General features: G+C 72.7%; 60 protein-coding genes, 1 tRNA gene and 1 pseudogene (1 of these 62 only partly in view). 39 read left to right on the top strand and 23 right to left on the bottom strand.

Annotation, left to right across the window (positions count from 1 at the left end; translation table 11 throughout):
- The 4 genes from tmk to LG634_RS14550 all read left to right on the top strand — a co-directional run.
- Nucleotides 1-226, top strand: the 3' portion of a protein-coding gene (gene tmk / locus LG634_RS14565; protein ID WP_226734204.1) for a dTMP kinase. It extends 3,218 nt beyond the left edge of the window; only the last 226 of its 3,444 coding nucleotides appear in the window; the start codon falls outside the window, past its left edge; the stop codon is at nt 224-226.
- Nucleotides 227-388: 162 nt separating this feature from the next.
- Nucleotides 389-1,600, top strand: coding sequence for a DNA polymerase III subunit delta' (locus LG634_RS14560; RefSeq protein WP_226734203.1), 1,212 nt, complete (start codon nt 389-391; stop codon nt 1,598-1,600).
- An 81-nt stretch (nt 1,601-1,681) separates the two neighbouring features.
- On the top strand, nt 1,682-3,232 hold the full coding sequence (locus LG634_RS14555; protein ID WP_226734202.1) for an alpha/beta hydrolase: 1,551 nt from the start codon (nt 1,682-1,684) through the stop codon (nt 3,230-3,232).
- Between the two features lie 87 nt (nt 3,233-3,319).
- Nucleotides 3,320-3,396: transfer RNA gene (locus LG634_RS14550), tRNA-Thr, on the top strand.
- Between the two features lie 81 nt (nt 3,397-3,477).
- Here the strand turns inward: LG634_RS14550 and LG634_RS14545 are convergent.
- Both LG634_RS14545 and LG634_RS14540 read right to left on the bottom strand, forming a co-directional pair.
- Nucleotides 3,478-4,791, bottom strand: a complete 1,314-nt coding sequence (locus LG634_RS14545; RefSeq protein ID WP_226734201.1) for a tyrosine-type recombinase/integrase — start codon at nt 4,789-4,791, stop codon at nt 3,478-3,480.
- On the bottom strand, nt 4,788-5,447 hold the full coding sequence (locus LG634_RS14540; RefSeq protein WP_226734200.1) for a hypothetical protein: 660 nt from the start codon (nt 5,445-5,447) through the stop codon (nt 4,788-4,790). Before LG634_RS14540 ends, LG634_RS14545 begins: the two co-directional genes overlap by 4 nt.
- 140 nt (nt 5,448-5,587) lie before the next feature.
- Between LG634_RS14540 and LG634_RS14535 the strand changes: the two genes are divergently transcribed.
- The 14 genes from LG634_RS14535 (at nt 5,588) to LG634_RS14470 (ending at nt 13,344) form a co-directional block, all read left to right on the top strand.
- Nucleotides 5,588-5,824 (top strand): helix-turn-helix domain-containing protein, encoded by a 237-nt coding sequence (locus tag LG634_RS14535; protein WP_226734199.1) that lies wholly within the window; start codon nt 5,588-5,590, stop codon nt 5,822-5,824.
- 46 nt (nt 5,825-5,870) lie between these two features.
- Complete coding sequence (locus tag LG634_RS14530; RefSeq protein WP_226734198.1) at nt 5,871-6,533, top strand: hypothetical protein; 663 nt, start codon at nt 5,871-5,873, stop codon at nt 6,531-6,533.
- Nucleotides 6,534-6,559: 26 nt separating this feature from the next.
- Entirely contained in the window at nt 6,560-7,012 is a 453-nt protein-coding gene (locus LG634_RS14525; protein ID WP_504967646.1) for a DUF2742 domain-containing protein, read from the top strand.
- The gene (locus LG634_RS14520) at nt 7,009-8,262 is read left to right on the top strand and encodes an AAA family ATPase (protein WP_226734196.1); all 1,254 of its coding nucleotides are present in this window, start codon (nt 7,009-7,011) and stop codon (nt 8,260-8,262) included. Before LG634_RS14525 ends, LG634_RS14520 begins: the two co-directional genes overlap by 4 nt.
- A gap of 213 nt (nt 8,263-8,475) precedes the next feature.
- Nucleotides 8,476-8,694 (top strand): hypothetical protein, encoded by a 219-nt coding sequence (locus LG634_RS14515; protein WP_226734195.1) that lies wholly within the window; start codon nt 8,476-8,478, stop codon nt 8,692-8,694.
- 122 nt (nt 8,695-8,816) lie between these two features.
- Nucleotides 8,817-9,161: a hypothetical protein gene (locus LG634_RS14510; RefSeq protein WP_226734194.1), complete on the top strand. Its 345-nt coding sequence runs from the start codon at nt 8,817-8,819 to the stop codon at nt 9,159-9,161.
- Complete coding sequence (locus tag LG634_RS38445; protein WP_372482423.1) at nt 9,158-9,568, top strand: helix-turn-helix domain-containing protein; 411 nt, start codon at nt 9,158-9,160, stop codon at nt 9,566-9,568. Before LG634_RS14510 ends, LG634_RS38445 begins: the two co-directional genes overlap by 4 nt.
- Nucleotides 9,537-9,779 carry a hypothetical protein gene (locus LG634_RS14500; protein ID WP_226734192.1) on the top strand — a complete coding sequence of 81 codons (243 nt, stop codon included), beginning with the start codon at nt 9,537-9,539 and terminating at the stop codon, nt 9,777-9,779. Before LG634_RS38445 ends, LG634_RS14500 begins: the two co-directional genes overlap by 32 nt.
- Complete coding sequence (locus LG634_RS14495) at nt 9,776-10,522, top strand: hypothetical protein (protein ID WP_226734191.1); 747 nt, start codon at nt 9,776-9,778, stop codon at nt 10,520-10,522. The genes LG634_RS14500 and LG634_RS14495 overlap by 4 nt, the downstream gene beginning before the upstream one ends.
- A 48-nt stretch (nt 10,523-10,570) precedes the next feature.
- A complete protein-coding gene (locus LG634_RS14490) occupies nt 10,571-11,107 on the top strand; it encodes a hypothetical protein (RefSeq protein ID WP_226734190.1) in 537 nt (178 codons plus the stop codon).
- A gap of 169 nt (nt 11,108-11,276) precedes the next feature.
- A complete protein-coding gene (locus LG634_RS14485; protein WP_226734189.1) occupies nt 11,277-11,480 on the top strand; it encodes a hypothetical protein in 204 nt (67 codons plus the stop codon).
- Nucleotides 11,481-11,482: 2 nt separating this feature from the next.
- The gene (locus tag LG634_RS14480) at nt 11,483-12,013 is read left to right on the top strand and encodes a DUF6879 family protein (protein ID WP_226734188.1); all 531 of its coding nucleotides are present in this window, start codon (nt 11,483-11,485) and stop codon (nt 12,011-12,013) included.
- Entirely contained in the window at nt 12,010-12,852 is an 843-nt protein-coding gene (locus tag LG634_RS14475) for a helix-turn-helix domain-containing protein (RefSeq protein WP_226734187.1), read from the top strand. The genes LG634_RS14480 and LG634_RS14475 overlap by 4 nt, the downstream gene beginning before the upstream one ends.
- An 87-nt stretch (nt 12,853-12,939) precedes the next feature.
- Nucleotides 12,940-13,344, top strand: a complete 405-nt coding sequence (locus tag LG634_RS14470) for a hypothetical protein (protein ID WP_226734186.1) — start codon at nt 12,940-12,942, stop codon at nt 13,342-13,344.
- 253 nt (nt 13,345-13,597) lie between these two features.
- Here the strand turns inward: LG634_RS14470 and LG634_RS14465 are convergent, their stop codons facing one another.
- The 6 genes from LG634_RS14465 to LG634_RS14440 are packed head-to-tail and all read right to left on the bottom strand — an operon-like array spanning nt 13,598 to nt 15,615.
- Nucleotides 13,598-13,933 (bottom strand): hypothetical protein, encoded by a 336-nt coding sequence (locus LG634_RS14465; RefSeq protein ID WP_226734185.1) that lies wholly within the window; start codon nt 13,931-13,933, stop codon nt 13,598-13,600.
- Complete coding sequence (locus LG634_RS14460) at nt 13,930-14,439, bottom strand: hypothetical protein (RefSeq protein WP_226734184.1); 510 nt, start codon at nt 14,437-14,439, stop codon at nt 13,930-13,932. Before LG634_RS14460 ends, LG634_RS14465 begins: the two co-directional genes overlap by 4 nt.
- Before the next feature lie 9 nt (nt 14,440-14,448).
- Complete coding sequence (locus tag LG634_RS14455; RefSeq protein ID WP_226734183.1) at nt 14,449-14,610, bottom strand: hypothetical protein; 162 nt, start codon at nt 14,608-14,610, stop codon at nt 14,449-14,451.
- 8 nt (nt 14,611-14,618) lie between these two features.
- Complete coding sequence (locus LG634_RS14450; RefSeq protein ID WP_226734182.1) at nt 14,619-14,987, bottom strand: hypothetical protein; 369 nt, start codon at nt 14,985-14,987, stop codon at nt 14,619-14,621.
- Entirely contained in the window at nt 14,984-15,346 is a 363-nt protein-coding gene (locus tag LG634_RS14445; RefSeq protein ID WP_226734181.1) for a DUF6907 domain-containing protein, read from the bottom strand. The genes LG634_RS14450 and LG634_RS14445 overlap by 4 nt, the downstream gene beginning before the upstream one ends.
- Nucleotides 15,343-15,615: a hypothetical protein gene (locus LG634_RS14440; protein WP_226734180.1), complete on the bottom strand. Its 273-nt coding sequence runs from the start codon at nt 15,613-15,615 to the stop codon at nt 15,343-15,345. Before LG634_RS14440 ends, LG634_RS14445 begins: the two co-directional genes overlap by 4 nt.
- 357 nt (nt 15,616-15,972) lie before the next feature.
- Between LG634_RS14440 and LG634_RS14435 the strand changes: the two genes are divergently transcribed.
- Entirely contained in the window at nt 15,973-16,437 is a 465-nt protein-coding gene (locus tag LG634_RS14435) for a GNAT family N-acetyltransferase (protein ID WP_226734179.1), read from the top strand.
- 234 nt (nt 16,438-16,671) lie between these two features.
- Here the strand turns inward: LG634_RS14435 and pabB are convergent, their stop codons facing one another.
- Nucleotides 16,672-18,876: an aminodeoxychorismate synthase component I gene (gene pabB / locus LG634_RS14430; protein ID WP_226734178.1), complete on the bottom strand. Its 2,205-nt coding sequence runs from the start codon at nt 18,874-18,876 to the stop codon at nt 16,672-16,674.
- 88 nt (nt 18,877-18,964) lie between these two features.
- Entirely contained in the window at nt 18,965-19,705 is a 741-nt protein-coding gene (locus tag LG634_RS14425) for a methyltransferase domain-containing protein (protein WP_226734177.1), read from the bottom strand.
- A gap of 231 nt (nt 19,706-19,936) precedes the next feature.
- Between LG634_RS14425 and LG634_RS14420 the strand changes: the two genes are divergently transcribed.
- Nucleotides 19,937-21,925, top strand: coding sequence for a helix-turn-helix domain-containing protein (locus tag LG634_RS14420; protein WP_226734176.1), 1,989 nt, complete (start codon nt 19,937-19,939; stop codon nt 21,923-21,925).
- On the opposite strand, the gene LG634_RS14415 is transcribed toward LG634_RS14420, so the two are convergent.
- Nucleotides 21,901-23,181, bottom strand: a complete 1,281-nt coding sequence (locus LG634_RS14415; protein ID WP_226734175.1) for an IS701 family transposase — start codon at nt 23,179-23,181, stop codon at nt 21,901-21,903. The two genes, LG634_RS14420 and LG634_RS14415, sit on opposite strands and share 25 nt — an antisense overlap.
- 264 nt (nt 23,182-23,445) lie before the next feature.
- Between LG634_RS14415 and LG634_RS14410 the strand changes: the two genes are divergently transcribed.
- The gene (locus LG634_RS14410) at nt 23,446-23,958 is read left to right on the top strand and encodes a SigE family RNA polymerase sigma factor (protein ID WP_226734174.1); all 513 of its coding nucleotides are present in this window, start codon (nt 23,446-23,448) and stop codon (nt 23,956-23,958) included.
- Nucleotides 23,959-24,148: 190 nt separating this feature from the next.
- Nucleotides 24,149-25,399 (top strand): hypothetical protein, encoded by a 1,251-nt coding sequence (locus LG634_RS14405; RefSeq protein WP_226734173.1) that lies wholly within the window; start codon nt 24,149-24,151, stop codon nt 25,397-25,399.
- Nucleotides 25,400-25,476: 77 nt separating this feature from the next.
- Here LG634_RS14405 and LG634_RS14400 read toward each other — a convergent pair whose 3' ends face one another.
- Both LG634_RS14400 and LG634_RS14395 read right to left on the bottom strand, forming a co-directional pair.
- The gene (locus tag LG634_RS14400) at nt 25,477-27,165 is read right to left on the bottom strand and encodes a bifunctional 3'-5' exonuclease/DNA polymerase (protein ID WP_226734172.1); all 1,689 of its coding nucleotides are present in this window, start codon (nt 27,163-27,165) and stop codon (nt 25,477-25,479) included.
- An 87-nt stretch (nt 27,166-27,252) separates the two neighbouring features.
- Nucleotides 27,253-28,449, bottom strand: a complete 1,197-nt coding sequence (locus LG634_RS14395; protein WP_226734171.1) for a DUF2786 domain-containing protein — start codon at nt 28,447-28,449, stop codon at nt 27,253-27,255.
- Between the two features lie 426 nt (nt 28,450-28,875).
- Between LG634_RS14395 and LG634_RS14390 the strand changes: the two genes are divergently transcribed.
- Entirely contained in the window at nt 28,876-29,115 is a 240-nt protein-coding gene (locus LG634_RS14390) for a DUF397 domain-containing protein (RefSeq protein ID WP_226734170.1), read from the top strand.
- Between the two features lie 76 nt (nt 29,116-29,191).
- On the opposite strand, the gene LG634_RS14385 is transcribed toward LG634_RS14390, so the two are convergent.
- The gene (locus tag LG634_RS14385) at nt 29,192-29,704 is read right to left on the bottom strand and encodes an ATP-binding protein (protein ID WP_226734169.1); all 513 of its coding nucleotides are present in this window, start codon (nt 29,702-29,704) and stop codon (nt 29,192-29,194) included.
- A 332-nt stretch (nt 29,705-30,036) separates the two neighbouring features.
- Here LG634_RS14385 and LG634_RS14380 point away from each other — a divergent pair, with 332 nt between their 5' ends.
- The 5 genes from LG634_RS14380 to LG634_RS14360 all read left to right on the top strand — a co-directional run bounded on the left by LG634_RS14380 (nt 30,037) and on the right by LG634_RS14360 (nt 34,808).
- A complete protein-coding gene (locus LG634_RS14380) occupies nt 30,037-30,900 on the top strand; it encodes a Sco1979 family transcriptional regulator (protein WP_226734168.1) in 864 nt (287 codons plus the stop codon).
- 101 nt (nt 30,901-31,001) lie between these two features.
- Entirely contained in the window at nt 31,002-32,459 is a 1,458-nt protein-coding gene (locus LG634_RS14375; protein ID WP_226734167.1) for an aldehyde dehydrogenase family protein, read from the top strand.
- Nucleotides 32,460-32,600: 141 nt separating this feature from the next.
- A complete protein-coding gene (locus LG634_RS14370; RefSeq protein WP_226734166.1) occupies nt 32,601-33,152 on the top strand; it encodes a DinB family protein in 552 nt (183 codons plus the stop codon).
- A gap of 67 nt (nt 33,153-33,219) precedes the next feature.
- Complete coding sequence (locus LG634_RS14365; protein WP_226734165.1) at nt 33,220-33,981, top strand: MerR family transcriptional regulator; 762 nt, start codon at nt 33,220-33,222, stop codon at nt 33,979-33,981.
- Between the two features lie 122 nt (nt 33,982-34,103).
- Nucleotides 34,104-34,808: a VTT domain-containing protein gene (locus LG634_RS14360; RefSeq protein ID WP_226734164.1), complete on the top strand. Its 705-nt coding sequence runs from the start codon at nt 34,104-34,106 to the stop codon at nt 34,806-34,808.
- A gap of 28 nt (nt 34,809-34,836) precedes the next feature.
- Here LG634_RS14360 and LG634_RS14355 read toward each other — a convergent pair whose 3' ends face one another.
- Complete coding sequence (locus tag LG634_RS14355; RefSeq protein WP_226734163.1) at nt 34,837-36,474, bottom strand: threonine/serine exporter family protein; 1,638 nt, start codon at nt 36,472-36,474, stop codon at nt 34,837-34,839.
- 154 nt (nt 36,475-36,628) lie between these two features.
- Nucleotides 36,629-37,120, bottom strand: a complete 492-nt coding sequence (locus LG634_RS14350; protein ID WP_226734267.1) for an inorganic diphosphatase — start codon at nt 37,118-37,120, stop codon at nt 36,629-36,631.
- A 170-nt stretch (nt 37,121-37,290) separates the two neighbouring features.
- Here LG634_RS14350 and dacB point away from each other — a divergent pair, with 170 nt between their 5' ends.
- The 6 genes from dacB to folE all read left to right on the top strand — a co-directional run bounded on the left by dacB (nt 37,291) and on the right by folE (nt 45,118).
- Nucleotides 37,291-38,706, top strand: a complete 1,416-nt coding sequence (gene dacB, locus LG634_RS14345) for a D-alanyl-D-alanine carboxypeptidase/D-alanyl-D-alanine endopeptidase (protein WP_226734266.1) — start codon at nt 37,291-37,293, stop codon at nt 38,704-38,706.
- A 374-nt stretch (nt 38,707-39,080) separates the two neighbouring features.
- Nucleotides 39,081-40,229 (top strand): Rv3626c family coenzyme F420 biosynthesis-associated protein, encoded by a 1,149-nt coding sequence (locus LG634_RS14340; protein WP_226734162.1) that lies wholly within the window; start codon nt 39,081-39,083, stop codon nt 40,227-40,229.
- A 253-nt stretch (nt 40,230-40,482) separates the two neighbouring features.
- The gene (gene tilS, locus LG634_RS14335; protein ID WP_226734161.1) at nt 40,483-41,520 is read left to right on the top strand and encodes a tRNA lysidine(34) synthetase TilS; all 1,038 of its coding nucleotides are present in this window, start codon (nt 40,483-40,485) and stop codon (nt 41,518-41,520) included.
- An 84-nt stretch (nt 41,521-41,604) separates the two neighbouring features.
- Entirely contained in the window at nt 41,605-42,144 is a 540-nt protein-coding gene (gene hpt, locus LG634_RS14330; protein WP_226734265.1) for a hypoxanthine phosphoribosyltransferase, read from the top strand.
- A 224-nt stretch (nt 42,145-42,368) separates the two neighbouring features.
- Complete coding sequence (gene ftsH / locus LG634_RS14325; RefSeq protein WP_226734160.1) at nt 42,369-44,390, top strand: ATP-dependent zinc metalloprotease FtsH; 2,022 nt, start codon at nt 42,369-42,371, stop codon at nt 44,388-44,390.
- A gap of 122 nt (nt 44,391-44,512) precedes the next feature.
- Complete coding sequence (folE, locus tag LG634_RS14320) at nt 44,513-45,118, top strand: GTP cyclohydrolase I FolE (protein ID WP_226734159.1); 606 nt, start codon at nt 44,513-44,515, stop codon at nt 45,116-45,118.
- 89 nt (nt 45,119-45,207) lie between these two features.
- Here folE and LG634_RS14315 read toward each other — a convergent pair whose 3' ends face one another.
- The 6 genes from LG634_RS14315 to LG634_RS14290 all read right to left on the bottom strand — a co-directional run bounded on the left by LG634_RS14315 (nt 45,208) and on the right by LG634_RS14290 (nt 50,216).
- On the bottom strand, nt 45,208-45,702 hold the full coding sequence (locus LG634_RS14315; RefSeq protein WP_226734158.1) for a DUF3180 domain-containing protein: 495 nt from the start codon (nt 45,700-45,702) through the stop codon (nt 45,208-45,210).
- Between the two features lie 46 nt (nt 45,703-45,748).
- Entirely contained in the window at nt 45,749-46,357 is a 609-nt protein-coding gene (gene folK / locus LG634_RS14310; RefSeq protein WP_226734157.1) for a 2-amino-4-hydroxy-6-hydroxymethyldihydropteridine diphosphokinase, read from the bottom strand.
- Nucleotides 46,354-46,716, bottom strand: a complete 363-nt coding sequence (gene folB, locus LG634_RS14305; RefSeq protein WP_226734156.1) for a dihydroneopterin aldolase — start codon at nt 46,714-46,716, stop codon at nt 46,354-46,356. The genes folK and folB overlap by 4 nt, the downstream gene beginning before the upstream one ends.
- Before the next feature lie 283 nt (nt 46,717-46,999).
- Nucleotides 47,000-47,449, bottom strand: coding sequence for a nuclear transport factor 2 family protein (locus tag LG634_RS14300; protein WP_226734155.1), 450 nt, complete (start codon nt 47,447-47,449; stop codon nt 47,000-47,002).
- Nucleotides 47,446-48,321, bottom strand: a complete 876-nt coding sequence (gene folP / locus LG634_RS14295) for a dihydropteroate synthase (RefSeq protein WP_226734154.1) — start codon at nt 48,319-48,321, stop codon at nt 47,446-47,448. The genes LG634_RS14300 and folP overlap by 4 nt, the downstream gene beginning before the upstream one ends.
- 29 nt (nt 48,322-48,350) lie before the next feature.
- Complete coding sequence (locus LG634_RS14290; RefSeq protein WP_226734153.1) at nt 48,351-50,216, bottom strand: phosphatidylglycerol lysyltransferase domain-containing protein; 1,866 nt, start codon at nt 50,214-50,216, stop codon at nt 48,351-48,353.
- 148 nt (nt 50,217-50,364) lie between these two features.
- Here LG634_RS14290 and LG634_RS14285 point away from each other — a divergent pair, with 148 nt between their 5' ends.
- Nucleotides 50,365-51,474: an alpha/beta hydrolase gene (locus LG634_RS14285; protein ID WP_226734152.1), complete on the top strand. Its 1,110-nt coding sequence runs from the start codon at nt 50,365-50,367 to the stop codon at nt 51,472-51,474.
- 13 nt (nt 51,475-51,487) lie between these two features.
- Here LG634_RS14285 and LG634_RS14280 read toward each other — a convergent pair whose 3' ends face one another.
- Complete coding sequence (locus LG634_RS14280; RefSeq protein WP_226734151.1) at nt 51,488-52,498, bottom strand: ABC transporter ATP-binding protein; 1,011 nt, start codon at nt 52,496-52,498, stop codon at nt 51,488-51,490.
- Nucleotides 52,499-52,659: 161 nt separating this feature from the next.
- Between LG634_RS14280 and LG634_RS14275 the strand changes: the two genes are divergently transcribed.
- From LG634_RS14275 to LG634_RS14260, 4 genes and pseudogenes are all read left to right on the top strand, one after another.
- Nucleotides 52,660-53,343 (top strand): ABC transporter permease, encoded by a 684-nt coding sequence (locus tag LG634_RS14275; protein WP_226734150.1) that lies wholly within the window; start codon nt 52,660-52,662, stop codon nt 53,341-53,343.
- Between the two features lie 5 nt (nt 53,344-53,348).
- Complete coding sequence (locus tag LG634_RS14270) at nt 53,349-54,017, top strand: ABC transporter permease (RefSeq protein ID WP_226734264.1); 669 nt, start codon at nt 53,349-53,351, stop codon at nt 54,015-54,017.
- 49 nt (nt 54,018-54,066) lie between these two features.
- A complete protein-coding gene (locus tag LG634_RS14265; protein WP_226734149.1) occupies nt 54,067-55,038 on the top strand; it encodes an ABC transporter substrate-binding protein in 972 nt (323 codons plus the stop codon).
- 95 nt (nt 55,039-55,133) lie between these two features.
- Nucleotides 55,134-55,758 (top strand): annotated as a pseudogene (locus tag LG634_RS14260) (hypothetical protein); the annotation flags it as partial.

The raw sequence follows: 55,758 nt of genomic DNA, 5'->3' as shown, positions 1-55,758 counted from the left end.
GGACCGGTTCCCGCAGGGGATCTTCCGTGACGAGGCGCCGGCCGGAGCGGAGGACAGCACCCGCGAGCTGCCCCAGGTCGACGCGTCGGGCCGTCCCCTGCACCGCCCGGACTGGGCCGAGGAAACCCCGCTCGACGACTTCCCGACCCTGGCCGACGAACTCCTCGGCCCCCGCGACCGCGACGACGACGAACCGCGCGGCCGCCGCGGCGGCCGCCGGCGCTGAGCCGCCGGCCGTGGTCCGGCGCTGAGCCGGGGCCGCCCTTCCGGACCGCGGGCCGCTGGCCGCGGGACCACGGCCCGTCGGCTGTGGACGTGGCGGCCCGGTGTCCGTGGCGGGCCCCACAATGGTGGGGACGGTGTGGGACGGGTGAGAGGGGCCGGGCGGATGGCCGTGTGGGACGACCTGGTGGGTCAGGAGCGGGTGCAGGCGCAGCTCGCCGCGGCCGCGCGGGACGCGGACGCCCTGGTCACGGCGGTGGACGCCGGGCAGCCGGCGCCGGCCGCCTCCAAGATGACGCACGCCTGGCTGTTCACCGGGCCGCCCGGTTCCGGCCGGGCCACCGCGGCCCGCGCGTTCGCCGCCGCCCTCCAGTGCACCAGCCCCGACCGTGCCCTCGGCGGTGAACCCGGCTGCGGCTTCTGCGACGGCTGTCACACCACGATGGTCGGCACCCACGCCGACGTGGAGATCGTCCGCACCGACCTGCTGTCGATCGGCGTCAAGGAGACCCGCGACCTGGTCCGCCGCGCCCAGCTGTCGCCCGCCGTCGGCCGCTGGCAGGTCATCGTCCTGGAGGACGCCGACCGCCTCACCGAAGGCGCCGGCAACGTCCTGCTGAAGGCCGTGGAGGAACCCGCACCGCGCACCGTGTGGCTGCTGTGCGCGCCCTCGCTGGAAGACGTGCTGCCCACGATCCGGTCCCGCTGCCGGCACCTGACCCTGCGCACCCCCTCCGTCGCCGCCGTCGCGGACGTGCTGGTCCGCCGGGACGGCATCGAACCCGAGGCCGCCGCCGCCGCGGCCCAGGCCACCCAGGGCCACATCGACCGCGCCCGCCGCCTTGCCACCGACGAGCGGGCCCGCGACCGGCGGGCCGCCGTGCTGCGGCTGCCGATGCGCGTGGACGACGTCGGCGGCTGCCTCAAGGCCGCGCAGGAGCTCGTCGACGCCGCCGCGGAAGACGCCAAGCAGGTCGCCGAGGAGGTCGACGCCAAGGAGACCGAGGAGCTGCGGGCCGCCCTCGGCGCCGCCGCCGGCACCGGCGGCCGCATGCCCCGCGGCACGGCCGGCGTGATGAAGGAGCTGGAGGACCGGCAGAAGCGCCGCAAGACCCGCACCCAGCGCGACACCCTCGACCTCGCCCTGACCGACATCACGGGCTTCTACCGCGACGTCCTCGCCCTCCAGCTCGGCTCCGGTGTCGCCCTGGCCAACGCCGCCCAGCGCCAGGACCTCGACAGGATCGCCCGCGCCTCGACCCCCGAGCGCACCCTGCGCCGGATCGAGGCCGTCCTCGCCTGCCGCGAGGCCCTCGACCGCAACGTCGCCCCGCTGCTCGCCGTCGAGGCCATGACGATGGCGCTGCGCGCGGGCTGACGCGCCGGACGTGTCACTCGTACGGGCCTGCCGGGGCGCCGAGCGGGCCGGGCACCCGGTGCGGACGGCTAGTCTCCGGACATGGACACGAGGCGCGTGCTGCGTACCACCGGGACTGTGATCGCCGCCGCCGGACTGCTGGTCTCCGGCTGTACGTCGGGGGATTCGGGCCCGTCCGCGGCGGCCTCCTCCACGGGGCCGCAGCCCCGCTCGACCGTGGTGTCCGCCGCCCTGAAGCCGTACTACGAGCAGCGGCTGACGTGGCGGGACTGCGGTGTGGCCGGGTTCGAGTGCGCCACGATGAAGGCGCCCCTCGACTACGCGAAGGCCGGCAACGGCGAGGACATCGAGCTCGCCGTGTCCCGCAAGAAGGCCACCGGCCCCGGCAAGCGGCTCGGCTCGCTGCTGGTCAACCCGGGCGGCCCGGGAGGCTCCGCGATCGGCTACCTCCAGGCGTACGCGGGCATCGGCTACCCCGCCCCGGTACGGGCCCGGTACGACATCGTGGCCGTCGACCCGCGCGGCGTGGCGCGCAGCGCCCCCGTGGAGTGCCTCGGCGGCCCTGCGATGGACGCGTACACGCAGGTCGACCAGACTCCCGACGACGCGGCCGAGCAGGCGGCGCTGGTGAAGGCCTTCAAGGAGTTCGCGGCGGGCTGCGAGCGGCGCGCCGGCCGGGTGCTGCCGCACGTCTCGACGGTCGAGGCGGCCCGGGACATGGACCTGCTGCGGGCGGTCCTCGGCGACGAGAAGCTGACGTACGTGGGCGCCTCGTACGGCACGTTCCTGGGGGCGACGTACGCGGATCTGTTCCCGGACCGGGTGGGGCGGCTGGTGCTCGACGGGGCTATGGACCCGTCCCGGTCCGCGCTCGACCTCAACCGCGACCAGACCGCCGGCTTCGAGACCGCCTTCCGGTCCTTCGCGAAGGACTGCGCCGCCCAGACCGACTGCCCGCTCGGTACGGGCGGCCCCGACGCGGCGGCCCGGCGGCTCAAGGAGTTCTTCGCGAAGCTGGACGCCCAGCCCGTGGCCACCGGCGAGCGGCGCACCCTCGGCGAGTCCCTGGCCACCACCGGGGTGATCGCGGCGATGTACGACGAGAGCGCCTGGCCGCAGCTGCGCGAGGCGATCCGGCAGGCGATGGACGGCGACGGATCCGGGCTGCTGGCCCTCGCGGACAGCTATTACGAGCGCGAGCCGAACGGCAAGTACGCCAATCTGATGTTCGCCAACGCGGCCGTGAACTGCCTCGACCTCCCGCCGGCCTTCACCGGGCCGGACGCGGTCCAGGCCGCCCTGCCGTCCTTCGAGAAGGCCTCCCCCGTCTTCGGCCGGGGCCTCGCCTGGGCCTCCCTCAACTGCACGTACTGGCCGGTCAAGGCCACCGGCACCCCGCACCGCCTCACGGCGCAGGGCGCCGCCCCGATCGTGGTCGTCGGCACCACCCGCGACCCGGCCACCCCGTACAAGTGGGCCGAGGCCCTCGCCGGCCAGCTCGACTCGGGCGTCCTCCTCACCTACGACGGCGACGGCCACACGGCCTACGGCCGCGGCAGCACGTGCATCGACTCCGCGATCAACGACTACCTCCTGAAGGGCACCCCGCCCCCCTCCGGCAAACGCTGCTGACCCCCCTGGTCAGAGGCACCCCGAATAACCCTGTAGACTGAGCGCCGCTGCTGATGCGAACCTCCTCGGAGGCCGATTCCGCAGCTTGCCGCCTTAGCTCAGTTGGCCAGAGCAACGCACTCGTAATGCGTAGGTCTCGGGTTCGAATCCCGAAGGCGGCTCCATGTCTGACCAGCGGTTTCCTTCGGGAAGCCGCTGTTCTACTTTGTGGGCAGTTGCAGTTCCCGTTGCGATAGAACGGATGTTCAACCCCACAGGGCATCCCCCATCCGCTTCGCCGCGTCGTTGGCGAGCGCCGAGCCAACGTGCGTGTACCGCTGCGTCATCCGCATGGACGAGTGGCCGAGGATCTCCATCACGACCCGGGGGCTGACCCCGGACTCGATCAGCAGCGTGCCGGCCGTGTGGCGGCCGTCGTGCACGCGGGCGTCCCTGATGCCTGCGGCCTGGAGGATGTCCTTCCACTCCTCCCAGTCCATCCGGGGGTCGATCGGCCTGCCGTTCTCCTGGCAGAACACGAGGTCGTGCTCCTCCCAGAGTTGGCCGGCGGCCAGACGCTCCTGAAGCTGCTCCTTGCGGTGCGCGCGCAGGATCGGCACCAGCGGCGGCGGGATGGGGGCCAGCCGCTTGTTCTTGCCCTTGGGCTCCCGGAACACGAGGCCGCCGCCCGTACGCTGCGGGCACACCTTGGCGTGCGCCTTGCACCCCTTCGGGCAGGGCCGGGGGCACCCGTTCTTGAGCCTCGCGTGCTGCTTGCAGGTGGACTTGCAGCCCTTGCGGTGATGGGCGGCACCGCAGGCGTGGGCGTCTTCGCAGCCGTGCTGCCACGTGAGCCGCTGGAGCTGCCACCAGACCTTCATGACACCGCGGTCGAGGTCCACGTACTTCCAGCGCAGCCCGAGGGCCTCGCCCTGGCGGAGCCCCTCTGCCAGGGCCACCGACCAGCGCGCACCGTTCCGCCGCTGGCTCGCTTCGGTGAGAACGGCCTTCGCCTCGGCCTGGCTCAGCGGGTCGATCTCGACCTCCGCCGCGGACGGCGGCTCAACGAGGGTGGCCACGTTGCGGTGAATCATGTCCCGCTGCATGGCGACCTTCAGCGCGCGGGCGATGATCCGGTGCGCCTTCAGCACGGTCCCGGACGAGAGGTCCCGGCGGAGCATGTCCAGGTACATGGCGTCCAGGTGCTCCGGGGCGAGCTTGTCCACGCGGTGCTTGCCGATCCCCGGGAACAGGTACAGGCGGCACTTCGACCGGTAGTCGTCCAGCGTGCGCGGCGCCATCGTCCCGTCGGCCACCTTCCGGGCGCACGCCGTGTCCATCCACGTGGTGAGCCACTGCTCAACCGTCGGCGGCCGGCCTGCCTTTCGGGTCTTGCCGGTGTCGCGGAGCTTCTCCAGCTCCTTCACCTTGGCGCGGACGCCGGCCTCGTCGGGCCCTTGGCGGTGCCGCCGGTCCGGGGCGCCGTTCGGCTTCACGCCGACCGTGACCCAGCCGTGCCACTTCCCGTCCGCCTCGGAGTAGTACACCGAGGACTCGCCGTTGCTCCGCCGGCCGCTCACCCGGCGCGTCCGGGGCGTCCGGGCGGAAGGAACTGGCGCTGCCGGGCGTTGGAGATCCAGCGCCTCACGGTCGCAACGGGCGTGTTCGTCTCGTCCGCGATCACGGTAGCCGGGGCGTTGTGGCCCGTGGCCACCAGCCACTTGTAGGTACGGGCGAGATCGCGGAGGAAGTCGTCCGTGATGCGGCCAGCCGGGCGGGAAAGCCGCGGCGGTCGCTCGCCAGCGCCCTGCGGGCCGCCGCTGAGCATGATCATATTGCCGGGTACGACCACGTCCTTCGGGTCGTCGGCCCCTCGGAGTTCCTCGGCGCTACCGAAGTGCCGCTCCAGTTGCTCCACGCTGACGGGCTCTTCGTGGGGGGCTCGCAAGAGCACTTCGAGGTACGGGTTGCTTTCGCCCATCGCGTCCCACATCTGGCCCAAGACGCCCTCGCCGTTCACGGCCTCCTCCACGGCCTGAAAGGGGACGTATCGCCACACGTGGGTGCTGATAGGGGATGGGCTGTCCATGACCACGGTGTGCACGTTGAGACGCTGCTGAGGGCCGGCGCCGGAGCCGCGGAGCCGCATGTAGACGGTGGTGCTGTCCGTCAGCGCCTTCACGCGAACCCAGCCGCCGGGAGCGCACACGGCGCGCCAGTCGGTCAGTTCCTTCATGGGCCCAGCATCCCAAGTGCACAACCAATGCGCAACCTCTCCGAATAGCCTGGACACCCTTGCATGACCGATGGTGACCCCTGTAGCGTGAAGTGAGCAGCCTGGCTGATTGGTCATCCAGGTGTGTCACTGGAGCGCTGATGTCTCAGATCCTCTACAAGCCCGAAGAGGCGGTATCGCTGCTTCGGATGGGGCTCACCACGGTCAAGGCGAAGATCGCCACGGGTGAGCTGCGCAGCATCAAGATCGGCCGTTCGCGCCGGATTCCGGCGGAGGCCCTGCACGAATTCGTGCGCCGCCTCGACATCGAGCAGAACGGCGACGGCGCCGGGGTTGCAGCCCCGGCGCCGTCCGAGAACACCTCTGCCACGTCCTGAAACGCCAACGGCCGGGGTTGCAGCCCCGGCCATGGATGGAGTCCTCATGACCCACGTTACCGCCGTGCTCCCCGTCCTCGCGAGCACGGAACTCGACATCTTCGACGCCGACCAGCGGCGCCGGATCCCCGCCAGCGAGGCCATCGCCCGCATGACGCCGGTCCCCGTCTCGGCGACGGAGCATGCGTTCGCGGCTGACGCCGTGGAGCGCATCGCCCGCCGCGCCGACGCCCTCGCCGCCACCAGCACGCCGCCGATCACCCCGCGCGCCGCCCGAGTCCTCGAAGGCATCGAGAAGGCCAAGGAGGGCCAGCCGCAGAACTACCGGTCCTTCCTCGACCTCGTCGCCATCGAGATCCGGCAGGCCGGCGACTCCGAGGCCGTCCTCGCGCGGGTCCTGGAGATCATCACCACCGCGCGCGCCAAGGACGAGCCCGCCCCGGCCCCCTGCCCGGTCCACGCGTGGTGCACCGAGACCGGTGACCACGTCGAGCACACCGGCGCCACCCTCGAAGCCGCCTGCACGGACGGGTACGGGGAGGCGGTCCTCCCCGCGGTCCTCCTCGACTGGGGCACCAAGGGCGTCACCGTGGGGCTCCTCGACCTCGACCTCAGCCCGGCCGAGGCCCGGGTGAAGGTCGCCGAGCTGCGCGCCCACCTCGACCGCGTCGAGGCCCTCATCGACACCGCCGAGAAGTCGGCCCGGTGACCAGCACCGCCGGAGACCGCCCTCGCCTGGCTGACGCCGGGCGAGGGCGCCCCCTCCGCGCCGTACCGGATCAGGCGACGCCCGGACAGATCACGGGGCTCCGCGCCGGGGCTCAGATCGCCGCCCTTCGCGTGACCGCCTGGCCGTCGTACGGGTCCGCCGCCTGGCTCCAGCTGCCGCCGGAGGACCCGCGCACGTACGCGGCCACCTTGGAGGCCGCCGAGCAGTACCGGCGCCAGGACGCTGACCCCGACCTCCCGCCGGCCGAGTTCTGCGCCGAGGTCTACGGCGACGCACGGGCCCTGGCGGCCCGCCTGCTCGCCGCCACCCGCCGCGTACGGACCGCACAGGAGATCCGGGACGCCCGCGCCCGGCCGCGGCCCGCCCACGTGCTCAAGGCCACCCCCGGGTGGCCCCCGATCGCAGTGCCGGGCCAGCCCGGCCGCTTCCTCGTACATGGCCAGGAGAAGTCCGCGTGACCACCACGTACGACCCCACGGGCCTGCCGCCGGAGCACATCCGCGCGGCAGGCCTCGCGGGCGTTCCCCAGCAGGTACCCGACGTCCCTCCCCTGTGGCTCCCCGACGACGGCCCGCAGGCCTCGGAGACGGAGCCGCGTGCGCTGCTCCTGACACCCGCCTCCCGCGTCAAGATCCGGCCGGTTCGCTGGCTCTGGGACACGACACCCGAGGGCGCTCCGCCGACCTCGCACGGGCGTGTGCCCATGTACTCGCTCGTCATCGCTGCGGGCGGGCCAGGGCTGGGCAAGTCCCAGTTCGCCGTCTGGATCACTGCCCGGATCACCCGCGGCGAACTCCCCGGCGAGTTGTACGGCAAGCCCCGCCCCGTGATCTACGCCGCCGCCGAGGACTCGTGGACGTACACGATCGCTCCCCGGCTCGTCGCGGCCGGCGCGGACATGGACATGGTCTTCTACGTCAAGGTGCAAGACGACGAGCGGCCCAACGCCCGCCTGACCCTGCCCATCGACACGTCGCTCCTCGCCCGCGAGGCCGAGCGGCACAGCGTTGCGCTCCTCGTCATGGACCCGCTGCTCTCGTACATCGACAAGGGTGTCAACGACTACCGGGCCGCCGAGGTCCGTCAGGCGCTGGAGCCGCTGGTCGAGGCCGCAGATCGACACCACTTCACGATCCTCGGCCTGGCCCACTTCACCAAGTCCGGTGCCGCAGACCCGCTCTCCCGGGTGGCTGGCTCCGGGGCGTTCGGCCAGCTGATCCGCGCGCTGATCGCCTTCGCCCGGGAGGACACCGACGACGGCGACCAGCGGTACGTCATGTCGCTGGAGAAGAACAACTTGGGCCGCCTCGGGCTCCCCTCCCACCTGTACACGATCCAGCCGATCACCGTGGACACCGAGGAAGGCCCCTCGTACGTCTCGCGGTTCGTCCTCGGCCCCGAGACCAACACGTCCGTCCGCGACGTCATGCGCGACGAGACCGCTCCCGGCGGAGTCGACCGGGCCGAACGCAGCGAGGCCGTTGAGTGGCTGGAGGACTACCTCACCCAAGGGAACCGCTGCGGCGAGGCCCTACCGAAGGAGATCCAGGCAGCGGCCCGGGTCGCCGGCATCTCTCAGAACGCACTGCGCGACGCGAAACAGAAGCTGCACGTGAAGAGCGTGAAGCCCAAGGGCGTCATGAACGCCGCGTGGCTGTGGCAGTTGCCCGGCTACGCGCCCGAGGACGACGCCCCGAGCACGGACTGACCGTTACCCCCACACGAGCGCCGCGCCTTCCTCATCTTCCTCTTGACCTGCATATATACCCTCCCCCCTTCCCCCCTCCTTCCCCTCATCTTCAGAGGAAGGCAACACCTTCGAAGATGAGGAAGGCGCGGGCAAGGCGCGGAGAAGGGGGCGTACCGAACCCCCAGGTCAGACCGAAGGTGCGGAAGGCGTGGTCCCCAGAAGGAGAGACCAATGCAGCCCCGCCACTCCACTCTCGTCGCCGGCCCCACCGGACTCATAGCCCGCCTCATCGCCGAGTACCAGTGCGGCCACTGCACGAGCGCCACCGAAGCGTGGACCGACCACCACGGAAACCCCCACCTGAACATCCACCACGACGACGGATGCCCCGTCCTCACCGGCACCCTCAGCGCCGTCCCCGACATCGCCCGCGCCGCACACCCCCACTGACCGTCCGTCCGCGGCGGCCCGTGTCTCGCGCGCGCACGCGAGGCCCCGGCCTCGGGCGGATATCCGGTTCCCCGACCCTCGCGCACAACGCGCGCGTACATGTACGACGAAAGGCCAACCCCATGCCCGACACCCCCGACACCAAGGCCCCGTACCCCGGCCGGCCCGAGCTGGACGCAGCGAACGCCCGCTTCCGCCGCGCGGTCACCCGTCTCCAGAAGGAGGCGTTCCGGCATGACCCCGACCTTGTGCCGTCGCTCACCGCGATCGTGTCGGAGGCCGCGGAGCATCTGCTTCGTCTCGCTGGCGACGCTGAGGCCGCCGAGGCCAGCAGCGCCCGCAACCGCAAGCAGTTGGCCGAGGCCGCGGCGAAGATGCGGCGCACGCTGGCTCCGGCCGCCCGGCGGGGTGACCCGCGGGCCTTGCGGATGCTGGCCCAGCTCGACCGGCAGAAGTCGCCGCAGTGACCAGGCACGGTGTGGTGGTGCCTCCTGGGCTCGCCTCGACCACATTCGCTGCGCTGGCGCTGTACTTGGCGGACCGTACGCGGGCGAACGGGGGTGCACTGACCCCCGCGGCCCGGACCCTGCTGCGGGCCCTTCACGCAGCCGCGCAGGACCCCGGTACCGCATCCGGAACCGCCCCCGAGGAACCGACCACAGTGGCAGGTGAGAGGCACGGGCACCTCCTGGGTGTGGCAGAGGCGGCCTCGCTGCTGGGGTGCACCCCCACGTACGTACGCCGCCTCTGCCGCACCGGAGCCCTCCCGGCCCAACGGATCACCGGAGGGTGGGTCATCGAGGCCGCCGCCCTCGACCAATACCGCCACGGGAGGCCCCCCGATGGGAAGCCAAGACCAGCACCGCCGCCCTGACATGTTCGGCGCGATCGGCGCTGTGCTCGCCGAGAAGCAGGCCGCCGCCGAGGCCGCCCGCGCACCCGAGCGCCAGGCCTTCGAGGCCGCCCTCGACCGCGACGCTGCCCTGTACGGCACCGCAGGGTGGGAGTCCCTAACCCCGGCCCGGAAGGCCCTCGTGGGCCGTCACGTGGCCGCCGGCACGGCTGCTGGGACGGAGGCGGCATGACCCCCGCCGACGCCCGCACCGCACTGGCCACCGCCCGCACCGAGGCCGACCAAGCCCGCGAGCTAGTCGAGGCCCTGGCCGAACGCGTCCGCGGCGGAGACCAGGCCGTGACCGCCGAGCAGATCGGCGGACAGCGCCAGCTCGCCGAGCTGGCCGGCCTCCGGGTAGAAGCCGCAGAGCGCAAGCTCGCGACCGCCGTCGCCGCAGACCGCGACGCCCGCGCACGCGCCATCGGCGACCGTGTCCGCGACCTCGTGGCCGCCGACTCGACCGCACCCCTCATCGACGCCGTCAAGGCCGTCATGGGGGCCGTGGCCGCCCTCGTGGACGTCGCCTCGGAGCGCCGAGAGCTGATCCGCGCGACCGCGGTCGAGGGGGTCGCAATGAACGACGAACTCGGCCGGAGCCAGAGCGACCCGTGGCCGTCCCGCGCGTACGGCTTCATGGCGCAGACCACGGGCGGCATCAACGTCGTCGCCGTCGACCGGGGGCACGTGCAGGCGTTCCAGGTCGGCGACCTCCTCGGCGTGGCCTTGGCCGCCGCGCTGGCCGGCCAGACCGATGCCTGCCGCCAGCTCGCCCACATGGTGACGACGACCCCTGAGGCGGTCGAGCACACCGCGAAAGGTGTCCCCGGGCTGGCTGAGGCCCTCCGGTGCACCCGCGAGGAGTACGAGGGGCTGGCCCGGCCCGCGCAGCTCGAAGCAGCCCGGCAGGGCCGTGCTCCTGTGCAGAGCGGCTGAGAACGCGGGATCTACCCCGCGGAGCCAGCCGCGGCGTATCGTCGCGCCATGAGCGGTGTTGAGCTGGGCGACGCCCCGTCGTGGATCGCCCTCGCCCTTGCGGCCGGTGCGTTCGTGGTGAGTCTCAAGGCTCGGGGCGACAGTAAACGATCAGCGAGTGCCACGGTTGCCTCCTCGGAGTCGGCCAAGGAGGCAGTGGCAGAGGCACGGAAGTCGGCTGACGCCGCCGTACGGTCGGCGTCAGCCGCTGAGCAGGCCCTGGCTCTGCAACATGAGGAAGCCGAGGCCCGGCGTGCCGCCGAAGAAGAGGCGCGGCGACCGCGGGTTGAACTCGGACTCCTCTTCCACCGTGGCAGCTTGTACCACCTCGTCAACCAGGGGTCGGCCCCAGCGGTGAACCTGCGGCTGCTGACCGCCATCGAACTGCGGCCGCCTGATCTTCCTGCAAGCTTCACTCTTGAGCCTGGTGCGGTGCGCGGCATGATGCTCGTCGGATCCATGACCGCGCCCGTGCCGGACTATCTCGAATTCGTCTGGGATGGGCAGGAGGAGCCCGTGCGGCTCAGAGTTCCGCCGAAGATTTGATGCACCAGCTTCGGAGCCCACCCGGCATCTTCCGAAGCGGAGGGCAGGCACAAGTTGCGCGCAACGGCGCCGCTCTCCCCTGACTCAAGCAATCTCGCGCAACTACCCGTCGGACTATCGGGAGACGACACATGCTGGACTCCCGACTAGCCTGAGCGGAGAGACCACCATGACCCTTCGGTTCATCGGCACCACCTCGGAGTTTGGTAACTGCCCCACCCTGTACGAGGTGGTCGAGACTGGCGACATCGTCGTCCAGGGCGACCAGCTGACCGACCCCGAGCACCTCGCGCAGCTGAGGGACGTCGGCGTGAACGAGACGTTCGTCGTGATCCCGCGGGACCTGCTGACCCGCTTCGCCCCGAAGGAGTGACCGTGCTGGTCCCGTTCGAGGAGATCGTGCCGCTGTTCTCCGAGTTCGAGCACACCGCGTTCCGGCTGGAGACCCGCCGCGGGTACGCCACCGACCGCGCGGGCGCCCGCTTTCAGGCCTTCATGCGCGGCATCAACCCGGCGCCGGAGCCGGACAACCCCTGGCACGTCAACGTCCGCGCGAAGGCCGAGCAGGGCGCCCGGTTCTCCCGGGTCCGCATCATCGACACCCCGCCCACCGACGGGCAGCGGTTCCTGATGGCCGCAGCGGCGGCGAACGCGGACGCGGGCGAGGACATCCGGGTCCTGGCCCGCGCCGAGGCCGAGGAACTGGAGCTGCCGGACTTCGACTTCTGGCTGTTTGACTCGCGCACCCTGGTCCGCTTCCACATCGACGCGGACGACACCACGACCGGCGTGGAGGTGATCACCGACCCGGCCGAGGTGCTCGCCGCGTGCCGGGCCAGGGACCGCGCCTGGCCCCTCGCCACCCCTTCTGGCGAGGTGTGGGCGCAGGTACGTTCGTCCGTGTGAGCACGGACTTCCAGAACGCCAGGGTGGCCCTTGGCGCGCGCCTGCGGGAACTGCGCGCCGAGGCCGGCCTGTCGGGGAAGGACCTCGCCGCGCGCCTGGGCTGGCAGCGCTCGAAGGTGTCGCGGCTGGAGAACGGCAAGCAGACCGCTACCGAAGCGGACACGGACGCGTGGGCCGCCGCCGCGGGCGTACCCGAGCAGGCCCCCGACCTCCGCAGCCGCCTGAAGGGGCTGGAGTCCCAGCAGCGTTCCTGGCGCAGGCAGCTCGCCGCCGGACCCCGGCCCGTTCAGGACCGGTACGTGGTCGAGTACCAGCAGACCGCCACCATGCGCGGCTACGAGGCCACCGTGATCCCCGGGCTGTTCCAGACCCCCGGGTACGCGCGGCACCTCATCGAGGCGAACACGGTGCTGTTGCAGTCCCCGCGGGACACCGAGGCGGCCGTCGCCTCGCGGATGCGCCGCCAAGAGGTGCTGTACGAGACAGGGAAGCTGTTCCGGGTGCTGGTGTGGGAGGGCGCGCTCCACGCCCTCGTGTGCCCGCGCGACGTGATGGCCGGCCAGCTCGACCGGCTTGTAGGCCTCATCGGCATGAGCACGGTCGAACTCGGCATCGTCCCGTTCGGCGCGCCCATGGCTCTCACCCCCAAGCACGGGTTCTGGATCTTCGACGAGCAGCGGGTGATCGTTGAGACGATCAACTCCGAGCTGACCTACGACACCGCCGACGACCTCGCCCTGTACGGCCGCGTGTGGGACGCGCTGAACGAGGCCGCGGTGTACGGGGCACAGGCCCACCGACTCGTGGCTCGCGCGAGGCACCTGCTCACGGCGCCGTGAGCAACCTGCGCCAACGCTGACGGGCGGTCGCGCAATTCGGCGCAACCGGGCGGACCGGGCGGGGGCCGGATTCCTACGTTGCTGGTCATGCCGACAGCATCAGGTGCTGCACGCGCCCTCACCGAACCCGCTCCGCCAGCCCGCACGGCAGATCTGCCGATCGTCACGCGGCCATGCGCCTACTGCCCCAAGTCTGGCGCCGACGTGTGCGTCCGCACGCACCCCGCCAGCGAGCACGGGGCGGCCCCGCACCTCTACGCCCACCGCGCCTGTGCGCTGCGGGTGGGCGTGTCCCCGGTGTACGGGTTCGCCGACGGCACGACGGAGCTTCTGCACCCGTGCCGGCTGGGCGAGCACGTCTACTGCCGGCCGGAGGAGGTCCGCACCTGCTTCGGCGACGTCGCGATCCGGGCCCGCCGCTGCGACTGCCCGTGTCACACGGGCTGCGACTGCCACGCCGCCTGGCGACGCTTCGCGGAGGCCGGCCGATGAGCGGGGGCCGGATCTGCTGCCGATGCGACCGGACTATCCTCGGCCCGGCCCGCGAGACCACCCCCGACTCGATGTCCGGTGCCCGGCCGAGCAACTGGGCACACCCGGAAGGGGATCCGGCGTGCCGGCGGAGGGTGGCCCGGGAGCGTGAGTGATCTTCCGGCCGTCCGTGGTCACGGCGGAACACGGCTGGCCGGACAGCAGCGGCCCCCGGCGCGCACGCTGGCGCCGGGGGCCGCTGTGTAGGCCTCGGTCAGGCCGGATCCTGGGGGCCGTCCACCTCCTCCCGGACCGGATGGATGATGCACATAACCCCTTCCGGGCTCCTCTCGACCCGGTCGATGACAACGCCGTCACGTGCGTAAACGTCGTCCGAGAGGGGCTCCTCCCCCGGTGGGGGAGTGGCGGACGAATCGGACACCGGTCGGCGCCACTCGCGCCAGCACGCGGCGACCGCCAGCCCCCACACGGTCAGCACCCCGGCGTCCCGGGAGGCCGCGAAGACGCCCGCCAGGGGCACCAGCGCGCCGACCACGAGGACGCACCCTCCCGCCGCCCTGCCGCCCACCGACGGCTCCTCGGCGGTCACGCCAGGGCCCCGTACACGGTCCCGCCGAGCCAGTTCGCGGCCTGCGCGAGCGGCACCGCGGCGAACCCGGCCACGCCGGCCGAGGTGCCGAGGCAGACCCCGCACCAGGCCCCGCGCTTGATGTCGCTGGCGTGCTGGGACTTCTTCGCCAGCGCCACCAGGGCAATGGTCAGGATCAGGACCAGGGCGCCCCCGGTCTGCGTGAGGGGCAGGTAGGTGCCGGCGGACGCGCTCTGCCCGGCCCTGCCGCCGACACCCCACACGAGGGCGACGTCACCGAGCCAGTTCGAGATCCACAGGGCGGTGTCGGCGGTCCAGCCGACCAGGCCGCCCACGCCGAGGATGGCCAGCACGCCGTACGCCCACGCGGCGAGGAACGGCAGGAGCGCCGCGGCGTGCTTCACGGGGTCCTTGCGGAGAGGCTTCGAGCCCGGCCACCAGCCGACCCCGAAGTGGATGAGGATGCACAGGCCGACGGTCACGCCGCCGATGGTCACGATGTTCACGAGGGGTCCTCACCGGATGGTGGCCGCGGCAAGCGCGGCGAGAAGCAGGATGAACGCGGCGGTCCCGACGACGGGCGCGGCGTGAAGGTCGCGGGCCCGCGCCGGGCCCGTGAGGCGGAGCCCCACGAGCGCGGCGAGGGCGGCGACCGCGAAGAACACGGTCGGCAGCACGGCGGCCGTCAGCCGGTGGCGCGCGGGTAGTAGTCGCCGAACGCGTCGGCGTGCGCCGCCAGCTGATCCGCCGCGGCGCGCAGCGCGGCGTACCAGCGCGCCGCCGTCGCATCGTCGGTGATCGTGTACGCCGGGGCCGCGTCGGCGACGGCCTGAGCTGCGGCGCATGCCTGGCTCACCGCGGCCTCGGCCTGCGCCACCCGGTGCGCCAGCCGCTCCGTACGGCTCCCCGCCGGGGCGGGCTGCTGCGCGAGGTCGCGGCGGACGGTGTCCTTCGAGATGCCGAGCTGTGCGGCGATGATCCGGTTGGATGCGCCACCGTGCGCCAGCTGGCGCACCTGCGCGCGCCGGGCCTCGATCGTCAGGGGCGTGGTCACCAGTCACCCCCTGCCCGGAGGACGGCCAGGCGCAGCGCCAGCTGCCGCAGCTCTACCGCGGCCTCGGTCAGCACGGCGGCCAGCGCCTCCAGCTCGGGCGGGTCGAGGGTCGCCGCGGGGACGTACAGCTCGACGTGCACGCTGGGCTTGATCGGCTGCTGACCGAACGGAAACTCGACCAGCTCGGCCGAGAGCACGGCCCGGCCGTTGTAGCCCCGGACGATCTCGGGCCCGGCGTGGTGGACGTCGCTGCGGTACTCCGCCGGCGCTTCCGCGTGCCCGGTGCACCATGCCGGTTCCGGCAGGGTGACGGGCCCGTGGTCGATCGTGTGCACCGTGACGGTGCGGGGCCCGGTCACCGGCCGGCCTTCGGCAGGGGGGCGGCGGCGCGGTAGCCGGTGGGCGGGTGGTCGGCGAGGCGTGCGCGGAGGTAGTCCGCGGACCAGCCGGGGTCGTCGCCGTTGTGGAGGACGTTCTCCAAGGCGATCTGCGCGTGCATCGCACGGTCGGCGAGCACCTGGTGGTACGTCTCGCGGTCGCCGATCGTCGCGGGGGCGGGGATGGCGAGCGCTTCGAGCACGGCGGCCAGGAGGCCGCGGAGCTCGGAGGGCGGGGTACGGTCGTTCACGGTCTGGACTCCTTGATGCGAAGGAAGTTCGGATCAAGGCGCCGTCGTGATGTTCGAGCATCCGACGGCGCCGCCATGCCCACGGGGTAGTGGACGGCGGAGTGCGGCGGACCGCGTGCCGAGCGCGTTGCAGTTGCCGTTGCAGTTCGCCCCGGATCGGGTACGGTCGTGCAAGGTCGAGACGACGTCTGAGCAGGGCATACGACCCGCAGCGACCTTACGCGGCCGAGCAGTACGAAAACTCGTAATGCGTAGGTCTCGGGTTCGAATCCCGAAGGCGGCTCCATCGAAGCCCCAGCGCAGACACCGTCTGAGCTGGGGCTTCTTGGTATAGGCGGGTACGGAGGGGAGAGGCTGATGGTGAGTGGTGGGTTGACGGTGCGGGAGGCGGGGGTCGGGGACCTCGATGCCGTGGCGGAGCTGTTCCGGGGGTACCTCGACTTCTACGAGGTGGCGGTCGAGGACGCGGGGCGGCCGCGGGCGTACCTGGAGGAGCGGGTGCGGAACGGGGAGTCGCTGGTCCTGGTCGCCGAGGACGGCGACGGGCGGGCGGTCGGGTTCACGCAGATCTACCGGACGTTCTCCTCGCTGGCGCTGGCGCCCATGTGGCTGCTGAACGACCTGTACGTGGCTCCCGCCGGGCGGCGCACCGGGGCCGGGCGGGCGCTGCTGAGGGATGCGCTGGACCGGGCCCGGGCGGAGGGGGTGGCCGGGGTGCAGCTGGACACCGCGTACGACAACCACATCGCGCAGGGGCTGTACGAGGCCGAAGGGTTCGAGCGCGAGGAGTTCCACATCTACTTCCACGGGCTGGGGAAGTAGCCGGCCGGCGATCGGACGCCCCGTCGCCGGGGGACCTGACACAGTGTTCCGTCCGGCGTTGTCCCGCCGTGCCGGGGGCGGCAGAGTGGGAGTGTTCGTGGCGTCCGAGGGCGGGCGTGGCGGGCGTTGTGGGGAGCGGGGCCGACCGCCCGTGACCCGGGTAGGGCATGGACGCAGGCCTGTCGGGCAATCCCCTGGCCGGGCAGGCGCTGCGGAGGGTGTGCGGGGCCGGGGTCAGTGCGCATGACGTTCCGGGAAGGGGTCTCTCGTCAGGGAGAGCAGGGGAGCGGCCTTGACGGCTGTTTCCTCGTACTCGGCGATGGGGTCGGACAGGGCGACGATGGCTCCGCCGACGCCGTAGCGGAGGCGGCCCGGGGTGACGACGGCCGTGCGGATGGCGACGCTGAGGTCGACGGCGCCCGAGAGGGAGAAGTAGCCGACGGATCCCGAGTAGATGCCGCGGGGGCCTTGCTCCAGGGCGTCGAGGATCTGCATCGTGCGGATCTTGGGGGCGCCCGTCATCGAGCCGGCGGGGAAGGCGGCGCGTACGGCGGCCACCGCCGAGCGGTCCGGGCGTAGCTGCGCTCGTACCGTGCTCACCAGTTGGTGGACCGTCGCGTACGTCTCCACGCGGAAGATGTCGCTCGCGTCCACCGAGCCGATGGCGGCGTGCCGGCCGAGGTCGTTGCGGACCAGGTCCACGATCATCAGGTTCTCCGCGCGGTCCTTCTCGTCCGTGAGCAGGTCCGCGACCATGGCCGCGTCCTCCTCCGGGGTGGCGCCGCGGGGCCGGGTGCCCTTGATCGGTCTGGATTCGGCGGTGCCGTCGGCGGAGATCCGCAGAAACCTTTCGGGGGAGGTGCTGAGCACCGACAGGTCGCCGAAGCGGAGCAGGGCTCCGTACGGGGCGGGGCTCAGGCGGCGCAGGGCGCGGTAGCCCTGCCAGGGGTCGAGGGCACCGCTCGCCTCGGCCATGTTGGTCAGGCACACCTCGTACGTCTCGCCCGCCGCGATGTCCTCGTGGCAGGCGGCGATCAGGTCCAGGTAGGCGGCGCGGCCGTGGCGCAGGCGGAGGCCGGCCAGGGGCTCGGGGCGGGGATCCGCCCCGGGGGCGGGCTCCGGGGTGGCGAGCAGGGCGGCCGTGCCGGCCAGCCAGGTCTGGGCCTCGGCCGTCGAACCGGGTGCGTCGTCGTCGGCGAGGGCGAGCAGGGTGGTGGTCCCGGTCTCGTGGTCGAAGACCAGCGCGCGGTCTGCGAAGACGAGCACGGCGTCCGGGTCCTCGGCGCGGTGGGTGGCGGTGCCGCCGCACTCGGCCTTCAGCTCGTAGCCGAGGTAGCCCACCCAGCCGAGCGTGAACGGGCATTCCAGCGGCGGGACTTCGGCGTGCACGGCGGCCAGGTCCCGCTCCAGCCAGTCGAAGAAGCCGCCGTCGAAGCGGTCCGTGCCGCCGGCCGACCGTACGGTGACGGTGCCGGCGATGACGTCGGCGCGGGCGACGCGGGCCAGCGGGCCGGAGGCGTCGCCCATCACGGAGAACCGGGCGGCCGGGCCGGAGCCGCTCCCGTCCAGCCAGAAGGCGTGGTCACCGGCGTCGGCCGGCTCGCCGGCGTGGAACAGCCGGGCGAAGACGGCCTCTTCGGACCAGGCGGAGGAGACGCGCTCGGCGAGCACGCGCAGCTTCCGGACGCGCGCGGCACGGGGGGCGGGGACCGGGAGGGCGGGGACCGGGACGCTGGGAACCGGGACGCTGGGAACCGGACCGGCGGGCGGAGTCGTCGCCGGGGCGGCGGCCGGCGCTTCGCCGCGGATGGTGGCGCGGGGTGCCGCGGCCGCGGACGGGCTGCCGGGCGGGTGGGCGGCGTGCCATTCCCCGGCCAGACGGATGAAGTTGGCCAGGAGGGCGTGGCCGTGCTGGGTGAGGATGGACTCCGGGTGGAACTGGACGCCCCACAGGGGGCGGGTGCGGTGGGCGAAGGCCATCAGGGTGCCGTCGGGGGTCCGGGCGACCGGCTCCAGCTCGGCCGGCAGGCCGGTCACCGCGAGGGAGTGGTAGCGGACCACGTCGAAGGGGGAGGGCAGGCCCGCGAAGAGGCCGGTGCCGGTGTGCGTCACGGGGGAGAGCCGGCCGTGCCGCGGCTCGTGGGCGCGGCCCACGTGCGCGCCGTACTGCAGGGCCGCGCCCTGGTGGCCGAGGCAGACGCCGAGCACGGGTATCGCGCCGTGCTCGAGTATCTCGCGGCAGATCCCGAAGTCCGCTGCCACGGCCGGGTGTCCGGGGCCGGGGGAGAGGACCACGGCGTCGAACTCCGCGAGCATGCGGGGCCGCCAGCCCGAGTCGTCGTTCGCGACCACCACGGGCTCGCGGCCGGTGATCTCGGCGAGGTAGTGGAAGAGGTTGTAGGTGAAGGAGTCGTGGTTGTCGACGAGGAGGGTGCGCACAGTCGCTTCCGGGCTTTCGGGCAGGTGAGGTGTGAGGCGGGTGGTCAGTCCGCCGTTCAGACCTGGCTGGGGTGACGCGGTCGGACGGTCAGGGGGAGGCGGCCCCGGTGGGACCGGCATCCGCTGCCGTGGCGCGGATCTCGAACAGCAGGTGCTCGACGGTCTCGGTGCCCTCCGGGTCCACCCGGGAGTCCAGAAGGCGGAGGGCGCGGCCGTGCCGCCCGGCCAGCGAGCGGAGCAGACCGAGGTCGCCGCGGGTGCTGAAGTGGAGGAGGGCGCGGCCGCCGGGCGTGAGGCGGTCGGGGGCCTCGGCGAGGTAGCCCTCGTGGGCGCGGTAGCCGGCGTCGACGTACGCGCGGTCGTGCAGGGTGTCGTACGTGAAGTCGGCCGGGGCCAGTACGAAGTTGGAGTGCCAGTAGACGGTGTCGAAGCGTTCCTCGGGGGCGAGGGCGGCGAACAGGTCGCCGTGCACGGTGCGCAGCCGGTCCGCGACGCCGTGCCGACGGGCGTTGAGCGCGGTGTTCGCGACCGCCTGCGGGTTGATGTCGGTGGCGGTCACCCGGTCGCAGCCGGCGAGGGCGGCGGACACCGCGATGACCCCGGTGCCGCAGCCCATCTCCAGGAAGGAGCCAGTGCGCGGGGCCGGTGTTCCGGTGAGCCCGAGCAGGTCCATGGACACGGCGGTGGAACGGGAGAACGGTGGTGCGAAGACGTCGTCCAGCAGATCCCAGGTCCTGCCGCCCAGCTCGAACGTCGCCGGCCGGTCCTGCCGGTTCCGTGCGGCGCGGCTGCGCTCGAGTGACCGTACGTGGCTCGTGAACTCTGACATGTCCCACCTCGTTGTGAGCCCGGAGGAAGGCACGCCTCCGGGTCCCCCGGAACCATCGTTACCGGGAGGCCGTACGGGCCGGAAGGTGTGCGCGCGACACCGCAGGCCGCTGTCGCGGTGCCGGGAGCACACCGGGTATTGCCGCGCGAGCCGTCCGGAGGCCCGAGTTGCGGTATCTTACGATCCTAGGCCGATTTGACCCAAATTTTGCTGTATTCTGAGGGGCTTTGCGTGATATGGCATGAGGCGTCCGCCGCCGACGGTGACGCCGATGCGCTGACCGTCCTCGCGCTGCTCGCCCAGGAGGCCCCGCGCGAGCACTTCGACGAACTCCTGCGCACCGCCCGGAGCAGCCCCTCGGCCACCCCGCGGCAACTCGCCGCCCTCGAAAGGGCCGTTGAGCTCGGTCTGACCGTGCACGCCTCCGCCGACCAGCGCCGCCGCCGCGAGTCGGGCATGGCCGCGCTCGTCGACACCGCCCGCGACATGACCTCGCCGTACGACCTCGACGGCCTGTTCAGCGTGATCACCGGCCGGGCCCGGCGGCTGCTCGGCTTCGACATGGCGTACATCAGCCTGCGCAAGCCCGAGGGCGGCTCGTACGTGCACTCCTCGGACGGCGAGACGACCATGTTCAACGTCGGTCTCCAGATCGACGTCGGCCACGGGCTCGGCGAGACCGCGCAGGACAAGCGCGCCCCCTTCTGGACCGCCGACTACCTCAACGACACGGCCTTCGCGCACTCCCCGCGCATCGACGAAGTGGTGCGCGCCGAGGGCCTGCACGCCATCCTCGCGGTCCCGCTCTGCCACGGCTCCTCCCCGGTCGGCGCGCTCTACGGCGCAGACCGCAAGCTGCGCCACTTCACGCCCGACGAGGTCAGCCTGATGCGCTCGCTGGCCGACCTGGCCGCGGTGGCGCTGGAGAAGGCCCGGCTCATGGAGGGCACCAAGACGGAACTCGCGCAGCTCTCCGTGCGCAGCACCCGGGAGCGGGCCGTCCTCGACCGGACCAGGGCGCTCGCCGCCGGCCGCGACCGGCTCGCCGGCATGCTCCTCGACGGCGCCGACCTCGCCGAAGTCGCCGCCGCCACCGGGGAGATGCTCGACGGCACCGTCCACGTGCACGACGCCTCCGGCCGGCCGATCGGCCGCGGCCCCGCCGGCACCCCGGTGCCGGAGGAGACGGTCGCCCGCGGCACACTCGCCGCGCTGGCCGCGCGCGGGCCGGTCGCCCTCGGCGACACCCTGTGGGCCACGCCCGTCGGGACCGGCACCGAGGAACTCGGCGTCCTGCTCTTCGAGGCCCGCACCCCGCTCGGCCCCGAGGAGGCCGCCTTCCTCGGGCACGCCGGCCGGTCCGCCGCCCTGGTCCTGCGGCTCCAGCGCGGTGCCGCGGTGACCGGCGGCCCGGTGCGCGACGAGATCTTCGAGGACCTGCTGGTCGGCACGACCCGCGCGCCGCGCCGGCTCGCCGAGCGGGCCCGCCGCCTGGGCATCGACACCGCCCGCCCCCACTCCGTGGTCGTGGTCCGGCCCGAGGCCTCCGAGCAGGGCCGGGCCACGGCCTGGGCCTCGCTGTACGCCCACCGCAGCTCGGGTCTGAAGACCGTGCACGGCGGCTGCGTCGTCCTGCTGCTGCCCGACCCGGACCCGTCGGCCGCCGCCGCAGCCGTCCACCGCGAACTGTCCGGCCTGCTCGGCCAGCCCGTCTCGGTCGCCTCCGCCGGCCCGGCCCGCGTGCTGTCCGAGATCAAGGAGGTCTACGAGGAGGCCCAGCGTTCCCTGGAGGCCCTGATCGCGCTCGGCGGCACCGGCACCGCGGCCGCCACCGGCGACCTCGGCTTCCTCGGCATGCTGCTCTCCGACGACCTCGACGTGGACCGGTACATCGACTCCACCTTCGGCACGGTCATCGAGTACGACGAGCAGCGCGACGCCGAACTGGTCCGCACCCTGGAGGCCTACTTCGCCTCGCAGGCCAGTCCCACCCGGGCCGCCGGGATCCTGCACGTCCACCCCAACACCGTCTCGCGGCGGCTGGAGCGGCTCACCGAACTCCTCGGCGCGGACTGGCAGGAGCCGTCCCGCGCCCTGGAGATCCAGCTCGCGCTGCGCCTCCTGCACACCCGCGAACTCCTGCGCCACCGGCACGGCGGCAGCCACCGCCGGGTGCCGCGGCAGACCCCGCGCGGTCAGGCCGACAGCGCGGACGGGTAGCCCGTACGACGGGCCGGGGCGGTGGGGTACGGGCGTGCCGCCGGGGCCAGGTCGGCCAGGGCGCGGACGGCGTGGGCGGCCGAGGCGAGGGTGATGTGCCGGTGCCAGCCGCGGAACGAGCGGCCCTCGAAGTCGCGCAGCCCCGCGGCCTCCCCGTACCGGTCCAGGTCGTGGTCGACGCGGGCGGTCAGCCGGGTCGTGCGCAGCAGGGTCTCCGGGCGCACCCGGGGGGTGTTGGTGACCCACAGGGCGGCCGGGCCGGAGCGGGCGTCGGTCCACTCGCCGAGCAGCAGCGCGCCGCCGGCCGTGCCCGCAGTGCCCGCAGCGCCCGCCGGGGCCGCGCCGGGCAGGCTCACCCGGACGGCGGCGACCAGCGAGGTGCGCGGGAGCGGGCCGACCACGGCCGGGTCGGTCCAGGTGGCGGGCCGGCGCAGGCCCGCAACCGACGACAGCAGCCGGTGCGCCGGCAGCGGACCGCGGCCGTGGCCGGGCAGCGCGGGCTCCTCCATGGTGAAGCGGGTCTCCGCGCCGACCCGCACGACGGCCGGCACCCCGGCGGCGGCGAACTGCCGCAGGACGGCGCCCACGCGGCTGACCGGGAGGTCCAGCACCACCGGGCGGCGCGGCCCGGAGGCGAAGCGGACGGCCTCCAGGGCCGCCTCGACCGCGCACTCCTCCAGGGTCTCGGGGCCCAGCTCCGCAGGGATCTCGGCACGCCTTCGCCGCAGCCCGTCCTCGGTCCAGCTCTCCGGCAGGTGCAGCCGCCAGTGCACCGGGACGCTCAGCGCGGGGGCGGCCTGCCAGACGCCGAAAGCCTGCTGGCCGCGGAAGGCGTGGCCGAGGTGCGGGTCGACGCTGCGGTCCACGCCCACCGAGCGCTCCCCGGTCTTGGGGATGGACAGCAGCCGAACCACCAGGGCGTGCGGGGCCACCCGCCGGCCCGTGTGCGCGGCGAGGGCGGCGCGGACCGGCATCCAGTCCCAGGTGGAACTGGAGACGAAGTGGTGCAGGCTCTGCTCCATGGCCGCCTCACCGAGGTGCGCGGCGATGTTGCGGATCGACTTGCGGCCCTCGGCGACCAGCAGGCCGCGCAGGTACTGCTCGCCCTTGAGGCGCTGGTCGCGCCGGGCCAGGGAGGCGAAGAGCACGTCGTACAGGTCCTCGGAGCGCTCCCCGGGCCGCCGGCCGTGCGGCCGTCCGACCGCTGCCGCGGTGCGGCCGGTGTCGGACCGGCGCCGGTCCCGGAGCGTGTCCATGCGTTCCCCCTGGCAGTGACATCGGCGGACGTTCCGCCGCCGGTCACCAGGCTCGCCGGGGAGGGGCGGCCCGGAGAAGGTGCGCACACCACCCCGTCGGGGCCTCCGGAGGGGGCCCGGCCACCTTTCGGGGCGCCCCGGCGAGGGCGACCCGGGGTAACGGGGGCAGCCCGGCCACCGGCCGGAATCACTTGGCCGGAAATCGCTGAAACATTGCGGGGACCCCGGCGCGTCAATGGGGTGTCGGAGATGTGAGGGGGAGACATGAGACCGTCGCGCCGTGACGGGTTCCGCGAGTTCGCGGACGCGCGCACCGGCCACCTGTTCCGCTCGGCCTGCCTGCTGACCAGCGGGGACACCCATCTGGCCGAGGACCTGGTGCAGGAGACGCTGGGCCGGATGTACCTGACGTGGGGGCGGATCGCCCGGATCGGCAACCCGGCGGCGTACGCGCAGACCGTGCTGGTCCGCGCCTTCCTCACGCACCAGCGGCGCCGGTCGGCGGGCGAGCGGCCGGTGGCGCAGTTCGCCGATCTGGGGCCCGCGGTGGCGGGGGCCGACCCGGCCCTGCGGCTGACCCTGCTGGACGCGCTGGGCCGGCTGTCGGCACAGGACCGGGCCGTGGTGGTGCTGCGCTACTGGGAGGACCGCAGCATCGAGGAGACCGCGCAGGCCATGAACGTCAGCTCGGCCGCCGTGCGGACCCGCGCCGGCCGCGCCCTGACCCGGCTGCGCGAGCATCTCGGCGGCTCCCTGCCGGAGTTCGCCGCGCCCTGACGGGCGAACCGGACGGCGTACCGGACCGGCGGCCCGGACGGCGTACCGAAACGGCGGTCCGGACGGCGTACCGAAACGGCGGTCCGGACGGCGTACGGCCGCAACGCCCTTGCCCGAACCGGCCCGAACCGGCCCGTCCGGCCCATGACGTGAAGCACCCACCCCATTCCGTTGAAAGGTCTGGTTACCCATGCCCTTCGAAGAAGAGCTCGGCGAGGCGCTCCGGCACACCGGGGACTCCTTCGCCCCCCACCGGCAGACCGCGCTGGTCGACGCCGGCGAACTGTACGGCCGGCGGCTGGTCCGGCGGCGCCGGGCGGCGGTGGCCGGCGGCAGCCTGCTGGCCCTGGCCGTGATCGGCACCACCGGCGCGTTCACCACCGGCCTGCTGGGCGGCGGCGGGGACAGCGTGCGGACCTCGGTGGCCGCGCCCGGCGAGCGCGAGCCCGGCGACCCGGCGAAGAAGGAGTGGGTGCCCGGCAAGGGCAACGTCTCCGGGGACGAGATCGTCCGCACCCTCACCACCCTGCTGCGCGGCGGCACCCTCGGCGAGACCACGGGCCGCGGCACCGCCGAGGGCGCCACGGCCGCCGGCGTCTACGACGACGGCAAGGGCAGGTCCGCCGTCAGCATCGGGTTCTGGCGGCTCGATCCGGCCGGCGACCAGGCCCGGGAGCTGACCACATGCCCGTCAGCCACCCAGGTCCCGCACGACGGCTGCACGGCGAAGAACCTGCCCGGCGGCGGACGGCTGCTGGTCATCAAGGGCTACGAGTACCCCGACAAGCGGGAGCCCACCAAGTCCTGGCGGGCCACCTTCGTCACCCGCCAGGGGCACGTCGTCGACGCCGGCGAGTGGAACGCGCCCGCCCAGAAGGGCGCCGCGGTCAGCCGGCCCGAGCCGCCGCTGGACCCGGCCGCGCTGGAGGCGCTGGTCACCTCCGACTCCTGGGCGCCCGTCCTCCTCGACCTCAACGCGCCGCCGGTCCAGCGCCCGAACCCGGACACGCCCAAGCCGCTGACCCGGCCCGTGCTCGCGGTGCTGCGCGACCACCTGCCGAGCTCGCTGCAGGTGCTGGAGAAGGACGGCGGCGGGGAGGGCGCCCGGGTCGTCGTCGACGACGGCAAGGGGAAGTTCCACGTCACCGTCCAGCTCCAGCAGGGCATGGGCGACGTCGTGGACGACCTGTTCGGCGAACCGGACGTCACCACCCTGCCCGACGGTACGAAGGTCAACCCGAACCAGCGGGCCGGCGAGAAGGGCGGCGCGGGCGTGGTGTGGTGGGACGTCGACACCATCCGCCCGGACGGGCTGCGGATCGTCGTGTCCGCCTTCAACAGCCCGGCCCAGCACCTGCCGGCGACCCGCCCGGAGCCCGGCGTGACGATGAAGCTGCTCCAGGAGATCGCCACCGACCCGCGGCTGACGCGAGGCAAGTGACCCGAGGCTGACGCGTGGCAAGTGACCCGCAGGACCCGGGGCGCACGGGGGTCGCGCCGGGTCCGGTGCCGCTCCCTTCACTTCGCGTCCGCGTAGCACTCCACGGTCGCCGTCGTGAACGGGAAGCGGACCGGGGTCTCACCGAAGGCGATCCGCCCGGCCAGGTCACCGGCCGCGCGGATCGCCTCCGCCACCTGCCCCGCCTCCTCGGCGGGGCAGTGCACGATCACCTCGTCGTGCTGGAAGAACACCAGCTCGGCCCGCATCCCGGCGAGCGACTGCCGCAGCGCCGCCAGCATCAGCAGCGCCCAGTCGGCTGCGCTGCCCTGCACCACGAAGTTGCGCGTGAACCGGCCGCGGGCCCGGGAGTCCGTCGAGGCGTAGCCCGGGGTCCAGCCGTCCTGCGGGCGCTCCGGCGCGCCGTCGTCCTGGGGCAGTCCGGCCTCGCCGCCCGCCTCGTCGGCACCGGCCGCGGGCGGGCAGGTCCGGCCCAGCCACGTCCGTACCAGCCGGCCCTCCTCGCCGGCCCGCGCCGCCTCGTCCACGTACGCCACCGCCTTCGGGAAGCGGCGGCGGAGGGCGGCCAGGTTCTTCAGGCCGTCGCCGGAGGTCTGGCCGTAGACCGCGCCCAGGACGGCGAGCTTGGCCATGTCGCGGTCGCCGGCGAACGCCCGGTCGGAGACGGCCTGGTAGAGGTCGCCGGGGCGGCCGGCCACGTCCATCAGCCCCGGGTCGCGGGAGATCGCGGCGAGCACCCGCGGTTCCATCTGGTCGGCGTCCGCGACCACCAGCCGCCAGCCGGGGTCGGCGACCACCGCCCGCCGGATCACCTTGGGGATCTGCAGGGCGCCGCCGCCGTTGGTCACCCAGCGGCCGGTGACCGTGCCGCCGGGCACGAACTCGGGGCGGAACCGGCCCTCGTGCACCCAGTCCTGGAGCCACCCCCAGCCGTGCGCGGTGTAGATCCGGTACAGCTTCTTGTAGGCGATCAGCGGCTCCACGGCCGGGTGGTCCAGCTCCTGGAGCTCCCAGCGGCGGGTGGAGCGCAGCCTGATGCCCGCCCCGGCGAAGGCCTTGATCACGTCGGCGGGGAGGTCGGGGCGGACCCGGCGGCCGAAGGCGCGGGAGATTTCGTCGGCCAGCTCGGCCAGGCGACGCGGCTCGCCGCCGCCCGCGTACCGCTCGCCGAGGAGTTCGGTGAGGACGGACCGGTGCACGTCGGCCCGCCAGGGGATGCCGGCCCGGTTCATCTCGGCGGCCACCAGCATCCCGGCGGACTCGGCGGCCGTCAGCAGCCGCATCCGCTCCGGGTGGCCGGTCAGGTCGTGACGGCGCTGCTGTTCGGCGTAGACCTCCAGCAGGGCCTCGAACGAGACCGGGGTGCCCTGCGGTTCGAACAGCGAGGACTGGGTGCCGGGGGCGGCGGAGCGCAGCGGCGGGTCGGGCGGGACGGGCGCGTGCTGCAGGCGGGCGTACGCGGCCGCGGCGGAGCGGGGCTCGCCGGAGCGGCCCTCGTGGCCGAGGAGCAGCAGCTCGGCGTCCTCGATGTCGTAGCACCGGTCCACGCGGACGCCGGCGGCGAGCAGCTGCGGATACACCTCATGGGTGGCGCGCCACACCCAGCGGGTGCCGGGGGGTGCGGCGGCCACGGCCGCGGCGGGGCCGGGGAGGGTGCGGACCGGGGCGGCGGGGCGGCCGTCCGGGCCCAGGGGCACCGCGGACACGGCGCCGCCCGACGCCTCGCCCAGGACCCACCGTTCGCTCATGAGTGCGATTGTGGCACCGGGGTCCGACAGTGCGGTGTCCGCCGGACGGGTGGTCTCCTCCGGCCGTCCGGCCGCCCGGGCGGCCGGTCAGGGCAGGCGGGCGCGGCCGGGGGTGACGTTCGCGCGGTCGGCGGCCGCGGTGCCGTCCTCCCAGCCGGCGAGGTCCGTCGCGCCGCGCAGCCGGGTGGTGGTCGTACGGGGGAACAGCTCGTCGGCGCGGGAGGACACGGCCACGTCGCGGGCGGCCAGGACCGGGAGCAGGGCGCCGCCGCCGGACTCTGCGTCCGCGGCCTCGGTGGTGCGGGCGGCGGTCTCCTCCAGGCGGTGGCCGAGGCGGCTGGCGTATGCGAGGAAGAAGGACTGGCGGAAGGTCTTGGTGCGCTTGCGGCCGCCGGTGCGCTGGGCCTGTTCGGCGCGGGTCATGGCGGCCAGGCCCTGGACGAGGAGGGAGGTGTGGAGGAGCTCCACCGCCTCCAGGTCGCTTTCGAAGCCGACGACGGTGGAGAACTCGAACGTGCCGTTCCACACGGCGCGGCAGTGGTTCGCGGTGGCCACCGCGTCCAGGAGGACGGCCTTGGCCTCCTCGTACGGCGGTTCCACGCCGATGCGGCAGGCGGCCGGCTGCCGGGCGGGCGTGCCGCCGCGGGCCGCGAGGAGGGCCTCGTCGACGGTGTGGCGGGCGATCAGCTCCTGCGCCTTCGCGCTGAGCGCCTCCGCCTCTTCGGGGTACGGGGTGGCCTCGGCCTTGGCCAGCAGGGCGCGGATGCGGGTGAGGGTCTTGGGGTCGCCGTGCAGGGCGGGGGCGTCGGCTGCCGGGTCGCCGGGGACGGGGCCGACGGGTTCGAGGGCGGGGAGGCGGACGAGGAGGCGGAGGAGTTCGAGGAGTGCGGTGGCGAGCGTGAAGCGGTCGGTGTTCTCGCGGCGGGCGAGGGCGGGGGCGTACGTGTCGTCCGAGTCCCACCAGACGGTCGTGCCGAGGGCGTCCAGCTGGGCCTGCCAGCGGTCGGGGAGGCGCGGGTAGCGGCGGGACTCGGCGGCGATGAGGTCGGCGGCGAGGCGGAGGTGGCGGTCGTCGAGGTCGCGGCGGACCAGGCGGGCGAGGTCGGCGGGCTGCCAGCCGTGCTCCCAGGCCTGGCGGATGAATCCGGCTCCGCGGTGGAGGAGCTCCCGGCCCGTCTCGGGCCAGGTCCCGGGGTCGGCGGCGAGGAGGGACGCGGCGGTGTCCAGGGCGGTGTCGTCCTGATTGCGGAGGGCGGCCGCGAAAGCCGTGTCGACGATGCGCATCCCTCCAGGGTATGCACCGGCCCCCACCGGGCCGGGCCCCGTCCACAGCCTGTGGACGAACCGGCGCCGCAGTCGCCGGCGGGGCTCGAAGATCCGGGGCTCCGCCCCGGACCCCGGTCCTCAAGCGCCGGACGGGCCGGGTTTTGCCCCTGCGTCCGGCGCGGTGCGCCTCAAAGCTTCGGGGCTCCGCCCCGGATCCCGCGCCCGGAGCGCCGGCGGGGCCGGATTATGCCCGGCGCCGGGCCCTGCGCGCCCCAAGGGTTCGAGGCGGAGCCGTGGGGTCCGGGATTGCCGGGTGGAGCTGGGCGCTTACGCAGGGCGAGTGACCGGGTCGATACCCCGCGTGCACGTGCATCTGCCCATGCAGCCGCATATGAACACAGCTATGATCCGGTGGAGTTGACATCTGCACAACGGGGGCAAACTGTGGACCACGCGTACAACGGCATGGCGGCCACAGAACTCGACGGGGTGATGTGGCAGAAGAGCAGGCACAGCAACTCCCAGGGCTCCTGCGTGGAGTTCGCGAAACTGCCCGGAGGTGACGTCGCGGTGCGCAACTCGCGCTTCCCCGACGGGCCCGCGCTGGTGTACACGCCGGCAGAGATAGAGGCACTGCTGCTCGGGGTCAAGGACGGCGAGTTCGACCACCTCATCGCGCCCTGACCCGCGGACCTACGCACGTGCGCAGAAGCGCCCGGCCGGCCGGCCGGGCGCTCGCATGTCCCCCGCGGTGCGTGGTTCAGTCGTGCAGCAGGAACAGGGCCCACACGACCTTGCCGGTCAGCCGCCCCGCGAGCGGGTGCCAGCCCCAGCTGTCGCTGTAGGAGTCGACCAGGAACAGCCCGCGCCCGGACTCCAGGTCGAAGTTGTCCTCGGTCCGCGCCGGGGAGAACGGCTCGCCCTCACCCGCCGGACAGTCCTCGCTGGGATCCCGTACCGCGCACACCAGCCGGGTGCTCCACCGCATCAGGTGCAGCCGCACCGGCGAGTCCGCCTCGCCCTCGCGCGCCCCCTCCGGAAGCGCGTGCCGCAGGGCGTTGGTGACGAGCTCGGAGACCACCAAGGAGACGTCGTCGAAACGCTCGTCGAGGCCCCACTGGCAGAGCGTCGATCTTGTGAAGGAGCGGGCGCCGCGCACCGCCTCGAACCGGGCCGGCAGCGCGCACGACGCGGACCCGGAGACGGCCGTGGGGTCGACCGGGGGCAGCCCCTGCCGTAAAGGCTGCAGCATGGTCGATCCATTCGTCCCCATGCGAGGCACTCCCGGAAGTCGCGGACGGAGCGGTACTGCGGGGCGGGCCCTGTGCGCATGCGCGGATTGCACGCAGCTGCGCGGCACCATGGTTCCGAATGCGTAGGGCAGATGCAAGGGCAGATGCACGTGCACGCGCCGGACCTGTCCGTTCACGTGACGGTTCTTGCTCATTTCTTCCTACGCATACTTACGGACTTCTTTTCCGGGATCCACGATTCCGTTACAGAACGAGTACGGCCGGATGCGTTTTGGTGGCAGACTTCGGGACCCGGGGCACGGGGGCCCGAGACCTGTAGACAGACGAACACCGCGATGGGGAGGGTTGGAACGTGACCGCAACCGAGTCCAATGGCTCAGTGGTGCGGCGCATCCTCCTGGGGTCTCAGCTCAGGCGACTGCGTGAATCCCGCGGGATCACCCGCGAGGCGGCCGGCTACTCGATCCGCGCGTCCGAATCGAAGATCAGCCGCTTGGAGTTGGGAAGGGTGAGCTTCAAGGCCAGAGACGTCGAGGATCTGCTGACCCTCTACGGAGTGACCGACGGTGCCGAACGCGAGTCCTTGCTCGGACTCGTCCGCGAGGCCAACGCTGCGGGCTGGTGGCACAGTTACGGAGACGTGCTGCCCGGCTGGTTCCAGACGTACATCGGCCTCGAAGGGGCCGCCTCCCTCATCCGCATCTACGAGGTCCAGTTCGTCCACGGCCTCCTCCAGACCGAGGCGTACGCCCACGCCGTGGTGAGCCGCGGCATGCCCGGGGCCTCGGCCGCCGAGATCGACCGCCGGGTCGCGCTGCGGCTGGAGCGCCAGAAGGTGCTCGTCGCCGAGAACGCGCCCGTCTTCCACGCCGTGCTCGACGAGGCCGCGCTGCGCCGGCCCTACGGTGACCGGTCCGTGATGCGGGGTCAGCTGGAGCACCTCATCGAGTTCTCCCAGCGGCCGAACGTGCGCCTCCAGGTCATGCCGTTCAGCTTCGGCGGGCACGCCGGCGAGAGCGGCGCCTTCACCCTGCTGCGGTTCCCCGAGTCCGACCTCCAGGACATCGTCTACCTCGAACAGCTCACCAGCGCCCTCTACCTCGACAAGGACGAGGAGGTCGCGCAGTACGAGCGGGCGATGGAACGGCTCCAGGCCGACTGCCCGAACCCGGACGAGACCCGGGATCTTCTTCGCGGACTGCTCCAACTCTCCTGAACCACAAGTAGGATGACGGCCATTCAGGGTTTGTCGGCATCAGGCGTCATCGGGGCCCGGCGGGCGCAACGGTGCGCGCGCCGCTCGCAGTAAGGGATGGCATGTCCATATTCACCGAGCTGGCTCACCAGTACATAGACGGCGAATGGCTGGCCGGGACCGGCTCGTGGGACATCATCGACGTCAACCCGTACAACGGTGACAAGCTCGCCGCCATCACGGTGGCCACCGTCGAGCAGGTCGACCTCGCCTACCGGGCTGCCGCCCGCGCCCAGCGGGTCTGGGCCGAGACCAGCCCCTACACCCGCCGGTCGATCCTGGAGAACGTCCTCCGGCTGACCGCCGAGCGCGAGGCCGAGATCGTCGAGGCGATGATCGACGAGCTGGGCGGCACCCGCACCAAGGCCGTCTACGAGATCCAGCTCGCCCAGGAGTTCCTGCGCGAGGCGATCCAGCTGGCCGTCCGGCCCGAGGGGCGAATCCTTCCGTCACCCGTGGCCGGCAAGGAGAACCGGGTCCAGCGGCTGCCGGTGGGCGTGGTCTCCGTGATCAGCCCGTTCAACTTCCCCTTCCTCGTCACCCTGAAGTCCGTGGCCCCCGCGCTCGCCCTCGGCAACGCGGTCGTGATCAAGCCCAACCAGAACGCGCCCGTGGTCGGCGGCGGCGTCATCGCCAAGCTCTTCGAGGACGCGGGCCTGCCCGCCGGGCTGCTGAACGTCCTCGTCACCGACATCGCCGAGATCGGCGACGCCCTGCTCACCCACCCCGTGCCGAAGGTGATCTCCTTCGCCGGCTCGGACCGGGTCGGCCGGCACGTCGGCGCGGTCGCCGCCCGCCACTTCAAGCGGACCGTCCTGGAGCTCAGCGGCAACAGCGCCCTCGTGGTCCTCGACGACGCCGACCTCGACTACGCCGTGGACGCGGCGGTGTTCAGCCGCTTCGTGTACCAGGGGCAGGTCTGCATGGCCGCCAACCGGATCCTGGTGGACCGCTCCATCGCCGACGAATTCACCGCCAAGTTCACCGCCAAGGTGAAGGGCCTCAAGACCGGCGACCCGCGCGAGGCCGACACCCAGATCGGCCCGCTCATCAACTCCTTCCAGGCCGACGCGCTCACCGCGCTCGTGGACCGGGCCATCGAGGACGGCGCCACCGTCCTGGTCCGCGGCACCACCCGCGGCAACCTCGTCGAGCCCACCGTCCTCACCGGCATCGCCGAGGACTCCCCGCTGCTGGGCCAGGAGATCTTCGGACCGGTGGCCCTCCTCGTCCCCTTCGACGGCGAGGAGGACGGCGTACGGCTGGCCAACGCGACCCCGTACGGCCTCTCCGGCGCCGTCCACACCCGGGACGTGGAGCGGGGCATCCGGTTCGCGCAGCGCATCGAGACCGGGATGATCCACGTCAACGACTCCACCATCGGGGACGAGCCGCTGGCCGCGTTCGGCGGGGAGAAGGCCTCCGGGCTGGGCCGCCTGAACGGTTCTGCGACCGTCGAGGCCTTCACCACCCAGAAGTGGATCTCGGTCCAGCACGGTCGGACGGCCTTCCCGTTCTGACCCTCCGACCCCGTCCGGGTGACCTCGCAACGATGACGCCGCAACGCCGCGGGCATTGAGGACAGAAGCTGACCGCAAGGCTTTCTAGTGTGGTTCCTGTCAGCAAGACGGCAGGACACGGCACACCGGAGGCGGTCACCCATGGTCACTCACGTTCCCGCGGAGCAGTACGGAGACGAGCGCGGCGCGCTGCTGGCGTTCGCCGAGGCACAGCGCGGCGCCCTGCGCCGGACGCTCGTCGGGCTGACCGAGGAGCAGGCGGCGAGCCGCCCGAGCGCGAGCGCGCTGTCGCTCTCCGGTCTGGTCAAGCACGTCGCCGAGACCGAGCTGAACTGGCTGCGGCTGGCCCAGCAGCGTCCCAACGAACGGCAGCGCACCGAGGAGACCTGGGGCGACAGCTTCCGGCTCGCCGAAGGCGAGTCGATGCCCGAGGTGCTGGCCTTCTGGGACGCGGTCGCGGCCGAGACCGAGGGGTTCGTCCGCTCGGTGCCGAGCATGGACGACACCTTCCCGCTGCCCGCCGCGCCCTGGTTCCCGAAGGATGGCAAGGTGTCGATGCGCTGGCTGGTGCTGCACCTGATCGAGGAGTTCGCCCGGCACGCCGGGCACGCGGACGTCATCCGCGAGTCCCTCGACGGGAAGACCGCCTTCGAGCTGGTCGCGGCCGCCGCGGAGGCCGGCCCCGCCGCGTAGGACTTGCACCTCACGCGGCGTGAGGACCCACAGTGGAGTGCGTACCGAGAACGAAGGGGCGCCGAGCATGAGCTATTCGGTGGGACAGGTCGCCGGTTTCGCCGGCGTCACGGTGCGGACCCTGCACCACTACGACGAGATCGGCCTGCTCTCCCCGGGCGGGCGCAGCGGAGCGGGACACCGGCGCTACGAGGACGCCGACCTGGACCGGCTGCAGCAGATCCTGTTCTACCGCGAGCTCGGCTTCCCCCTCGACGAGGTGGCGGCCCTCCTGGACGACCCGGACTCCGACCCGCGCGAGCACCTGCGCCGGCAGCACGCGCTGCTGTCGGGCCGGATCCGGCGCCTCCAGGAGATGGCCGCCGCCGTGGAGCGAGCGATGGAGGCACGCACGATGAGCATCAGCCTGACCCCCGAGGAGCGGTTCGAGGTCTTCGGGGACCACGACCCGGAGCAGTACGAGGAGGAAGTGCAGCAGCGCTGGGGCGACACCGACGCCTACCGCGAGTCGGCCCGGCGGTCCGCTTCGTACACCAAGGCGGACTGGCTGCGGATCAAGGCCGAGGGCGAGGCGAACACGCTCCGGATGGCCGCCCTGCTGGACGCCGGCGCCGACCCGGAGTCCGAGGCCGCGATGGACGTCGCCGAGGAGCACCGGGCGATGATCACCCGCAACCACTACACGTGCACGTACGAGATCCACCGCGGGCTCGCGGAGATGTACGTGGCCGATCCGAGGTTCACGGCGAACATCGACAAGGCCCGCCCGGGGCTCGCCGCATACACCCGACGGGCGATCCTGGCCAACGCGGCGCGCCACGATCGGTAAAAGCATGGCAAAGTTACCCCTGCCCGGTACTGGAACCGGGCGGGGGCGGCATGCGTTGATAATTGATACGGAGCCAGCTGCCCCGCACTGCCGCGACCCTCAGACCAGGAGCCCCGGAACACGTGTACACGACGCTCGCACTCGGCCCCGAGTGGCTGTCCCCGGACTACCTGATCTCGGAGTTCGGCCTCATCGGCATTCTGGTCATCGTCTTCGCCGAATCGGGCCTCTTCGCCTTCCTCCCCGGCGACTCCCTGCTGTTCACGGCCGGTCTGCTGGTCGCCAACGGCGAGTACATCAAGCAGCCGCTGTGGCTGGTCTGCACCCTGATCGTGGCCGCCGCGATCATCGGCGACCAGGTCGGTTACATGATCGGCAAGTTCTTTGGGCCGAAGCTGTTCAACCGGCCGAACTCGAAGGTCTTCAAGCGGGAGAACCTCGACAAGGCCCACGAGTTCATGGACAAGCACGGCCCCAAGGCCATCGTGCTGGCCCGCTTCGTGCCGATCATCCGCACCTTCGCGCCGATCGTCGCCGGTGCCGGCTCCATGAAGTACCGCACCTTCCTGATCTACAACATCGTCGGCGGCATCGGCTGGGGCGCGGGCGTCACCGTGGCCGGCTACTGGCTCGGCCAGATCAAGCTGATCGGCGAGAACATCGAGGCCATCCTCGTCCTCATCGTGCTGATCTCGGTCCTCCCGGTGATCTTCGAAGTCCTCAAGGCGCGCAGGGAAGCGAAGAACGGCAAGGACGCGGCTCCCGCCGCCGACGGCTCCACCCCGGCCGGCACCCCGGCCCAGCGCGGCCGCCACGCCAAGCGCTGACCCACCGTCCCCCGGGCCCGGGAGCCGTCTAGAAGCCGCGCGTCCGCTTCGCCGCGGCGCGCTTGGCGGCCCCCGGGATCCGGAGGAACAGCCGGGACACCTCGGCCCCCAGGTTCACCCCGATCGCGATGGCCAGCGCCACCGTCACCGCGTTGATCAGCGAGCCCAGCCCCTTGTTCAGCTGGTTCTCCGCGATCGACAGCAGCCCGTAGTACGTGGCCGAACCCGGCAGCAGCGGGCCGATCGCGGCGGTGACGTACGGCAGCGCCGACGTGTGCCGGTAGCGCGAGAGCAGCTGGCCGAACAGGCCCACCACGCCCGCCGCGACCGCCGTCGACGGCACCGGCGGGATCCCGCCCGCGTAGTGCATCGCCCCGAAGATCACCCAGGCCACTCCGCCGTTCAGGGTCACCATCAGCACCGTGGACCGCTCCTGCTGGAGCAGGACCGCGAAGGTCAGCACCAGCACCATCGACGCGGCGATCTGCACCAGCGGCCGCTCGGTGATCCGCAGGACGTTCTCCGGATCCGTCGGCGACCCCAGCTGGAGCCCCAGGTAGAGCACCACCAGCACGCCGACGATGATCCCGATGAACAGGTACATGACCTCCAGCAGCCGGGCCGCCGCCGTGATGTAGAAGCCGGTCAGCCCGTCCTGCACGGCCGCCACCAGGGCCCGCCCGGGCAGCAGCGCGAACAGCCCGCCGGTGATCACCGCCGAGGACTTCACGTCCGCGTGCATCAGCGACATCGCCACGCCGATCGCGGCGGGCGGCATCGCGGCCACCGTGAACTGGTAGAACTCCGGCAGCCCGCGCCCGGCGCTCAGCCACGCCAGCCGGTCGCCGAGGACCGCGCCCAGCGCGGCCGCGAAGAACACCAGCACTCCGCCGCCGACCAGCGTCGAGGCCGCACCCGCCAGCAGGCCCGCGGCCGCCGTGAGCACCCAGGTCGGGTACGGGTGCCGGTTGCGGCGGATCTCGGCGAGCCGCCGGTACGCCTCCTCCATCGAGATCCCGGCGTCCGGCGTGCTGAGATCGGCGACCAGCCGGTACACCGCCGCCAGCCGGTTGTAGTCCGTACCCCGGCGGCGCACCGTGCGGCTGGCCGTCACCGGGTTCGCGACCAGCGAGGGCTGGTGCGTGATCGACAGCATCGTGAACGTGACCGTCGGCTCGCAGCGGTCCAGCCCGTAGCTGCGGCTGACGGCGAACATCGCCGCCTCCACGTCCTCCGCGGACTCACCGCCCGACAGCAGCAGCTCGCCGATGCGCAGGGTCAGGTCGAGCACGCGGCCGACCGCCGGACCGCCCTCCTCCGGCTTCGTCGCCTCCGGCACCGGACGCTCGCCGACCGGCATCCGCAGCATGGTCCGCATCCGGTCCTGCCAGGGCGAGTCGGTCATGGGGGAGACCGGGAAGCCGTGCCCCGGCCGGTACGCCGGCGGCGAGTGCTGCGCGCTGTACGTACTCGGCCGGGCGAAAGCGGAACCTTCGGGCTCGGACGGCACGGCCGCCAGACCCTCAGGAACTGCGAATTCCGAGGTCGGCTGCTCCTCCTCGGGCGGCCCGGCGGTTTCCACCCCGGGCGGCGCCGCGAACGCACTCCGCGCCTCGTCCGACCGCGGCTTGCGGTCGTCTGCCCCCTCGGACTCTGCCACGCGCACTCCATCTGTCCAGGCCCGTGATCACAGTATGCGGAATCGTTTCGTCCCCAGAACAGCCGGATGCACCCGGATACGCCGACGGGCGGCACCCCCCAGGGGGTGCCGCCCGTCGAAGCGGAATCGGCAGCCGGCCGCCGTGGACGGCCGGGACGGCTCAGTGGCCGCCCTGCTCCTGCAGACGCTTGAAGGAACGCTCGATCTCGGCCTCGGCCTCGGTGCGGCCGACCCAGTCGGCACCCTCGACCGACTTGCCCGGCTCCAGGTCCTTGTAGACCTCGAAGAAGTGCTGGATCTCCAGGCGGTCGAACTCGGAGATGTGGTGGATGTCGCGCAGGTGCTCGACACGCGGGTCGGAGGCCGGCACGCACAGCAGCTTGTCGTCGCCGCCCGCCTCGTCGGTCATGCGGAACATGCCGATGGCGCGGCACTTGATCAGGCAGCCCGGGAAGGTCGGCTCGTCCAGGATGACCAGCGCGTCCAGCGGGTCGCCGTCCTCGCCCAGGGTGTTCTCGACGAAGCCGTAGTCCGTCGGGTAGCTCGTCGAGGTGAAGAGGCGACGGTCCAGACGGATCCGGCCGGTCTCGTGGTCCACCTCGTACTTGTTCCGCGAACCCTTGGGGATCTCGATGGTGACGTCGAACTCCACGTCCTGCTCCTCCATGTCCAGCTGCAAGCTTCGAGACTGCAATGAATTCAACTGCGTGCGCGTCCGGGCCCAGCCCTGCCGGGTGGGGTGCCATGCTCGCGGCAAGACGCAGTGGTTAAGTGTCCCTCACGCAGTCGTGTGATCGCGAAAGGGGCTGGTCCGAGGTGCCGATGGTCAGAACGTGGCAGGTCGCCGCGGGTTCGGCCGCCGTTGGCCTGACCCTGGCGATCGGAGCGGTGGCCGCTTCCGGTCCCTGGGACTCCGGCCAGCGTAAGGCCGAGCGGGACCGGGCCGCCTCCCAGAGCCTGACGGGTGGCGCAGATCACGGCGCGCCCGCCGACGCCGAGGCCGCGCAGCGGCCGCAGGCGGCACCCAGCGCGCCGGGCGTGCTCGCGGCCCTCACCGCACCCGCCGCGCCCCCCGGGGCACCCCTGGAGCCCGTTCTGCGGCCGCTGATGGCCGATCCCGCGCTGGGGCGGCAGCGCGCCGCGTCCGTCGTCGACGTAACCACCGGGAAGGTGCTGTACGCGGACCAGGCCGGGCGGGCGCAGACCCCCGCCTCGACCATCAAGATCGCCACGGCGGTCGCGGTGCTGGCGGCGCGGGGGCCGGAACACCGGATCCCGACGCGGGTCCTCGCCGATCCCGGCGGCCGCCGGATCGTGCTGACCGGCGGCGGGGACCCGACGCTGACCGCGCGTACGGACCGGCCCGGCGCGGCCAGCCTGCACTCACTGGCGGACGACACGGCGGCTGCGCTGAAGGGCCGGCCGGCGTCCGAGCTGGTCCTCGCCTACGACGAGTCCCTCTACACCGGGCCGGCCCGGCACCCGATCGGGGTCAACGGGAACCTCGCGCCCGTCACCGCGCTGATGGTCGACGAGGCGCGGCTCGACGGTTCGCTGTCGGGGGACCGGGAGCGGAGTGCGACCCCGGCGGCCGATGCGGCGCGGGCCTTCGCCGGGCTGCTGCGGGCGCGGGGGATCGCCGTCCGCGGCGAGCCGGTGCCGGGGCGGGCCGCGGCGGATGCGGCCCCGCTCGCCGAGACGCTGTCCCCGACCGTGGCGGCACTGGTCGAGCGGATGCTCACGCACAGCGACAACGACCTGGCGGAGGCGCTGGCGCGGCAGACGGCGCTGGCCGGCGGGCTGCCGGCGTCCTTCGACGGGGCCGGGCGGGCGGTTGCGGCGCGGCTCGGGGGGCTGGGGGCCGATGTGCGGGGGGCGCGCTTCGCCGACGGGAGCGGGCTCTCCCGGGCGGACCGGGTCAGTGCCTCGCTGCTCACCTCGCTGCTGGTGCTCGCTGCGGACCCTGCGCGTCCGGAGCTGCGGCCGGTCCTCACCGGGCTGCCCGTGGCCGGTTTCACCGGCACCCTGACCGGGCGCAACACCGAAGGCTCCGCCTCCGGTCTGGTGCGGGCCAAGACCGGGACGCTCACGGGTGTCAACTCGCTCGCCGGCACGGCCGTCTCCCCGACCGGGCGCCTGCTCGCCTTCGCCTTCCTCGCCTCGGAGACCACCGACCGCGTCCGGGCGCCCCGCGCCCTGGACCACCTGGCCGCCGCCCTCACCACCCCGCCGACCTGACCCGCCGCCCCGCTCCACCCTCGCCCCTCCCAGCCGCCGGCTCCGCCGGACACCCTCCGGCTCCGCCTGGCTGGACTCCGGCTCGGCCGGGCCAATTCCAGCCTCGCCGGCGAAGCTGGGCCCGCCGCGGAGCCCGGACCGCGTGCCGAGGGTGCTGGACGGGCTGGGGGCGACGCGGAGGCCGGAAGGCCGGGCCGAGGGTGCCGGACGGGCTGGAGGGGCGGCGGAGGCCGGAGGCCGGGCCGAGGGTGCCGGACGGGCTGGAGGGGCGGCGGAGGCCGGAGGCCGGGCCGAGGGCGACGGCGAGGTCGGACCGTCCGGCGTTTGAGGACCAGGGGTCCACGGGCGGGGGGTGCGGCACGTACGGTTGACGCATGACGAGCATCGGTGGTGCGGAGATGGTCGACTGGAACCTCGCGGTGGCAACCGCGACGAGACTCGTACGGCCCGGCCCGGACGTCACGCGGGACGAGGCCCGCGCCGTGGTGGCCGAGTTGCGCAGACACGCCAAGGCATCCGAACGGCACGTACGGGCCTACACCCGGATGCTCCCCGAGGACGCCGACGTCCACGACACCCCTGTCCTCGTCGTGGACCGCGCCGGCTGGGCCAAGGCGAACGTGGCCGGCTTCCGCGCCCTCCTCGGCCCGCTCCTCGACCGCATGCAGGAACGCCGCGGCACCTCCCCCGGCGGCGCCGTGCTCGGCGCGGTCGGCGGCAAGGTCACCGGCGTGGAGCTCGGCATGCTGCTCAGCTTCCTCGCCTCCCGGGTCCTCGGCCAGTACGAGACGTTCGCCCCGGCCGGACCCGACCTGCCCGGCTCGGCGCACGGCGGCGGCCGGCTGCTCCTGGTCGCGCCCAACATCGTCCACGTGGAGCGCGAGCTGGACGTGGACCCGCACGACTTCCGGCTGTGGGTGTGCCTCCACGAGGAGACCCACCGCACCCAGTTCACCGCCGTGCCCTGGCTGCGCGACCACCTCCAGGGCGAGATCCAGTCCTTCCTCGGCGCCACCGAGATGGACCCCGCGACCGTGCTGGAACGGCTCCGCGAAGCCGCCCAGTCCCTCGCCGGCGCCCGCCCCGAAGGCGAGGAGGACGAGGGCGGCCGCTCCCTCGTCGAACTCGTGCAGACCCCCGAGCAGCGCGAGGTGCTCGGCCGCCTGACCGCCGTGATGTCCCTGCTGGAGGGCCACGCCGACTACGTCATGGACGGCGTGGGACCCGAGGTGGTGCCCTCCGTCGGCGAGATCCGCGAGAAGTTCCAGAAGCGCCGGGCCAGCGGCGCCGGCCGCCTCGACGCCGCGCTCCGCCGGCTGCTGGGCCTCGACGCCAAGCTGCGCCAGTACCGCGACGGCGAGCGGTTCGTGCGGGCCGTGGCCGGCCAGGTCGGCATGGACGGCTTCAACCGGGTGTGGACCTCGCCCAACACCCTCCCCACCAAGGCCGAGATCGCCCGCCCCGCCGACTGGATCGCCCGCGTCCACGGCGTCCGCGACACCGGTGGGAATGACGAGGGGTGACGCGAAACGAGTGACGCGTGAGGCGAAAAGGTGTCTCTGTGGGGGCCTCAGCGTCACCCATCCGAGGGACCGTGGGCCGTGGATGGGCGTGCGATGCTCAGGGAACCGCTCGCCTCTGTCACCATCGACGCACTCTGAGTGACATCCGGCCCGGCTCCGCCCCGCGGACCCCGCCGGACCGCTCGGACGCATCCCGAGCCACACCCCGTAGCACCACCACGAGGCACCCCAACTCATCCGAAGGGCACCGGACATGGGTCCCCATCCTGCGGTCGCAGCGATACGCCTGGCGGTCCGCCGCGTACTCCACGACATCCTCACCGACACCACGACCACCCCCGACGGGGCACCCCCCGCCACGCGCCCCCTGGTCCTCGTCGCCTGCTCCGGCGGCGCCGACTCGATGGCGCTCGCCTCCGCACTCGCCTTCGAGGCCCCCAAACTCTCCGTCCGCGCCGGCGGCATCACCGTCGACCACGGCCTCCAGCCCGGCTCGGACCTGCGCGCAGCCGAGGTCGCCACCCGCATGACCGCACTGCGCCTGGACCCGGTGGAAGCCGTCGCCGTCAGCGTCGGCCGCGACGGCGGCCCCGAGGCGGCCGCCCGTGACGCCCGCTACGCCGCCCTCGACGCGGCCGCCGAACGCCTCGGCGCCGCCGCCGTCCTGCTCGGCCACACCCGCGACGACCAGGCCGAAACCGTCCTGCTCGGCCTCGCCCGCGGCTCCGGCACCCGCTCGCTGTCCGGCATGGCCGAGAAGTCCGCCGGCACCGGCGCCGGTGCCGCCCCCGACCGCTACCGGCGGCCCTTCCTCGACATCGACCGGCAGACCGCCCGCAAGGCCTGCATGGTCCAGTCCCTGCCCGTCTGGGACGACCCGCACAACGCCGACCCGGCGTACACCCGGTCCCGGCTGCGCCACGAGGGGCTGCCCGCCCTCGAGAAGGCCCTGGGCAAGGGAGTCGTCGAAGCGCTCGCCCGGACCGCCCAGCTGTCCCGGGACGACGCCGACGCGCTCGACGCCTGGGCCGCCCGGGCCGACGAATCCGTACGCGACGAAGCCGGGCAGCTGGAGTGCGCCAAGCTGTACGCCCTGCCCCCGGCCGTCCGCCGCCGGGTCCTGCGCAGGGCGGCCGTCGCGGCCGGTTCCCCCGCCGGCTCGCTGTTCGCCCGGCACATCGAAGAAGTCGACCGGCTGATCACCGGCTGGCGCGGCCAGGGAGCCATCAACCTGCCCGGCCGCGTCGAGGCCCGGCGGCAGGGTGGCAGACTTGTCATCCGGCAGGGCTGATGGTGCTGAAACACGGCTGAGTCCTCCGGGCATCCCCCGGAGCCCCGGCCGACAACGAAAGTGATACGGGTGGACGAGAAGGACATGGGCAGCGACCTGGCGTCGGTGCTCATCACCAAGGAAGAGATCGACGCGAAGCTGGCCGAGCTGGCCGCGAAGATCGATGCGGAATACGCGGGCAAGGACCTGCTCATCGTCGGTGTCCTCAAGGGCGCCGTGATGGTGATGGCGGACCTGGCGCGCGCCTTGTCCACCCCGCTCACCATGGACTGGATGGCGGTGTCGTCGTACGGCGCGGGCACCCAGTCCTCCGGCGTGGTCCGGATCCTCAAGGACCTCGACACCGACATCAAGGGCAGGCACGTCCTGATCGTCGAGGACATCATCGACTCCGGTCTGACCCTGTCCTGGCTGCTGTCGAACCTGGGCTCCCGCGAGCCGGCCTCCCTCGAGGTCGTCACGCTGCTGCGCAAGCCCGATGCCGCCAAGGTCGCCATCGACGTGAAGTGGGTCGGCTTCGACATCCCGAACGAGTTCGTCGTCGGGTACGGCCTGGACTACGCCGAGAAGTACCGCAACCTGCCGTTCGTCGGCACCCTCGCGCCGCACGTCTACGGCGGCTGACCGCCCGTACGCGCGTCCCCGGCGGTTCCGGCCGCCGGGGAACCTGCCGGGGATTCCCGCCGTTGGAGCAGGGGAAGGCGGGTTTGTCAGCCGTACCGCGATGTCACGGGTGACAATGCAGGGGTACATTCCGAAGAACCGAACTTCGGTTCTTACGCACAGTCTCACTCGCAGCAGCATTTACCTACGGGCAGGAGGGACGGGGTGCATCGCACCCCGTATGGATGGACGTGAAGCGATACTTCCGTGGGCCGGTCATGTGGATCGTGCTGGCCGTCCTCGCCGTGGTCGTGTTGATGAATGTCGTTGGTTCGTCCGGCGGCTACAAGTCGGTGGACACCAGCAAGGTTCTGCACGCGATCAGCCAGAACCAGGTCGAGTCGGCGAAGCTGACCACCGGTGACTCCCAGATGATCAAGATCGAGCTGAAGGACGGCCAGAAGCTCGACGACGAGAGCGGCAGCAAGTTCCAGGCGAACTACATCGGCGACCAGGGCGTCGACATCGCCAAGCAGCTGCAGGCCGGCTCCGACAACGGCCAGATCCCGAGCGGCTACTCGGTCTCGCCCGACAAGACGAACCCGTTCCTCGGGGTCCTGCTCTCGCTCCTCCCGTTCGTCCTGATCGTCGTGGTGTTCCTGTTCCTGATGAACCAGATGCAGGGCGGCGGCTCCCGGGTCATGAACTTCGGGAAGTCCAAGGCCAAGCTCATCACCAAGGACACCCCGAAGACCACGTTCGCCGACGTGGCCGGGTCGGACGAGGCCGTCGAGGAGCTCCACGAGATCAAGGAGTTCCTCCAGGAGCCGGCGAAGTTCCAGGCCGTCGGCGCCAAGATCCCCAAGGGCGTGCTGCTGTACGGCCCGCCCGGTACGGGCAAGACGCTGCTCGCGCGCGCCGTCGCGGGCGAGGCGGGCGTCCCCTTCTACTCGATCTCCGGCTCCGACTTCGTCGAGATGTTCGTGGGTGTCGGCGCCTCGCGCGTCCGCGACCTGTTCGAGCAGGCCAAGGCCAACGCCCCGGCCATCGTCTTCGTCGACGAGATCGACGCCGTCGGCCGGCACCGCGGTGCGGGCCTCGGCGGCGGTCACGACGAGCGCGAGCAGACCCTCAACCAGCTGCTCGTCGAGATGGACGGCTTCGACGTGAAGGGCGGCGTCATCCTGATCGCCGCCACGAACCGGCCGGACATCCTCGACCCGGCGCTGCTGCGCCCGGGCCGCTTCGACCGGCAGATCGCCGTCGACCGGCCGGACATGCAGGGCCGCCTGGAGATCCTCAAGGTCCACCAGAAGGGCAAGCCGGTCGCTCCGGACGTCGACCTGTCGGCCGTCGCCCGCCGCACCCCCGGCTTCACCGGTGCCGATCTGTCGAACGTGCTGAACGAGGCGGCGCTGCTGACCGCCCGCTCGGACAAGAAGCTGATCGACAACCACATGCTGGACGAGGCGATCGACCGCGTCGTGGCGGGCCCGCAGAAGCGGACCCGGATCATGTCCGACAAGGAGAAGAAGATCACCGCGTACCACGAGGGCGGACACGCCCTGGTCGCGGCGGCCTCCCCGAACTCCGACCCGGTACACAAGATCACGATCCTGTCCCGCGGCCGGGCCCTGGGCTACACCATGGTCCTGCCCGACGAGGACAAGTACTCGACCACGCGCAACGAGATGCTCGACCAGCTGGCGTACATGCTGGGCGGGCGCGCCGCCGAGGAACTGGTCTTCCACGACCCGACCACCGGCGCGGCCAACGACATCGAGAAGGCCACCGCCACGGCCCGCGCGATGGTCACCCAGTACGGCATGACCGAGCGCCTGGGTGCGATCAAGTTCGGCGGCGACAACACCGAGCCGTTCCTGGGCCGCGAGATGGCGCACCAGCGCGACTACTCGGAAGAGGTCGCGGCGCTGGTCGACGAAGAGGTCAAGAAGCTCATCGAGACCGCGCACAACGAGGCCTGGGAGATCCTGGTCGAGAACCGCGACGTCCTCGACAACCTGGTCCTCGCCCTCCTGGAGAAGGAGACGCTGGGCAAGGAGGAGATCGCCGAGATCTTCTCGACCATCGTCAAGCGCCCGGCCCGCCCCGCGTGGACCGGCTCCGCCCGCCGCACCCCGTCCACCCGTCCGCCGGTGCTCTCCCCCAAGGAGCTGTCGCTGACGAACGCGGCGAACGGCAGCGCGGCCCCGGTCTCCACGGACAAGGGCCTGGAGGTGGCCCCGGAGGACCGCCCCGAGGCCTGACCCCCGGCCGCCCGACCGGCCCGGAATGGATGCCGCGCCCCCCAGGTTCTAGCCTGGGGGGCGCGGCACTTTCGCGTGCGTACGTTCGCGCGCGGGTACGGAAGACAGGGAACGAGGCACAGATGACCGACCCAGTGACTCTCGACGGCACGGGCACGATCGGCGAATTCGACGAGAAGCGCGCCGAGGCCGCCGTCCGTGAGCTCCTCATCGCGGTCGGCGAGGACCCGGACCGCGAAGGCCTCCTGGAGACCCCCGGCCGGGTGGCGCGGGCGTACAAGGAGATATTCGCCGGGCTGTACCAGCGGCCGGAGGACGTCCTCACGACCACGTTCGACCTCGGGCACGACGAAATGGTCCTCGTGAAGGACATCGAGGTGCAGTCGGTCTGCGAGCACCACCTGGTGAGCTTCCACGGAGTGGCCCACGTCGGCTACATCCCGTCCACCGACGGCAAGATCACCGGCCTGTCGAAGCTGGCGCGGCTGGTGGACGTGTACGCCCGCCGCCCCCAGGTGCAGGAGCGCCTGACCACCCAGATCGCGGACTCGCTCATGGAGATCCTGGAGCCCCGCGGAGTGATCGTGGTGATCGAGTGCGAGCACATGTGCATGACCATGCGCGGGGTGCGCAAGCCCGGTGCGAAGACCATCACCTCGGCCGTCCGCGGCCAGCTCCGCGACGGCGCGACCCGCAACGAGGCCATGAGCCTGATCATGGCGCGCTGACCGGAAGACCCCCCGAACGGCGGAAGCCCTGCACCCCTCGGCGGGGTTGCAGGGCTTCCGTGCGTACTGCCGTGGTGCGGCCGGGCCCGTCAGGCGCGGGCGCGGGCGTTGCCCTGGCCGGAGTCGTCGGTGTCCTCCGGGAGCTTGCAGACGCGCTCCAGGAACAGGGCGGCGGCGATGACGCCGGCGCCCGCCAGGACCGCGAGACCGGCGTACAGGGCCTGGTCGCGGCGGGCCGGGACCTCCAGGCCGTCGAGGACCAGGAAGAGCCCGGTGCCGCCGTACATGCCCGCCACGAGCGCCGCGACCAGCGCGCTGGCCTGTCCGAACACCACGGAACGGGCCGCCATCAGCGGCTCCACGCCCTTGGCGCCGGGCCGCCGCTCGCGCTGGGCCTTCAGCCGGCCGCGCAGCGACAGGGCGGTCGCCAGCAGCACGACGGCGATCACCGCGAGCACGATGGGGGCCGCGAGCGGCACCCCGGGCAGGGTCCCGTACGCGTTCCACAGCCGGGCGCCCGCCCAGGACAGGACGCCGGCGACCAGGAAGATGCCGGTGAGGACGACCGGCCTCAGTTGCTTCACGTGCCCGCTCCCCGCTCTCTGCTTTTGTGCGGCTCCAGGCTAACGACTACTCCGGCAGGCGGAGTTCCAGGTCGGTGCGCGGCGTGATGCCCGACGTGCCGAGGGCGGCCAGCAGGGCCGCGACCGGGCCGTGGCCGGGCAGCTCCGCGTCGGGCTGAACGTCCTGCCAGGGGGCCAGCACGAAGGCGCGCAGGTGCGCGCGGGGGTGCGGCAGGGTGAGGACGGGGTCGTCCGAGACCACGTCCGCGTACGCCACGATGTCGACGTCGATGGTGCGCGGTCCCCAGCGCTCCTCGCGGACCCGGTCGAAGGCCTCCTCGACGGCCTGGCCGCGTTCCAGCAGCGAGCCCGGCGGCAGGGTGGTCTTCACGAGGACGACCGCGTTGAAGTACGAGGGCTGCGAGCCGGGCTCGACGCCCCAGGGCTCGGTCTCGTAGACGCGGGAGACGGCCTTGACGCGCAGGCCGGGGGTGTCGCCGAGGGCATCCACGGCCCCCTGGAGGGTCTCCAGGCGGTTGCCGAGGTTCGCGCCGAGGGCGATGACGGCCCACTTCGGGTTGGACAGGGTGACGTCGGCCGCGTCCACGGCCTCCACCACCGAGGCCGGCACCGGCTGCACCGTCGGGTCGCTCTGGGCTTTCAGGCCGTCGTTCATGCTCCGCGCCTCCGGGTGATCGTGATGGTCACGTCGTCGAAGGGCACCGTGATGGGCGCGTCCGGCTTGTGGACGACGACCTCGACCTCGGCGACCGCCTCGTGCCCCAGGCACTGCTGGGCGATCCGCTCGGCGAGGGTCTCGATCAGGTCGACCGGCTCGCCCTCGACCACGGCGACGACCTCTTCGGCGACGATCCCGTAGTGGACGGTCTTCGCCAGGTCGTCGTCGGCCGCCGCCGGGCGGGTGTCGATGTGCAGCACAAGGTCCACGATGAAGGTCTGGCCCTCTTCGCGCTCCCGGGGGAAGACGCCGTGGTGCCCGCGAGCCTTCAGGCCGCGCAGCGCGACACGATCCACGCGAATCACTCCTGCTTTCGTAGGTTCTTCCGGTCCCGGGGCTTCCCGGTCCCATGGGCCTACGCCGAGTGCGGTCGGCGTCGTCCTCCTTCGAATTTACCTGCGGGTGCCGACACCGGGCACGCATGGGGTGGCCGAACGGCCCCCCGGGCCTCCGGATCGCGTGTGTCCGGTCACAGCCGTGGCCAATCCTCCGCGGGGCTGCGGGCTCCGCCGGAAGGGGCCCGCCGGAGTGCTCCGGGACCCCTCGGAGGCGCCGTGCGGCCCGGCCGCGGGCCTCCGGTCAGGTGCCCGGCTCGTCCTCGTCCTCGTCGGAGTCGGCGAGCACCGGCGAGCCGTGGTGGGACCACAGCCGCCAGCCGGCGGGTGTGCGGCGGAACACATTCGTGGCGACCACCAGCTGGCCCACGAGGGGGCCCGGTCCGGCGCCGTCCTCGGCCGGGCCGCCGCTGAGGATGTTCTCCGTGCAGGTGACCACGGCGGTGTCGCCGATCACGTTGACCCTGGTGTCGGTCAGGAAGAACTGGATGTACTCCGTGTTCGCCATGATCAGCGCGTACGAGCGGAGCACCTCGCCGCGGCCCGAGAGCACCGGCCAGCCGGGGTGGACGCAGGAGATCTCGTCGTCCAGCCAGAGCGCGGACAGCTCCTCGAAGTCGCCGCGCTCCATGGCGTCGTAGTAGGCCGTGTTGATCCGCTCGACGGCCTCGCTCCCGGAGTCCCGGCGGGTCACCGGGCGCCCTCGACGGCCCGGGCCACGCGGACGGCGTCGGCAGTGGCCCGCACCTCGTGGACGCGGACGGCCCAGGCGCCCTCGTGGGCGGCGATCGCGGAGACCGCGGCGGTGGCCGCGTCCCGCTCCCGGGCCGGCGGCGGGGCGGCGGCCGGGCCGGCGGCCAGCACCCGGCCGAGGAAGCGCTTGCGGGAGGCCGCGACCAGCAGCGGGCGGCCCAGGGCGTGCAGCTCGGCGAGGTGGGCGACGAGCGCGAGGTCGTGCTCGGCGTGCTTGGCGAAGCCGAGGCCGGGGTCGACCAGGAGCCGTTCGGGGGCGATGCCGCCGTCGATGACGGCGTCCATCCGGGCCCGCAGCTCGGCGGTGACCTCCGCGACCACGTCGTCGTACACGGCCAGGCTGTTCATGTCGGCGCTGAAGCCGCGCCAGTGCATCACGACGAACGGGACGTCGGCGGCGGCCACGGCGGGGATCATGCCGGGGTCCGCGAGCCCGCCGCTGACGTCGTTGACGAGGACCGCGCCGGCGGCGACGGCCTGCTCGGCGACGGCGGCCCGCATGGTGTCGACGGAGACGGTGACGCCCTCGGAGGCCAGGCCGCGGACCACCGGGACGACCCGGCGTAGCTCCTCGTCGGCGTCGACCCGGCTGGCGCCGGGCCGGGTGGACTCGCCGCCGACGTCGACGAGGTCGGCGCCCTGCGCGACCAGCTCCAGGCCCCGCTTGACCGCGGCCGCTGTGTCGAACCAGCGGCCGCCGTCGGAGAAGGAGTCCGGGGTCACGTTGACGACCCCCATCACCGCACAGCGGTCCCAGTCCGGCAGGCCCTCGACCCGGCCGCGGGCGCCGCCCGCACCGTGCAACGTGTTCATGCCTCCAGGGTAGGGCCGGGCGCCGGGCCCTACGCCGCCTGGACCTCGCGCTCGGCGGTGGCCGGGGCCACCACCTTGGCGGCGGTCACGGTGGCGTGGGCGCAGGGGCGCTCCTTGGGCGTGGAGCGGCGGGACAGCAGGCGGGGCAGGGCCAGCGTGACGAAGCCCTCGGCCTGCATGGCGGCGAAGCCGATGCGGGGCAGGTCGCCGGTGGCGCGGAAGACCACGAAGCGGGGCTCCCAGCGGGGCCGGAACTTCGCGTTGAACTTGTACAGCGACTCGATCTGGAACCAGCGGGACAGGAACACCAGCAGGCCGCGCCACATGCGCAGCACCGGGCCGGCGCCGATCTTCTCGCCGCGGGCCAGGGCCGAACGGAACATCGCGAAGTTCAGCGACACCTTCTCGATCTTCAGGTCCGGGCAGGCCTGGAGGGCGGCCACGATCAGCAGCTCGTTCATGCCGGGGTCGGCGGCGCGGTCGCGGCGCATCAGGTCCAGCGACATGCCGTCCGGGCCCCACGGCACGAAGTGCAGGACGGCCTTCAGGTCGCCGTACGGGGACGCAGCGGTGCCCTCCTCGTCGGTGCGGTGGGCGGTGGCGATGATGCAGTCGCCGTCGCCCTCCTCGCCGACCCGGCCCAGCGCCATGGAGAAGCCGCGCTCGGTGTCGGTGCCGCGCCAGGCGGCCGCGGCGGCCCGGACGTGCTCCAGCTCGGTGGCGTTCAGCTCGCTGACCCGGCGGACCTTGGTGGTGTAGCCGTTGCGCTCGATGCGCTTGACCATCTGGCGGACGTTGCGCATCGGCCGGCCGCTCAGGGAGAAGTCCTTCACGTCGACGATGGCCTCGTCGCCGAGCTCCAGGGCGTCCAGGCCGGTCTCGCGGGTCCACACTTCGCCGCCGGTCTCGCTGCAGCCCATGACGGCCGGGGTCCAGGAGTGGGCGCGGGCCTCGTCCATGAACCGCTCGATGGCGCCCGGCCAGGCCTCGACGTCGCCGATCGGGTCGCCGGAGGCCAGCATCACGCCGGACACCACGCGGTAGGTGACGGCGGCCTTGCCGCTGGGGGAGAAGACGACGGCCTTGTCGTGGCGGAGGGCGAAGTGGCCCAGGGAGTCGCGGCCGCCGTGCCGGGCGAGCAGCTCGCGCAGCCGGGTCTCGTCCTCGGCGGTCAGCCGGGCGGCCGGGTGCTCGGGGCGGAAGGCGAGGTAGATGGTGGTGATGGCGGTCAGCATGCCGAGCGCGCCGAGGGAGTAGCCGACGGTCCAGGACACCCGGCCGGCGTAGTCGACCGGGCCCTCGAAGCCGAAGAGGCCGTACAGGACGTGGGTGAGCTGATCGGCGAAGGACGGGTCGCCCACCACCCGGCGCGGGTGCGAGTTGACGATCACCAGGCCGAGCCCGATGGAGCCGGCGCTCATCAGCACGAAGTTGGCCAGCGCCTTCCAGCGGCTGCGCGGGTCCGGCAGGGCGTTGAATTCACCCTGGTGGCGCAGGAGCAGCGCGAGCAGCGCGGCGGCGATCAGCACCCCGATCACCGAGTGCCGGTACGTGAACTGCGCCACGGCGCCGGCGGGCAGCAGGATCACCGCGGCCCGCCAGGCCCGCCGCTTGCGGCGCTTGAGCCCGTGCGCCAGCAGCAGCAGGAGCACACCGGCGCTCAGCGACAGGGCGGCGGCGAAGGGGCCCAGGGAACCGGGCAGCACCTCGGTGACCGCGTGGATCCGGCTGTGCCGGAAGCGCGGGAAGACACCGGCCGCGATGTCGAGGAGACCGACCACGGCAGCGGCCGTGCCCACGATCCCCGGCACCGACTCGGGCTTTGGCCCGCGGAGGATACGGCGGACCTTGTGCGGAACCTGTCCCGACTTATCGCCATCTATCCTGCTAGACATCGCTTCCCGTGTTCCGTGAGTGATCTGTGGCCGAGCTGCCACAGCGGCATCCGGACATGTGCGACCACTAGGACGGCGCAGAGTGGGAGCGGGTTCACTGTTTTGCGAGAAAAAACTTCGCCCGCCACCAGAAAGTCACTGACTGCTCATGGGTCTCAGAAGCACGTGGGTCCTTTCCCTCGCCATCGTTGCCGGCGTCCTGCTCTTCGCGGCCACGGTCTGGTACTGGCCGCGCCTGGCCGGCCGTAACTGGCGTGCCGTCACGGGCCGGATCGGCCTGCTGCTCGCAACCCAGCTGGCGCTGTTCGCCGCGGTCGGGCTGGCGGCGAACAAGTCGTTCCTCTTCTACGGCAGCTGGGCCGACCTGTTCGGCCAGGAGAAGGAGATGGGCGTGGTGGTCGACCATTCGGCCGCCGCGAAGGACATCCGGGTGACCGGCACGCAGAAGCTGGACGTGCCCGGCGGCGCCCGGCCGGAGGTCGGCGGGCAGATCCAGAAGATCGTCCTGACCGGGGAGCGCTCGAAGATAGCCAGCCCCGGCTACGTCTGGCTGCCGCCGGAGTACTTCCAGCCCCGGTACGCCAAGGAGGACTTCCCGGCGGCCGTCGTCCTCACCGGCTATCCGGGCATCGCGGAGAACCTGATCAAAGGGCTCGACTACCCGATGACGGCCTACAAGCAGGCCAAGGCGGGCACCATGAAGCCGATGATCCTGGTGATGATGCGCCCGACCGTCGCCCCGCCGCGCGACACCGAGTGCGTGGACATCCCCGGCGGCCCGCAGACCGAGACCTACTTCGCCAAGGACGTCCCGCAGGCCGTCCGCGAGAGCTACCGGGTCGGGGACAAGCCGCAGAACCTGGCGTTCGTCGGCAACTCCACCGGCGGCTACTGCGCCCTGAAGATGGGCATCCACCACCCGGACACCTTCGGGGTGGCCGTGGGCCTGTCCGCGTACTACAAGGCCGCCGACGACCCGACCACGGGCGACCTGTTCCACGGCGACGAGGCGCTGGAGAAGCGTGCCGACGTCCTCAAGAGCCTCAAGGCCAAGAGCCCGACCGGCACCTCCTTCCTGGTGACCACCAGCAAGAAGGGCGAGGACAACCTCAAGGGCACCAGGCAGTTCATCGCCGGGGTGAAGTCCCCGGACCGGGTCTCCTCGATCACGCTGGAGAACGGCGGCCACAACTTCAACACCTGGCGCCGCGAGATACCCCCGATGCTGAACTGGCTCAGCGGGCGCCTCCAGGCCTGACCCGCGCTCCCGGTCACACCCCCTGCGGCAGCTCCGCCGCAGCGCCCTCGGGCTCCGCACGCCGCAGGGCGCGGTGCACCGCGGCCGGGGTGAGCACGCCGACCCGGGCACCCGACCGCGGGTCGGTCACCGCGATCCGCCCCGAGTCCTCCTGGAGCAGCAGGGCCAGCGCCTCCCGCAGCGAGGCACCCAGCGGGACCTGCGCGCCGGCCGGATCCGGCCCGTCCGCCGCGCTCGCCGCCTCCGCCGCGTCTTCGACGTCCGCCGCCGTCACCGGGGTCACCGCCAGCCGCTTGAGCCCGCGGTCCGCGCCGACGAAGCCCGCCACGTACGCGTTCACGGGTGCGCCCAGCACCTCCGCCGGCGGGGCGAACTGCTCGATGGTGCCGTGCCCGTAGACCGCGATCCGGTCGCCGAGCCGGACCGCCTCCTCCAGGTCGTGCGTCACCAGCAGGATCGTTTTCCGGACGGATTCCTGCAGCGCCAGGAACTCGTTCTGGAGCCGCTCGCGCACCACCGGGTCCACCGCGCCGAACGGCTCGTCCATCAGCAGCACCGGCGGGTCCGCGGCCAGCGCCCGCGCCACCCCGACCCGCTGCCGCTGCCCGCCGGACAGCTGCTCCGGGTACCGGCCGCCGTAGACCGCCGGGTCCAGCCCGACCAGCTCCAGCAGCTCCGCCGCGCGCGCCCGGGAGCGGGCCCGGCCCGTGCCCAGCAGCCGCAGCACCGTCGCCGTGTTCTCCAGCACCGTCTTGTGCGGGAACAGCCCGACCTGCTGGATCACGTACCCGATGCGGCGGCGCAGCTCCACCGGGTCGGCGGCGGAGATGTCCTGCCCGTCGAGCAGGATCCGGCCGCCGGTGGGCTCGATCAGCCGGTTCACCATCTTCATCGTGGTCGTCTTGCCGCAGCCCGAAGGGCCCACGAGGGTGACCAGCTCGCCCTCGGCCACCTCGAACGACAGGTCCTCGACGGCGGTGGTCCCGTCCGGGTAGCGCTTGGTCACGTGCTCGAATCGGATCACGCCGTCCATCTTTGCGCAGCCCCGTCAGACTTGCGTGAAGGGATTGTTGCCCCGATGCAAAAGATCACGTGCCGGCCGGCCCCGCGGGGTTATGGTCGAAAGGACGTGCGGGTCCGGCCGGACCCGCGGCCACGGCACGGCAGCTGACGGGGGGTGGGGGAATGGCGGCGCGGAACTGCCTGGTCGCGAACGACTGGGTCTGCTGGGAGTACGTCCGCTCGCGCAGCCAGGAACTGACCGACGCCACCGTCCAGCACGTCTGGATCACCGTCCTGTCCGTCCTCATCGGCCTCGCCGTCGCGCTGCCGCTGGCCCTCCTCGCCCGCCGCGGCCCGCGCTGGGCCGCGCCCGTCCTCGGCCTGACCACCCTGCTGTACACGGTGCCCTCGCTGGCCATGTTCTCGCTGCTGCTGCCCCTGTTCGGGCTGTCGGCCTCGCTCGTGGTCACCGGCCTGGTCCTCTACTCGCTGACGATCCTGGTCCGGAACGTGCTGGCCGGGCTGGAGGGCGTACCGGAGGACGTCCGGGAGGCCGCGCGCGGCCTCGGGTACGGACCGGCCCGGCTGCTGTGGCAGGTCGAGCTGCCGCTCGCCCTGCCCGCGCTGCTCGCCGGGGTGCGCATCGCGACCGTCTCCACCGTCGCCCTGACCACGGTCGGCTCGATCGTCGGCAAGGGCGGCCTCGGCAACCTGATCGCCCCCGCGGTGAGCAGCTCGTTCAAGGCGCAGGTGCTGACCGCCTCCGTGCTGTGCGTGCTGCTCGCCCTCGTCGCCGACCTGCTGCTGCTCGGCCTCCAGCGGCTGCTCACGCCGTGGACCCGGGCGGCCGCGGCGAAGGGGGCGTGAGCGCGGTGGGCGTACTGGGCGGGGCCTGGGAGTGGCTGGCCGACGGGGCCAACTGGTCCGGCGAGGCCGGGGTGTGGCACCGGCTCGGCGAGCACGCGTACGTCAGCGGGCTGGCGCTGCTGATCGCCTGCGCGGTCGCGCTGCCCGTCGGCCTGTGGCTGGGCCACCTGGGCCGCGGCGGGACGCTCGCCGTGAACGTCTCCAACGCCGGCCGGGCGGTGCCGGTCTTCGCGGTGCTCGCCCTGTTCATGGTCTCGCCCCTGCGCAGCGCCGGGTACGTGCCCACCGTCACCGCCCTCGTCCTGTTCGCCGTGCCGCCGCTGCTGACCAACGCGTACGTCGGCATGCGCGGGGTGGACCGCTCGGTGGTGGAGGCGGCCCGCGGCATGGGCATGTCCGGCGGCCAGGTGTTCCGGCAGGTGGAACTGCCGCTGGCCCGGCCGCTGGTGATGACGGGTCTGCGCTCGGCGGCCGTCCAGGTGGTGGCCACCGCCACCATCGCGGCCATGGTCGGGCAGGGCGGCCTGGGCCGCATCATCACCGCCGGGTTCACCACGTACGACACCCCGCAGGTGGTCGCCGGAGCACTGCTCGTGGCGCTGCTGGCGCTGGCCGTGGAGGGCGTGCTGGTGGCCGCCGACCGGCTGCTGGGCCCGGTGCGCCGCCGACCCTGAGCGGTCCCTTTCTGTTTCCCGAGTCCCGATCCCCGTGAACGGAGTTCTGATGAGCAAGACCTCGCGCGCCCTCGGCGCGGCCCTGGGCGTGCTGGCACTGGCGGGTTCGCTCACCGCGTGCGGCGGCGACAGTCTGGAGAAGGCCAAGGAGGGCCCTGCACAGTCCGGTCCGGCCAAGGGCTCCCTGGTCGTCGGCGCAGCAGGCTTCACCGAGTCGAACGTCCTGGCCGAGCTGTACGCACAGCTCCTGGCGGACGCCGGTCACAAGACCTCGATCACCACGGTGAGCAGCCGCGAACTGTACGAGCCGGCCCTGGAGAAGGGGCAGATCGACATCGTCCCCGAATACGCGGCGACCCTCGCGGAATTCCTGAACGCCAAGGTGAACGGCCCGAAGGCGCCGGAGCAGAAGCCGGTGGCGTCGAGCGATGTCGCGGCGACGGTGGCCGGTCTGGAGAAGCTCGCCGGACCGCTCGGCCTGAAGGTCCTGCCGGCGGGACAGGCAGTGGACCAGAACGCATTCGCGGTGACGAAGGAATTCGCCGCGAAGCACAAGCTCAAGACCCTTTCGGACCTGGGCCGGTCCAAGGTCGCGGTGAAGATCGCGGCGGGTGACGAATGTGCCGTCCGGCCGTTCTGCGCCGTGGGCCTGAAGTCGAAATACGGAATCAATGTCTCCGGTATCGACCCGAAGGGCGTCGGCACCCCGCAGGCCAAGCAGGCCGTGAAGGACGGCGTCGACCAACTGGTCCTCACCACCACCACGGACGCGACCCTGGAGAGCTTCGGACTGGTCCTGCTGGAAGACGACAAGAAGCTCCAGAACGCCGACAACGTCCTGCCGGTGGTGAATGCCAAGGAAGCCGGCGGCCCCGAGGTCGCCGCCGTCCTCGACAAGCTCACCAAGGTCCTGACCACGGCCGATCTCGTGGAACTCAACCGCAAGGTGGACGCCGAACGGGCCAAGCCGGCCGATGTCGCGAAGGCATATCTGGACGCGAAGGGACTGTTGAAGAAGTGACCGCACGACTGTGATCAACTCGTCGGGCAACCGCCGGGAAAGAGATTGCCCGGCGGGCGCCCCACGCAGGGTCCACGCCCTGTAAATTTCAGGCCATGCCCCGTGGACGCCACCGCCAATCCCAGCCCCTGCACCGGCTTCTGACGCCCTCGGCGATAGCCGGCGTCCCGGTCGCGTGCGCCGCCGTCGCCTGGCTGCTCGCGGAGCCCCTGGCGCTGCGCCTGCTGGTGGCGCTCACCGCGGCCTCCGCCGTCGGCGGCGCCGTCGTCATGCGCGGCTGGGACCGGGCGGCGGGCCGCAAGGTGGCCGAGCTGACCCGCGCCCGGGTCCGCGACGAGTGGCGCACCGAGGACCGGATCGCCGAACTGGAGTCCGACCTGGAGGAGTCCCGGGCACTGCGCACCAAGCTCGACCGCAAGCTGCGCGCCAAGCGGGTCGAACTCGCGAAGCTGCGCGGCGAGCACGCCGCCCTGCTGCGCCGGTACGCGACCGCCGAGACCGAGCGGGCCAGCGCCCTCGAAGGACAGCGCCTGCTGGCCATCGAGGCCACCGCCGCCGCCCCCGAGGCCAAGGCGCTGCCGCCGGTCTCCGAGGAGCGCACCGCCGCCGGCGCCCCGACCGCCGTGGGCTACGCCCGCGCCAACGCGGCGCTCACCGCACTGCTCCGCAAGGCCGAGGCGGCCGCCGGCGGCGCGGCGGCCGAGCACACCCGCTCCGTGC

This window comes from Streptomyces bambusae, assembly GCF_020532645.1.
GTDB lineage: Bacteria > Actinomycetota > Actinomycetes > Streptomycetales > Streptomycetaceae > Streptomyces > Streptomyces bambusae.
The sequence above is the reverse complement of the archived record's forward strand: the minus strand, read 5'-3'. Positions and strand labels throughout refer to the sequence as shown.

Coding starts and splice junctions, on each gene's coding strand:
- folE (WP_226734159.1), top strand. CDS start 44,513: ATGACCGACCCAGTGACTCTCGACGGCACGGGCACGATCGGCGAATTC.
- LG634_RS14400 (WP_226734172.1), bottom strand. CDS start 27,165: ATGAGCGAACGGTGGGTCCTGGGCGAGGCGTCGGGCGGCGCCGTGTCC.
- LG634_RS14290 (WP_226734153.1), bottom strand. CDS start 50,216: ATGTCTAGCAGGATAGATGGCGATAAGTCGGGACAGGTTCCGCACAAG.
- LG634_RS14510 (WP_226734194.1), top strand. CDS start 8,817: ATGCCCGACACCCCCGACACCAAGGCCCCGTACCCCGGCCGGCCCGAG.
- LG634_RS14555 (WP_226734202.1), top strand. CDS start 1,682: ATGGACACGAGGCGCGTGCTGCGTACCACCGGGACTGTGATCGCCGCC.
- LG634_RS14515 (WP_226734195.1), top strand. CDS start 8,476: ATGCAGCCCCGCCACTCCACTCTCGTCGCCGGCCCCACCGGACTCATA.
- dacB (WP_226734266.1), top strand. CDS start 37,291: ATGGTCAGAACGTGGCAGGTCGCCGCGGGTTCGGCCGCCGTTGGCCTG.
- LG634_RS14435 (WP_226734179.1), top strand. CDS start 15,973: ATGGTGAGTGGTGGGTTGACGGTGCGGGAGGCGGGGGTCGGGGACCTC.
- LG634_RS14485 (WP_226734189.1), top strand. CDS start 11,277: ATGACCCTTCGGTTCATCGGCACCACCTCGGAGTTTGGTAACTGCCCC.
- LG634_RS14340 (WP_226734162.1), top strand. CDS start 39,081: ATGACGAGCATCGGTGGTGCGGAGATGGTCGACTGGAACCTCGCGGTG.
- LG634_RS14405 (WP_226734173.1), top strand. CDS start 24,149: ATGCCCTTCGAAGAAGAGCTCGGCGAGGCGCTCCGGCACACCGGGGAC.
- LG634_RS14530 (WP_226734198.1), top strand. CDS start 5,871: ATGACCCACGTTACCGCCGTGCTCCCCGTCCTCGCGAGCACGGAACTC.
- tilS (WP_226734161.1), top strand. CDS start 40,483: ATGGGTCCCCATCCTGCGGTCGCAGCGATACGCCTGGCGGTCCGCCGC.
- ftsH (WP_226734160.1), top strand. CDS start 42,369: ATGGACGTGAAGCGATACTTCCGTGGGCCGGTCATGTGGATCGTGCTG.
- LG634_RS14470 (WP_226734186.1), top strand. CDS start 12,940: ATGCCGACAGCATCAGGTGCTGCACGCGCCCTCACCGAACCCGCTCCG.
- LG634_RS14375 (WP_226734167.1), top strand. CDS start 31,002: ATGTCCATATTCACCGAGCTGGCTCACCAGTACATAGACGGCGAATGG.
- LG634_RS14540 (WP_226734200.1), bottom strand. CDS start 5,447: ATGAAGGAACTGACCGACTGGCGCGCCGTGTGCGCTCCCGGCGGCTGG.
- LG634_RS14275 (WP_226734150.1), top strand. CDS start 52,660: ATGGCGGCGCGGAACTGCCTGGTCGCGAACGACTGGGTCTGCTGGGAG.
- LG634_RS14365 (WP_226734165.1), top strand. CDS start 33,220: ATGAGCTATTCGGTGGGACAGGTCGCCGGTTTCGCCGGCGTCACGGTG.
- LG634_RS14560 (WP_226734203.1), top strand. CDS start 389: ATGGCCGTGTGGGACGACCTGGTGGGTCAGGAGCGGGTGCAGGCGCAG.
- LG634_RS14495 (WP_226734191.1), top strand. CDS start 9,776: ATGACCCCCGCCGACGCCCGCACCGCACTGGCCACCGCCCGCACCGAG.
- LG634_RS14535 (WP_226734199.1), top strand. CDS start 5,588: ATGTCTCAGATCCTCTACAAGCCCGAAGAGGCGGTATCGCTGCTTCGG.
- LG634_RS14385 (WP_226734169.1), bottom strand. CDS start 29,704: ATGGGGACGAATGGATCGACCATGCTGCAGCCTTTACGGCAGGGGCTG.
- LG634_RS14285 (WP_226734152.1), top strand. CDS start 50,365: ATGGGTCTCAGAAGCACGTGGGTCCTTTCCCTCGCCATCGTTGCCGGC.
- LG634_RS14500 (WP_226734192.1), top strand. CDS start 9,537: ATGGGAAGCCAAGACCAGCACCGCCGCCCTGACATGTTCGGCGCGATC.
- LG634_RS14490 (WP_226734190.1), top strand. CDS start 10,571: ATGAGCGGTGTTGAGCTGGGCGACGCCCCGTCGTGGATCGCCCTCGCC.
- LG634_RS14265 (WP_226734149.1), top strand. CDS start 54,067: ATGAGCAAGACCTCGCGCGCCCTCGGCGCGGCCCTGGGCGTGCTGGCA.
- LG634_RS14415 (WP_226734175.1), bottom strand. CDS start 23,181: ATGGACACGCTCCGGGACCGGCGCCGGTCCGACACCGGCCGCACCGCG.
- LG634_RS14410 (WP_226734174.1), top strand. CDS start 23,446: ATGAGACCGTCGCGCCGTGACGGGTTCCGCGAGTTCGCGGACGCGCGC.
- LG634_RS14370 (WP_226734166.1), top strand. CDS start 32,601: ATGGTCACTCACGTTCCCGCGGAGCAGTACGGAGACGAGCGCGGCGCG.
- folP (WP_226734154.1), bottom strand. CDS start 48,321: ATGAACACGTTGCACGGTGCGGGCGGCGCCCGCGGCCGGGTCGAGGGC.
- LG634_RS14395 (WP_226734171.1), bottom strand. CDS start 28,449: ATGCGCATCGTCGACACGGCTTTCGCGGCCGCCCTCCGCAATCAGGAC.
- folK (WP_226734157.1), bottom strand. CDS start 46,357: ATGAACGACGGCCTGAAAGCCCAGAGCGACCCGACGGTGCAGCCGGTG.
- LG634_RS14425 (WP_226734177.1), bottom strand. CDS start 19,705: ATGTCAGAGTTCACGAGCCACGTACGGTCACTCGAGCGCAGCCGCGCC.
- hpt (WP_226734265.1), top strand. CDS start 41,605: ATGGGCAGCGACCTGGCGTCGGTGCTCATCACCAAGGAAGAGATCGAC.